At 69.5% G+C, this 55339-nt stretch carries 57 protein-coding genes, 1 tRNA gene and 5 pseudogenes (1 of these 63 cut by a window edge); 37 read left to right on the top strand and 26 right to left on the bottom strand.

The window, feature by feature from the left end; translation table 11 throughout:
• Both EP26_RS12150 and EP26_RS12145 read left to right on the top strand, forming a co-directional pair.
• Positions 1 to 355 carry the end of a phytoene/squalene synthase family protein gene (locus EP26_RS12150; RefSeq protein ID WP_157033507.1) on the top strand. Its footprint begins 683 nt before the window's first position, so the window shows 355 of its 1038 coding nt (coding positions 684-1038); its start codon lies off the left edge, out of view; the stop codon is at positions 353 to 355.
• Positions 356 to 364: 9 nt separating this feature from the next.
• A complete protein-coding gene (locus EP26_RS12145) occupies positions 365 to 691 on the top strand; it encodes a hypothetical protein (RefSeq protein WP_043338827.1) in 327 nt (108 codons plus the stop codon).
• Here EP26_RS12145 and EP26_RS37435 read toward each other — a convergent pair.
• The 4 genes from EP26_RS37435 to EP26_RS12125 all read right to left on the bottom strand — a co-directional run bounded on the left by EP26_RS37435 (position 680) and on the right by EP26_RS12125 (position 3891).
• Positions 680 to 949 (bottom strand): hypothetical protein, encoded by a 270-nt coding sequence (locus tag EP26_RS37435; RefSeq protein ID WP_043338825.1) that lies wholly within the window; start codon positions 947 to 949, stop codon positions 680 to 682. The genes EP26_RS12145 and EP26_RS37435 overlap by 12 nt on opposite strands.
• 263 nt (positions 950 to 1212) lie before the next feature.
• Positions 1213 to 1947, bottom strand: coding sequence for an IclR family transcriptional regulator (locus EP26_RS12135; protein ID WP_043338824.1), 735 nt, complete (start codon positions 1945 to 1947; stop codon positions 1213 to 1215).
• Between the two features lie 28 nt (positions 1948 to 1975).
• Entirely contained in the window at positions 1976 to 2884 is a 909-nt protein-coding gene (locus EP26_RS12130; RefSeq protein WP_043338823.1) for an SMP-30/gluconolactonase/LRE family protein, read from the bottom strand.
• A gap of 5 nt (positions 2885 to 2889) precedes the next feature.
• On the bottom strand, positions 2890 to 3891 hold the full coding sequence (locus EP26_RS12125; protein WP_245624380.1) for a Bug family tripartite tricarboxylate transporter substrate binding protein: 1002 nt from the start codon (positions 3889 to 3891) through the stop codon (positions 2890 to 2892).
• Between the two features lie 123 nt (positions 3892 to 4014).
• Here EP26_RS12125 and EP26_RS38120 point away from each other — a divergent pair, with 123 nt between their 5' ends.
• The 7 genes and pseudogenes from EP26_RS38120 to EP26_RS12100 all read left to right on the top strand — a co-directional run bounded on the left by EP26_RS38120 (position 4015) and on the right by EP26_RS12100 (position 10250).
• Positions 4015 to 4335, top strand: a complete 321-nt coding sequence (locus EP26_RS38120; RefSeq protein ID WP_052389098.1) for a tripartite tricarboxylate transporter substrate-binding protein — start codon at positions 4015 to 4017, stop codon at positions 4333 to 4335.
• Entirely contained in the window at positions 4332 to 5000 is a 669-nt protein-coding gene (locus tag EP26_RS12120; RefSeq protein WP_052389097.1) for a tripartite tricarboxylate transporter substrate binding protein, read from the top strand. The genes EP26_RS38120 and EP26_RS12120 overlap by 4 nt, the downstream gene beginning before the upstream one ends.
• 76 nt (positions 5001 to 5076) lie before the next feature.
• On the top strand, positions 5077 to 5754 hold the full coding sequence (locus EP26_RS12115; protein WP_043338822.1) for an RraA family protein: 678 nt from the start codon (positions 5077 to 5079) through the stop codon (positions 5752 to 5754).
• An 11-nt stretch (positions 5755 to 5765) separates the two neighbouring features.
• Positions 5766 to 6764: an NAD(P)-dependent oxidoreductase gene (locus EP26_RS12110; protein WP_052389096.1), complete on the top strand. Its 999-nt coding sequence runs from the start codon at positions 5766 to 5768 to the stop codon at positions 6762 to 6764.
• Between the two features lie 18 nt (positions 6765 to 6782).
• Positions 6783 to 7249: pseudogene (locus EP26_RS37425) on the top strand (FAD-binding oxidoreductase); the annotation flags it as partial.
• Positions 7250 to 7390: 141 nt separating this feature from the next.
• A complete protein-coding gene (locus tag EP26_RS12105; protein WP_245624383.1) occupies positions 7391 to 9223 on the top strand; it encodes an FAD-binding and (Fe-S)-binding domain-containing protein in 1833 nt (610 codons plus the stop codon).
• A 46-nt stretch (positions 9224 to 9269) separates the two neighbouring features.
• Entirely contained in the window at positions 9270 to 10250 is a 981-nt protein-coding gene (locus EP26_RS12100) for a tripartite tricarboxylate transporter substrate binding protein (protein ID WP_052389095.1), read from the top strand.
• Positions 10251 to 10323: 73 nt separating this feature from the next.
• On the opposite strand, the gene EP26_RS12095 is transcribed toward EP26_RS12100, so the two are convergent.
• Positions 10324 to 10725, bottom strand: a complete 402-nt coding sequence (locus tag EP26_RS12095) for a Rossmann-fold NAD(P)-binding domain-containing protein (RefSeq protein WP_052389094.1) — start codon at positions 10723 to 10725, stop codon at positions 10324 to 10326.
• Positions 10726 to 10806: 81 nt separating this feature from the next.
• Here EP26_RS12095 and EP26_RS12090 point away from each other — a divergent pair.
• From EP26_RS12090 to EP26_RS36780, 3 genes and pseudogenes are all read left to right on the top strand, one after another.
• A pseudogene (locus EP26_RS12090) lies at positions 10807 to 12386 on the top strand (ABC transporter substrate-binding protein).
• A gap of 293 nt (positions 12387 to 12679) precedes the next feature.
• A complete protein-coding gene (locus EP26_RS36785; protein ID WP_245624382.1) occupies positions 12680 to 12997 on the top strand; it encodes a transposase in 318 nt (105 codons plus the stop codon).
• Positions 12998 to 13335: 338 nt separating this feature from the next.
• Positions 13336 to 13479: a hypothetical protein gene (locus EP26_RS36780; RefSeq protein WP_211259427.1), complete on the top strand. Its 144-nt coding sequence runs from the start codon at positions 13336 to 13338 to the stop codon at positions 13477 to 13479.
• 188 nt (positions 13480 to 13667) lie between these two features.
• Here the strand turns inward: EP26_RS36780 and EP26_RS12080 are convergent, their stop codons facing one another.
• From EP26_RS12080 to crtD, 7 genes and pseudogenes are all read right to left on the bottom strand, one after another.
• A complete protein-coding gene (locus EP26_RS12080) occupies positions 13668 to 14246 on the bottom strand; it encodes a carbonic anhydrase (protein ID WP_245624379.1) in 579 nt (192 codons plus the stop codon).
• A 188-nt stretch (positions 14247 to 14434) separates the two neighbouring features.
• Positions 14435 to 14635, bottom strand: a complete 201-nt coding sequence (locus EP26_RS34790) for a hypothetical protein (RefSeq protein ID WP_157033506.1) — start codon at positions 14633 to 14635, stop codon at positions 14435 to 14437.
• 598 nt (positions 14636 to 15233) lie between these two features.
• Positions 15234 to 15452, bottom strand: a pseudogene (locus EP26_RS37415) (IS701 family transposase); the annotation flags it as partial.
• A gap of 13 nt (positions 15453 to 15465) precedes the next feature.
• A pseudogene (locus EP26_RS38590) lies at positions 15466 to 15567 on the bottom strand (hypothetical protein); the annotation flags it as partial.
• Positions 15568 to 15737: 170 nt separating this feature from the next.
• Positions 15738 to 16523, bottom strand: a complete 786-nt coding sequence (locus EP26_RS12075) for a DUF2189 domain-containing protein (protein ID WP_043338820.1) — start codon at positions 16521 to 16523, stop codon at positions 15738 to 15740.
• A gap of 224 nt (positions 16524 to 16747) precedes the next feature.
• On the bottom strand, positions 16748 to 17524 hold the full coding sequence (locus EP26_RS12070) for a carotenoid 1,2-hydratase (protein WP_245624378.1): 777 nt from the start codon (positions 17522 to 17524) through the stop codon (positions 16748 to 16750).
• Between the two features lie 86 nt (positions 17525 to 17610).
• A complete protein-coding gene (gene crtD / locus EP26_RS12065; protein WP_043338819.1) occupies positions 17611 to 19164 on the bottom strand; it encodes a 1-hydroxycarotenoid 3,4-desaturase CrtD in 1554 nt (517 codons plus the stop codon).
• 65 nt (positions 19165 to 19229) lie between these two features.
• Between crtD and EP26_RS12060 the strand changes: the two genes are divergently transcribed.
• The 12 genes from EP26_RS12060 to EP26_RS37410 all read left to right on the top strand — a co-directional run bounded on the left by EP26_RS12060 (position 19230) and on the right by EP26_RS37410 (position 30949).
• On the top strand, positions 19230 to 20099 hold the full coding sequence (locus EP26_RS12060) for a polyprenyl synthetase family protein (protein ID WP_043338818.1): 870 nt from the start codon (positions 19230 to 19232) through the stop codon (positions 20097 to 20099).
• Between the two features lie 5 nt (positions 20100 to 20104).
• Positions 20105 to 21250, top strand: coding sequence for a methyltransferase (locus EP26_RS12055; protein WP_043338817.1), 1146 nt, complete (start codon positions 20105 to 20107; stop codon positions 21248 to 21250).
• A 53-nt stretch (positions 21251 to 21303) separates the two neighbouring features.
• On the top strand, positions 21304 to 22239 hold the full coding sequence (bchC, locus tag EP26_RS12050; RefSeq protein WP_043338816.1) for a chlorophyll synthesis pathway protein BchC: 936 nt from the start codon (positions 21304 to 21306) through the stop codon (positions 22237 to 22239).
• The gene (locus EP26_RS12045) at positions 22236 to 23255 is read left to right on the top strand and encodes a chlorophyllide a reductase iron protein subunit X (protein ID WP_052389091.1); all 1020 of its coding nucleotides are present in this window, start codon (positions 22236 to 22238) and stop codon (positions 23253 to 23255) included. The genes bchC and EP26_RS12045 overlap by 4 nt, the downstream gene beginning before the upstream one ends.
• A gap of 2 nt (positions 23256 to 23257) precedes the next feature.
• Positions 23258 to 24739, top strand: coding sequence for a chlorophyllide a reductase subunit Y (gene bchY / locus EP26_RS12040; RefSeq protein ID WP_084112482.1), 1482 nt, complete (start codon positions 23258 to 23260; stop codon positions 24737 to 24739).
• Between the two features lie 4 nt (positions 24740 to 24743).
• Complete coding sequence (gene bchZ / locus EP26_RS12035) at positions 24744 to 26186, top strand: chlorophyllide a reductase subunit Z (RefSeq protein WP_043338812.1); 1443 nt, start codon at positions 24744 to 24746, stop codon at positions 26184 to 26186.
• Positions 26187 to 26322: 136 nt separating this feature from the next.
• Complete coding sequence (pufB, locus tag EP26_RS12030; RefSeq protein WP_043338892.1) at positions 26323 to 26544, top strand: light-harvesting antenna LH1, beta subunit; 222 nt, start codon at positions 26323 to 26325, stop codon at positions 26542 to 26544.
• A 16-nt stretch (positions 26545 to 26560) separates the two neighbouring features.
• Entirely contained in the window at positions 26561 to 26737 is a 177-nt protein-coding gene (gene pufA, locus EP26_RS33045; protein ID WP_082012450.1) for a light-harvesting antenna LH1, alpha subunit, read from the top strand.
• 102 nt (positions 26738 to 26839) lie between these two features.
• Positions 26840 to 27664: a photosynthetic reaction center subunit L gene (pufL, locus tag EP26_RS12025; protein WP_043338811.1), complete on the top strand. Its 825-nt coding sequence runs from the start codon at positions 26840 to 26842 to the stop codon at positions 27662 to 27664.
• Positions 27665 to 27692: 28 nt separating this feature from the next.
• A complete protein-coding gene (gene pufM, locus EP26_RS12020) occupies positions 27693 to 28661 on the top strand; it encodes a photosynthetic reaction center subunit M (RefSeq protein ID WP_043338810.1) in 969 nt (322 codons plus the stop codon).
• Positions 28661 to 29737, top strand: coding sequence for a photosynthetic reaction center cytochrome PufC (gene pufC / locus EP26_RS12015; protein WP_043338809.1), 1077 nt, complete (start codon positions 28661 to 28663; stop codon positions 29735 to 29737). The genes pufM and pufC overlap by 1 nt, the downstream gene beginning before the upstream one ends.
• A 195-nt stretch (positions 29738 to 29932) precedes the next feature.
• Entirely contained in the window at positions 29933 to 30949 is a 1017-nt protein-coding gene (locus EP26_RS37410; RefSeq protein ID WP_084112481.1) for a c-type cytochrome, read from the top strand.
• An 18-nt stretch (positions 30950 to 30967) separates the two neighbouring features.
• Here the strand turns inward: EP26_RS37410 and EP26_RS12005 are convergent, their stop codons facing one another.
• Together EP26_RS12005 and EP26_RS12000 are read right to left on the bottom strand one after the other, a co-directional pair.
• On the bottom strand, positions 30968 to 32158 hold the full coding sequence (locus EP26_RS12005) for a vWA domain-containing protein (protein WP_043338807.1): 1191 nt from the start codon (positions 32156 to 32158) through the stop codon (positions 30968 to 30970).
• A 6-nt stretch (positions 32159 to 32164) separates the two neighbouring features.
• Positions 32165 to 33013, bottom strand: a complete 849-nt coding sequence (locus EP26_RS12000) for an AAA family ATPase (RefSeq protein ID WP_043338806.1) — start codon at positions 33011 to 33013, stop codon at positions 32165 to 32167.
• Positions 33014 to 33181: 168 nt separating this feature from the next.
• On the opposite strand from EP26_RS12000, the gene EP26_RS11995 reads away from it, so the two are divergent.
• Entirely contained in the window at positions 33182 to 33646 is a 465-nt protein-coding gene (locus EP26_RS11995; RefSeq protein WP_245624377.1) for a DUF1003 domain-containing protein, read from the top strand.
• Positions 33647 to 33670: 24 nt separating this feature from the next.
• Here EP26_RS11995 and EP26_RS11990 read toward each other — a convergent pair whose 3' ends face one another.
• From EP26_RS11990 to EP26_RS11980, 3 genes are read right to left on the bottom strand one after another with little or no spacing between them, the layout of a single operon-like run.
• Complete coding sequence (locus EP26_RS11990) at positions 33671 to 34648, bottom strand: tripartite tricarboxylate transporter substrate binding protein (protein WP_043338804.1); 978 nt, start codon at positions 34646 to 34648, stop codon at positions 33671 to 33673.
• Between the two features lie 47 nt (positions 34649 to 34695).
• On the bottom strand, positions 34696 to 36192 hold the full coding sequence (locus EP26_RS11985; protein ID WP_211259426.1) for a tripartite tricarboxylate transporter permease: 1497 nt from the start codon (positions 36190 to 36192) through the stop codon (positions 34696 to 34698).
• A 7-nt stretch (positions 36193 to 36199) separates the two neighbouring features.
• Positions 36200 to 36664: a tripartite tricarboxylate transporter TctB family protein gene (locus EP26_RS11980; RefSeq protein WP_043338803.1), complete on the bottom strand. Its 465-nt coding sequence runs from the start codon at positions 36662 to 36664 to the stop codon at positions 36200 to 36202.
• A gap of 138 nt (positions 36665 to 36802) precedes the next feature.
• Between EP26_RS11980 and EP26_RS11975 the strand changes: the two genes are divergently transcribed.
• Together EP26_RS11975 and EP26_RS11970 are read left to right on the top strand one after the other, a co-directional pair.
• Positions 36803 to 37759, top strand: coding sequence for an AAA family ATPase (locus tag EP26_RS11975; RefSeq protein ID WP_043338802.1), 957 nt, complete (start codon positions 36803 to 36805; stop codon positions 37757 to 37759).
• The gene (locus tag EP26_RS11970; RefSeq protein WP_052389089.1) at positions 37759 to 39054 is read left to right on the top strand and encodes a VWA domain-containing protein; all 1296 of its coding nucleotides are present in this window, start codon (positions 37759 to 37761) and stop codon (positions 39052 to 39054) included. Before EP26_RS11975 ends, EP26_RS11970 begins: the two co-directional genes overlap by 1 nt.
• A 176-nt stretch (positions 39055 to 39230) precedes the next feature.
• On the opposite strand, the gene EP26_RS11965 is transcribed toward EP26_RS11970, so the two are convergent.
• Positions 39231 to 40157 carry a LysR family transcriptional regulator gene (locus EP26_RS11965; protein WP_043338800.1) on the bottom strand — a complete coding sequence of 309 codons (927 nt, stop codon included), beginning with the start codon at positions 40155 to 40157 and terminating at the stop codon, positions 39231 to 39233.
• Between the two features lie 92 nt (positions 40158 to 40249).
• Between EP26_RS11965 and EP26_RS11960 the strand changes: the two genes are divergently transcribed.
• Positions 40250 to 41122 (top strand): aldo/keto reductase family oxidoreductase, encoded by an 873-nt coding sequence (locus tag EP26_RS11960; RefSeq protein ID WP_043338799.1) that lies wholly within the window; start codon positions 40250 to 40252, stop codon positions 41120 to 41122.
• A gap of 79 nt (positions 41123 to 41201) precedes the next feature.
• Positions 41202 to 42341 (top strand): oxidoreductase, encoded by a 1140-nt coding sequence (locus EP26_RS11955; protein ID WP_043338797.1) that lies wholly within the window; start codon positions 41202 to 41204, stop codon positions 42339 to 42341.
• A 15-nt stretch (positions 42342 to 42356) separates the two neighbouring features.
• Here EP26_RS11955 and EP26_RS11950 read toward each other — a convergent pair whose 3' ends face one another.
• Both EP26_RS11950 and EP26_RS11945 read right to left on the bottom strand, forming a co-directional pair.
• Positions 42357 to 43190, bottom strand: a complete 834-nt coding sequence (locus EP26_RS11950; RefSeq protein ID WP_245624376.1) for a class I SAM-dependent methyltransferase — start codon at positions 43188 to 43190, stop codon at positions 42357 to 42359.
• A 28-nt stretch (positions 43191 to 43218) separates the two neighbouring features.
• Positions 43219 to 44466, bottom strand: a complete 1248-nt coding sequence (locus EP26_RS11945) for an alpha-hydroxy acid oxidase (protein ID WP_052389088.1) — start codon at positions 44464 to 44466, stop codon at positions 43219 to 43221.
• Positions 44467 to 44572: 106 nt separating this feature from the next.
• On the opposite strand from EP26_RS11945, the gene EP26_RS11940 reads away from it, so the two are divergent.
• The 3 genes from EP26_RS11940 to EP26_RS11930 all read left to right on the top strand — a co-directional run bounded on the left by EP26_RS11940 (position 44573) and on the right by EP26_RS11930 (position 47925).
• Positions 44573 to 45181: a hypothetical protein gene (locus EP26_RS11940; protein ID WP_043338796.1), complete on the top strand. Its 609-nt coding sequence runs from the start codon at positions 44573 to 44575 to the stop codon at positions 45179 to 45181.
• Positions 45182 to 45465: 284 nt separating this feature from the next.
• Positions 45466 to 46755 (top strand): AmpG family muropeptide MFS transporter, encoded by a 1290-nt coding sequence (locus tag EP26_RS11935; protein ID WP_043338795.1) that lies wholly within the window; start codon positions 45466 to 45468, stop codon positions 46753 to 46755.
• 84 nt (positions 46756 to 46839) lie between these two features.
• A complete protein-coding gene (locus EP26_RS11930) occupies positions 46840 to 47925 on the top strand; it encodes an alkene reductase (RefSeq protein WP_043338794.1) in 1086 nt (361 codons plus the stop codon).
• Positions 47926 to 48037: 112 nt separating this feature from the next.
• On the opposite strand, the gene EP26_RS11925 is transcribed toward EP26_RS11930, so the two are convergent.
• From EP26_RS11925 to EP26_RS11910, 4 genes are all read right to left on the bottom strand, one after another.
• A complete protein-coding gene (locus tag EP26_RS11925) occupies positions 48038 to 48937 on the bottom strand; it encodes a calcium-binding protein (RefSeq protein ID WP_052389087.1) in 900 nt (299 codons plus the stop codon).
• 159 nt (positions 48938 to 49096) lie between these two features.
• The gene (argC, locus tag EP26_RS11920) at positions 49097 to 50074 is read right to left on the bottom strand and encodes an N-acetyl-gamma-glutamyl-phosphate reductase (RefSeq protein WP_043338793.1); all 978 of its coding nucleotides are present in this window, start codon (positions 50072 to 50074) and stop codon (positions 49097 to 49099) included.
• 385 nt (positions 50075 to 50459) lie between these two features.
• Positions 50460 to 51110, bottom strand: a complete 651-nt coding sequence (locus EP26_RS11915) for a CoA transferase subunit B (RefSeq protein ID WP_043338792.1) — start codon at positions 51108 to 51110, stop codon at positions 50460 to 50462.
• 12 nt (positions 51111 to 51122) lie between these two features.
• Positions 51123 to 51833 (bottom strand): CoA transferase subunit A, encoded by a 711-nt coding sequence (locus tag EP26_RS11910; RefSeq protein WP_043338791.1) that lies wholly within the window; start codon positions 51831 to 51833, stop codon positions 51123 to 51125.
• Between the two features lie 127 nt (positions 51834 to 51960).
• Here EP26_RS11910 and EP26_RS11905 point away from each other — a divergent pair.
• The 3 genes from EP26_RS11905 to EP26_RS11895 all read left to right on the top strand — a co-directional run bounded on the left by EP26_RS11905 (position 51961) and on the right by EP26_RS11895 (position 52667).
• A tRNA-Ala gene (locus EP26_RS11905) sits at positions 51961 to 52036 on the top strand.
• A gap of 88 nt (positions 52037 to 52124) precedes the next feature.
• The gene (locus EP26_RS11900; RefSeq protein WP_043338790.1) at positions 52125 to 52325 is read left to right on the top strand and encodes a hypothetical protein; all 201 of its coding nucleotides are present in this window, start codon (positions 52125 to 52127) and stop codon (positions 52323 to 52325) included.
• Positions 52326 to 52343: 18 nt separating this feature from the next.
• Entirely contained in the window at positions 52344 to 52667 is a 324-nt protein-coding gene (locus tag EP26_RS11895) for a hypothetical protein (RefSeq protein WP_043338789.1), read from the top strand.
• Here the strand turns inward: EP26_RS11895 and EP26_RS11890 are convergent.
• Positions 52664 to 52990 (bottom strand): hypothetical protein, encoded by a 327-nt coding sequence (locus EP26_RS11890; RefSeq protein WP_043338787.1) that lies wholly within the window; start codon positions 52988 to 52990, stop codon positions 52664 to 52666. The genes EP26_RS11895 and EP26_RS11890 overlap by 4 nt on opposite strands.
• A gap of 228 nt (positions 52991 to 53218) precedes the next feature.
• Here EP26_RS11890 and EP26_RS11885 point away from each other — a divergent pair, with 228 nt between their 5' ends.
• Positions 53219 to 53443 carry a hypothetical protein gene (locus EP26_RS11885; RefSeq protein ID WP_043338786.1) on the top strand — a complete coding sequence of 75 codons (225 nt, stop codon included), beginning with the start codon at positions 53219 to 53221 and terminating at the stop codon, positions 53441 to 53443.
• Between the two features lie 228 nt (positions 53444 to 53671).
• A complete protein-coding gene (locus EP26_RS11880) occupies positions 53672 to 55033 on the top strand; it encodes a tyrosine-type recombinase/integrase (protein ID WP_043338785.1) in 1362 nt (453 codons plus the stop codon).
• A gap of 30 nt (positions 55034 to 55063) precedes the next feature.
• Here EP26_RS11880 and EP26_RS33035 read toward each other — a convergent pair.
• A pseudogene (locus tag EP26_RS33035) lies at positions 55064 to 55339 on the bottom strand (IS5/IS1182 family transposase); the annotation flags it as partial.

Genomic DNA, 55339 nt, shown 5'->3' with positions numbered 1-55339 from the left:
CGCCAGCCTGCCGCTCACCTGCCGCCCCGGCATCGGCGCCGCGCGCTTCATCTATGCCGAGATCGGCCGCGCGGTGGAGCGCGCCGGCCACGACAGCGTCAGCCACCGCGCCACCGTCCCCGGCCGCCGCAAGGCCGTGCTCCTCGCCCGCAGCCTCGGCGCCCTGCTGATGCCGCGCCCGGCCGTCGGCGCCCCGCCGCTCGAGGCCACGCGCCACCTCGTCGAGGCCGTCGCCGCCGCCCCGCCGCCGCGCCCGCGCATCCGCGCCCCCGCCCGCTCCTTCGACGAGCGCATCGCCTGGCTCGTCGGTCTCTTCACCCGGCTGCAGCAGCAGGAGCTGCGCCGCAACGGATAGGAGGCTCCCATGCGCAACCTGCCCGGCATCCTCATGCTCGCCGGCGCCGCCTGGCTGGTCTGGTCCGCCATCGGCCGCCGCCGCAGTGCGGAACAGGCCGCTGCCCGCGGCGAGGCGCCGCCCGCCCTGCACCCATCCCTGGAGATGATGGGCGGCATCATGCCGCCGCTGGTCAATCTCGGCCTCGTCATCGCCGGCGGCCAGGTCGCCTTCGCCTTCTGGCTGACGAGCGGCGCCGGGATCTTCGGCCCGCTCGACCTCATCGGCTTCCTCGTCCTGCTCGCGGCCTATTCCTACTGGCTCGGCATGAAGACCCGCCACCGCCTACCGGCCTGACCAGCGCCGCCGCAGGTCCACCAGATGCGCCACCAGCGCGGCGCTCAGCGCGAGCCCTATCCACCCCCACCAGGCCCGCGCCATCGCCGCCCAGAGCGCCAGCATCAGGCAGGCCCCCGGCGCCAGCAGCGCGATGATATCGCCCGGCGGCAAGCCCCGCCCGGTCCGCCGATGCAGCAGAAGCAGCAACACCGCCTCCGCCAGCACGAAGCCGAGCAGCAGCGGCGCCACCAACCCATCCTCGAACAGCCAGCCCATCGCCTTTCCCCCGCATACGGGGGAAGGCTACGCCCTGTTTGATCTCAAAAGACATGCGGCACCGGCTGATGCGCTCGGCCTGGTCGCGCACGTCGCGCATCGACATCCCGCCGATGGGAATGGAGAGCCGTCGCAGCCACGCATGGAGTGACCGGCTCAACTCGATCTCCCGCGAGCCGGTGCGAAGTGCTTCTGACTGCAGATAGAGGCACCGGCAACCATCAAAGATGGATAGGCGTATCTGAAACAGGGCGGCGAATGCGCTACTCCGCTGCAGTACGCGGCAGCTCCGGCACATCGCCCCCAAGCCGCCGCGTCAACACTGCGGCAGCCTCCGCCAAAACCGGGCGCGCGGCAGCGATAGCCTCGGGCATCCACCGGCTGACCGGCGCCGAGAGAGCCAATGCGCCCGCCAGGTCCTCGCCGGGCCCGAACACCGGCATGGCAATCGCCCCGGTATGCGGGTCGGTTGCGCCCATGGTGACGATCGGCAGGTCGAGCGCTGCGACATAGGCGGGTAAAGGCCGCGGCGAGAAGGCCCGCAACACCTGCGCAATGGCGGAATTGTCGAGTGGCAGAGCGTCCCCTACCCGCACATGCATCCGGAGCAGGTGCGGGCTATCCGCGCGGAAAAGGCACAGGCGCTGCTCGCCGCGCCGAACATAGAAGGCCGCCGTCTCGCCGGTGCGAGCGACGAGCTCTTCCAGCACCGGCACCACATGGGCCTCCACGCGGAAGGACTGGGTGTAGATGGTGCCGAGCCGGAGCACCTCGGCATCCAGCCGGTAACCGCCATCCTCCGTCCGCGAGAGATAGCCATGTGCCTCGAGCGAGACGGCGAGGCGCATGATGGTGCTCTTCACCAGGCCGGTGCGCGCGGCGAGTTCCGCCAGGGAGAGGGCACGGTCGCCCTTGCGGAAGGCCGACAGCACGGTCAGCGCGCGATCGGCCGAGGCAACTCCTTCCACCGCAGGGCGGGACTTCGATCCATCGGACATGCCGCGCCTCCAACTCCTCAGCCCGAACTTACCGCGCCGGCCTCGGCGTCTCCAGCCGGGCAAGTAGGATGCTCCCCGTCTCGCTCTCGGTGATGAAGAGCTCACGCCCATCACGGCCGCCGAGGCAGAGATTGGTGGTTGAGGCACCGGCGCAGGAGGTGATGCCGAGCATCGGCTCGGCCCGTGGAGAGAGCCGCCAGACGGTGCCGATGCCGGTATGTGCGACCAGCAGGTTGCCCTCCGGGTCCCAGGCCAGCCCGTCCGGCCCGCCAGGCCCACCATGCAGGTGGCAGAAGACACCGGCCTTGGTGACGGCCCCGTCGCCATGCAGCGGCAGCCGCCAAATCTGGTTCGCGCGGGTCACGGCGACGAGGAGGTGCGAGAGGTCCGGCGCCACGACAATGCCGTTCGGGCTCGGGACGGTGCCGATCAGCAGGTCGAGCCGGCCTTCCGGCCGCAAGCGATAGACGCGCCCGGTCGGGTCGTGCAGCCCGGTCTGCCCCTGATCGGTGAAGAAGATGCTGCCATCGGCGCCGAGGCAGAGGTCGTTCAACCCCTTGAAGCGCTCGCTGCGCGCCGTCTCCAGCACCGGGGTGAGGCTGCCAGTGGCCGGGTCGATGCGGATCAGGCCGCGCTTGTAGTCGGTGACGAGCAACTGGCCGTCCAGCAGCACTTTGAGCCCATTCGGCCAACCATCATACTCGGCCACCTGCTCCCACTCCCCGGCGGCCGAGATGCGGAAGATGCGGCCGAAGGGAATGTCGGTGACGTAGAGCCGCCCCTCGCCATCGAAGCAGGGGCCTTCCAGGAAGCTGTCGATCTCCCGCCCGCCGCGGTTCCAGCGCGCCCAATCGGTCGGGCGCGGGCGGCGGAAGCGGTCGGGCAGGCGGGTGAAGACCTCGGTGCCGAGGCGCGGGGGCGGGGCGAAGAAGGACATGACGGCTACTGCCTCTCGATGCCGGCGCGGCCCGCGACATCCCGCCAGCGCGCGGTCTCCTCACGCAGGAGGGTGGCGAAGGCCTCGGGCGGCATGCCGCCGGGCTCGGAGGCGATGGTGGCCAGGAATTCCCGCATGTCCAATGCCTGCAGTGCGGTCGCCACCTCGACCTGCAGCCGCGTCACTATTGCATCCGGCGTGCGGGCGGGCGCGGCGAGGCCAGACCAGTTCACCATGCCCTCGCCATGCGGGCCGAAATTGGCCAGGCCCGCCTCCTGGAAGGTCGGCACATCGGGGAGGGCGGCGGTGCGGCTCGTCCCGCTCATTGCCAGGGGCCGCAGCAGCCCACCGCGCACATGGCCGAGGGCGGAGCCGAGCGAGATCATCACCATGTCCACCTGCTGCCCGAGCACCGCCGTGACCGCCTCGCCGGCGCCCTTGAACGGCACGTGGAAGAGCTTCACCCCCGCGCTTTGCGAGAAAGCGGCGGTGGCGAAATGCGGGGCGCTGCCGATGCCGCCCGTGCCGTAGGTGATTTCCTCCGGCTTGCGCTTCGCCGCCGCGATCAGGGAGGCCAGGTCGCGCCAGGGCGCATCGCGGTGCACCGCCAGCATGACGGGCGAGAAGGCGCTCACCGTGATCGGGCGGAAGGCGATGGCATGGTCGAAGGGCAGTTTCTGGAACAGGTAGGGTAGCATGGCGTAGGTGTTGTCCATCGCCAGCAGGGTGTAGCCGTCCGGTGCGGAGCGCGCGACCTCGGCGGCCCCGATGGTGCCCGTGGCGCCGGACTTGTTCTCGACCACCACTGGTTTGCCGAGCCTCTCCGCAAGCTTCTGCCCGATGCGCCGGGCGATGGTGTCGACCGCACCGCCGGGCGCCCAGGCGACGACGATCCGCACGGGCCGGGAGGGCCAGGCCTCATCCTGCGCGAAGGCTTGCCGGCCGGCCCCGAGGCCGATGGCGACTGACGCAAGGGTGGCGCTGAAGAGCCGGCGACGCTGGAGCAAGGCGGTTTCCTTCCCTGTTGTGCGATGCAGCCATGGGTGGTAGATTTCGGAATGGTGTTTCGTTATAGGCCGTCCGCTGCGCGGCCTGTCAAGCGAAGCCGCGCCTGGAGGAGTCCAAGCGCCATGTCCCATGCCCATCCCGGCCGCCGCGCCGCCCTCGCCATCGCCGCCGCCTTGGCCCGCCCGGCTTTGCCGCGCCCGGCCCTGGCCCAGCCGGCATGGCCCGCCGGCCGACCGATCGAGATCGTCGTGCCCTTCGCGCCCGGGGGCGGGATGGACGCCATGGCGCGCGCCGTCGCGCCGTTCCTCGCGGCCCATCTTCCGGGGGCGCGCATCATCGTCTCCAACCGGCCCGGCGCCGGCGGCCAGGTTGGCACGGAGGCGGTGGCCAATGCGGCGCCGGATGGCTTCACCCTCGGCGCCTGCGCCACCCCACCGTCATGAGCCAGCCGATCGAGCGACCGGTCCGCTGCCGCCCGGCGGAGCTCACCTGGCTGGCCCAAGTCATCGAGGATCCCTGCGGCCCCTTCGTTCGCATGGACAGCCCGTTGCACGACCTCCCGGGCCTGCTGGCGGCCGCGCGCAAGGAGCCGGGCCATGTCTCCTACGGCACCGCCGGCATCGGCGGCGACGACCACATCGCCGCGTTGCTGCTGGAGGAAAAGGCAGGCATCCGCCTGAACCACATCCCCTTCAACGGCACCTCGCAGCTCCTCGTCCCCCTGCTGGGCGGCCAGCTTGATATCGGCGCCTTCAACCTCAGCGAGGCGCTGCCTCTGCTGCGGGACCGCGCCATCCGGGGCTTGGCCCTCGCCGCGCCGGAGCGGGACGCGGCGGCGCCCAACATCCCGACCTACCGCGAGAGCGGCACCGACCTGGTCTTCTCCGCCGGCCGCGGCCTGTTCGGGCCGCCCAACCTGCCAGAGCCGATCCGCGCTGCGCTCGAGGGCGCCCTGGCCGGCATTTTCGCCGACCCCGTCTGGGCCGAGGCCGCCGCCCGGGCCGGGCTGATCCTGCATCCGCTGGTCGGCACGGCCTACCGGGAAGCGGCGCTCGGGGGCGAGGCGGCACTGCGTGCCCTTTGGGACCGTCGGCCCTGGAAGGACTAAAAATAAATAGAATAGCGTTGCGTTTTTTAATGTTGGCGCCTATCAGGTTGCCAGCAACTCCGGGGAGAGGCCGTCCATGCCCGTTGGTTTCAGGATCCTGCCGCGCGGCCGCAAGGTCGGCACCGATGCGGTCGCCCGCTTCCGCGCCCTCCCCGTCGCCAATGTCAGCGACGTGATGGCCCGCATGACCGCCGGCGGCCCGAGGCTGCGGCCGATGCATGCCGGTGGCGGCCTCGCTGGTCCGGCCCTGACGGTGAGAACCCGACCCGGCGATAACCTGATGATCCACAAGGCCATCGCCCTGGCCGAGCCGGGCGACGTCATCGTGGTCGATGCCGGCGGCGACCTCACCAATGCCCTGATCGGCGAGCTGATGCTGGCCCAGATGGTCCGGCGGTCCTTGGGCGGCATCGTGCTGAACGGCGCCATCCGCGACAGCGCCGCCATCCGCGCCCAGGACTTCCCGGTCTTCGCCGCCGGCGTCACCCATCGCGGCCCCTACAAGGACGGCCCGGGCGAGATCAACGTCCCCATCGCCATCGATGGCATGGTGATCGAGCCGGGCGATCTGATCCTCGGCGACGATGACGGCCTGCTCTGTGTGCCCTTCGCCGCGACCGAGGCCGTGCTCGCCGCCGCCATGCAGAAGGCCGAGGCCGAGGCGAAGCAGATGGCGAATATCGAGGCAGGCACCCATGACGCCTCATGGGCGGACGCCACGCTGCGCCGCCTGAACTGCGAAGGCCTGGCGTGAAGGAGCCGTCCATGACCGCGAAGCCCGCCGTCCTCGTCACCGCCGCCTTCCTCGCGCCCGAGGCCGTCGCCATCCTCCAGGGGGCCGGCTTTGCCGTGCCCTGCGCCACCGCCTACCCCTCCGAGGCGGACCTGCTCGCCGCCATCGCCGAGCACAAGCCGGTCGCCATCCTGCACCGCCAGGGCATCATCAACGCCGCGGTGATCGATGCCGCGGCTCCCGGCCTGCGTGTCATCGCACGTCATGGCGCCGGGATGGACGGCATCGACCTCGCCGCGGCCGAGGCGCGCGGGCTGACGGTGACGCGCGCCGCCGGGGCCAATTCCCGCTCGGTCGCCGAGCACGCCATGGCGCTGATGCTGTCCATGCTGAAGGACTTGCCCGAGATCCAGGCGGGTATGCGCGCCGGCATGTGGGAGAAGACCTCCCGCATGACCCGCGACGTGGACGGCGTCTTGCTCGGCATCGTCGGCCATGGCGCCATCGGCTCCAAGGTCGCGCGGATGGCCGCCGCCTTCGGCATGACGGTAAGCGCGTATGACCCGCTGCTGCCCCCGGGGCCGCTGCCTGGCCCTGCCGAGCGGGTCGAGACCCTGGACGCGTTGCTGGCGCGCGCCGAGGTGCTGTCGCTGCACTGCCCGCTGGATGCCTCGACGCGTGGCATGATCGGCGCGGCGCAGCTGGCGCTGCTGCCGAAAGGCGCCATCCTGGTGCATACCGCGCGCGGCGGCATCGTGGAGGAGGCGGCGCTGCTCGCGGCGCTGGAGAGCGGGCAGCTGGCCTGGGCGGGCATCGACGTGTTCGCCAAGGAGCCGCTGGAGGAGGCGAGCCCGCTGCGGAACCACCCGCGCGTGTTGCCGACGCCGCACCTCGCGGCCAACACGCCGCGCGGCGCGGTCGGCATGTCGACCGGCGCGGCGGAGAGCATCGTCGCGGTGCTTGCCGGGCGCATGCCGGCGCTGGAGGGCGCCATCGTCGTGCCGGGCGGCTTCCGGCTGGCGGCTGCCTGATCCGGTGCCGGCGGCAGCATGATCCCGCACCTGCCGAGCGAGGACGCGCCTGGGAAGGCCTGTGCCGCTTTCCTGGACGCGTTGCGCGCCGCCGGCTTCGAGGGTGACCTCTCGGCCGCGGATGGGGACCGGACGGTGCTCGCCACCGACAACTCGATCTACCGCCTGGTGCCGCAGGCCGTCGCCTTCCTGCGCGGCACGGAGGATCTCGCCCGCATCGGGCGCCTGCTGGCGGAGCCGCGCTTCGCCGAAGTGAGGATCGCGCCCCGCGGCGGCGGCGCCGGCACCAACGGCCAGTCCCTGACGGATGGGCTGGTGGTCGATGTCTCCCGCCATATGAACCGCATCCTCGAGATCAACCCCGCGGAGCGCTGGGTCCGGGTCGAGGCGGGTGTGGTGAAGGACCAGCTCAACGCGGCTCTCGCGCAACCACCGGCGGGATGATCAGCACGGATGCCAGCGGCCAGGGCTCCTGCCTCTACGGCAAGACGCGGGACCATGTGCTGGAGCTGACCACGGTGCTGGTCGACGGCACCGTCTGGCACTCGCACCCACTGCGCGACGACGCGCTGCGCGAGGCGAAGCGGCGGACCGACCGTGTCGGCGCCGTCTACCGCGCGGTGGACATGATCCATCGTGAGCACCATGAAGAGATCGCAGCCCGCTTCCCCCGGCTGAACCGCTGCCTGACCGGCTACGACCTGGCGCATATCCGTACACCGGACAGGCGCTTCGACCTCAATGCCATCCTCTGCGGCTCGGAGGGCACGCTCGGCATCCTGGCCGAGGCGAAGCTCAATCTCCTGCCCATCCCGAAGCACAGCGCCCTCATCAACCTGCGCTATGCCAGCTTCGATGCGGCGCTGCGCGATGCCCGCGCGCTGACGGCGTTCGGTCCGGCCTCCATCGAGACCGTGGATTCCAAGGTGCTGGCCCTGGCGCAGCGGGACATCGTCTGGGACGGCGTGCGCGAATTCTTCCCTGATGACGCATCGGGCCCGGCGCGCGGCATCAACCTCATCGAGTTCGTCGGCGGCACCGAGGAGGAGGTCGAGAAACCGCTTCTCCGCATGACCGCGGCGCTGGCGGCAGCTGGGCAGGGCGGTGGCCGCACCGGCTACACCGTGGCCCGCGGCGAGGGGCCGGTGGGCCGCATCTGGGGAGATGCGCAAGCGCTCGGTCGGGCTGCGACGCACGACCGGCGGCATTCCCCGAAGGGCCGGGCCATGCTGGTGAAGGAGTGGCTGCGCCGCCTCTCCGCCGCCGGTGTTGATCCGGTGGCGGAAACGCGTCGCCTGCGCCGCACCGCGATGTGGCGAGGATTTCCTGCCCGCATGCGCAACACCCTGGCGCGGCGCCGCGGCGAGGAGGACTTCTCGCATGCGGTGAAGGAGGCGATGGACGGCTGCCTTGCCTGCAAGTCCTGCGTGGGCGGCTGTCCGATCAAGGTGAACGTCCCGGGCTTCCGGGCGAAGTTCCTCGAACTCTACTACGGCCGCTACCTGCGGCCGCCGCGCGACCATGTCGCCGGGGCACTGGAGCACCTGCTGCCGGTCATGGCGAGAGCCTCCCGGCTGGCGGATGCGGTCGTGTCGGGCCCTGTCGGCCGCACGGGCCTCCGCTGGCTCGGCCTCGTGGATACTCCCCGCCTGTCCGGCATCGACCTCCGGGCCGAACTCGCCATGCGCGGACTGGCCCTGGCCACACCCGAGGCGCTGAGGGCGTTGAGCGAGGCCGAGCGGCGTCGCGCCGTCATCCTCGTGCAGGACGCCTCCACCACCCATTACGAGACGCAGCTTGTCCTCGACGTGCTGGACCTGCTGCGGCTGCTGGGCGTCACGCCCTGGCTGGCGCCCTACCGGCCGAACGGCAAGGCGCTGCACGTGCATGGCTTCCTCGGCGCCTTCGGACGGGTGGCGGCCAGCAACGCGGCGGGGCTGCGCGCCTTGGCCGGGACGGGCGTCGCGCTCGTCGGCATCGATCCGTCGATGACGCTGACCTACCGCGCCGAATATGCCGAGGCGCTGGATGGGCGGGACCTGCCCAATGTGCTGCTGCTGCAGCAGTGGCTGTCACGGCAAGCGATGGATGGGCCGCGTGCCGGGCCGGCGCGGTACCGCCTGCTGGCGCACTGCACGGAGCGCATCACCGCCACCGCGTCGCTGCGTGACTGGCAGTCGGTCTTCGCCCGCCACGGCCTCGAGCTGGAGGTCCTGGCGGCTGGCTGCTGCGGCATGGCGGGCACCTATGGCCATGAGGCGGAGCACCGCGGCACCTCGGAGCGGATCTACGACCAGAGCTGGCGCCGTCACGTTGCCGTGCCGGTGTCCGCAGGCGGGTTGCTGGCCACCGGATATTCCTGCCGGTCCCAGGCAAAGCGCCTGGACGGTGTGGCGCTGCCGCACCCGGCGCAGGCGTTGCTCCAGGCGCTGCGACGGGCAGACCCGGCCCCGGCCTGAACCCCGCAGGGCCGGGTCGCAACCAATCAACGGAGGAGAGCCAAGGATGCAGGACAAGACGATGATGGGACGCCGCGGCCTGCTCGCAGCCACAGCCCTGGCCCTGCCATGCCCCACCCTGGCGCAGGGCGGCTGGCCTGCCGGACGGCCCATCGAGGTGATCGTCGGCTTCGCCCCGGGCGGCGGCACCGATGTCATGGTGCGGGCGCTGGGCCTCTTCCTCGGGGCCGAGATCCCCGGCGCGAACTTCGTGGTGCTGAACCGGCCGGGCGCTGGCGGCGAGACCGCCTATGTCGCCCTCCAGTCGGCCAAGCCGGACGGCCATACGATCGGCGCCATCAACACGCCCGGCTACCTCTCCGTGCCACTGGAGCGGAAGGTGCGCTACGACCGCGCGAAGATCCGCCCCATCGCTCGGCTGGTCGATGACCCCACCGCCTTCGTGGTCCGTCAGGATTCGCCCTATCGCACCCTCAAGGACCTTGTCGAAGCGGCGCGCCGAAAGCCGGCGACAATCAGCGTCGGCTCCTCGGGCGTCGGCACCGACGACCATCTTGGGTTGACCCTGCTGCAAGCGGCTTCGGGTACCGAGTTCATCCACGTGCCATTCGCCGGCGCCGGCTTGGTGAAGAATGCCGTGCTGGCCGGCCATATCGACGTGGCAGGGCTGAACCTCGGTGAAATCGGCATCCTCAGCCAGGACAGACCGCCGCTGCTGCGGCCGCTCGCCGCCATGGGTGAGCATCGTTGGGAACTGATGCCGAACGTCCCGACCTTCCGCGAGGCGGGCTTCGATGTGGTGATGACCAGCGAGCGCGGCCTCGCCGCCCCGCGCGGCATCCCCGATGAGATCGCAGCCCGCCTGCAGGACGCCATCGCGCGGGTGATGGCCAAGCCCGAGTGGCTGGAGCGGGCGAAGCAGCTGGAACTGCCGCTCGCCTACCTGCCTGGCGCGGAGTGGGAGGCGCAGATGCCGGCGCAGGAGGCCCGCTACCGCCGGATCTGGGAGGCGACGCCCTGGAACTGATCGCTCCCGATCGCTGAGGAACCCCGCCATGCCGACGCCGGCATCATGCACTCGTCGACAACCCGGCGGAGGTCTATGGATTCCTGCCCGCGGGGTAACGGCTGTGGCACCGCGGGCGCGCGACATTGCAAGACGGCGAGCCCGCTTCGGCGGCAGCCAAGCCGCCGTAGGCAAGGTGCATAATGACCGAGAAATCAGGCCCCGGAGCCTCGATCCGTACCCAACCCGGGGCCACCAGGAGCAGCGCGCGTGGGCCGCCCGGGCGTGTCGTGGCGAACGCCTCCATCAGCATGTTCAATGCTGCCTTGCTGGCCGAGTACCTTTGCCACCCGCCCGTGCTGTTGGCGATGCTGCCGAGCTCCCATGTCATCGGCGCGATAACGCCGCCGCCGGGCACGAAGCCGCCCAGCAATTCCGCCGCACGCGCGGGCGATAGTGTGTTGGGAAGCATCATGTCGAGGAAGCCACCAGCCATATTGTCCGCGCCGTGAGTAGGGCACACTTCTTGCTTCCAATGGGATTGGACGGTGAAACCGTGAGGACGGAGGTGATCACCATGCGCAAGCGGAATTTACTCAAGGGGACAGCGGGTCTGATCGCGGCGTTGGCCGCGCCACGCGTTGCGCGATCCCAGGTCTCCCGCCTGCTGAATTTCGTGCCCTAGCGGATGTGGCAGTGGTCGATCCGACTTTCTCGACCGCCTACACTACCCGGACCCACGCATTAGCGGTCTTCGACACTCTCTACGGACTGGACGAGCAGTTGCAGCCCCACCCACAGATGGTGGCGGGCCACGTGGTGGAGGATGGCGGCCTGACCTGGAGGCTAACGCTGCGGGACGGACTGGTCTTCCACGACGGCGCGAAGGTGTTGGCGCGGGACTGCGCAGCCTCCCTCCGGCGCTGGGGCGTGCGCGACGCCTTCGGGCAGGCTTTAATGGACGCGACGAACGAGATCGCTGCGCCGGAGGACCGCACGCTGGTTTTTCGGCTGAAGCGTCCCTTCCCGCTGCTGCCCGTGGCGCTAGGCCGCTCGAGCAGCCTGGTACCAGCGATCATGCCGCAGCGACTGGCCGAGACCGACCCCTTCCGGCAGGTGACCGAGGTGGTCGGCTCCGGTCCTTTCCGCTTTCTGCAAGACGAGCGCATAGCAGGTGCCCGAGTGGCCTATGCCCGGCATGAGGGTTACGTACCGCGCGCAGACGGCACGCCGAGCTTCACCGCCGGCCCTCGCGTGGCCCATGTGGAGCGCGTGGTCTTCAACGTCACGGATCCGGCGACCGCCGTGGCGGCTTTGCAGACGGGTGATGCGGACTGGGTGGAGCAACCGCTGATCGACTTGCTGCCGGCGCTGCGGCGGTCGCGTAACGTCGTGGTGGAGGTGAAGGAGCGGACCGGCATGATTGGCTGCTTCCGCTTCAATCACCTGCACCCACCTTTCAAAGATCCAGCAATCCGCCGCATCGTGCTGCGGGCAATAAACCAGACCGACATCATGGCGGCAGTCGGCGGCATGGACCCAGACTATTGGCAGGCTAATGTGGGATTCTTCCCGCCAGGCTCGCCAATGGCGACGGTGCCTGACTTCGGACGGGCGGAGGCAGCGTCCCTCGACGGGCTGAGACGGGAGTTGGCGGCGACCAGCTACAAGGGCGAGAAGGTCGTCTTCCTCGTCGGCGCAGACGTGCCGCGCATCAGCACAGCTTGCGAGGTGGTGAGGGCGACGCTCGTAGGATTGGGTTTCAACGTGGACTACGTCACGACGGATTGGGGCACGGTCCTGTCGCGCATTAACAGCCGCAATCCAATCTCCGAGGGGGGGTGGAGTTGCTACTGCGCCTACTGGGCGGGAATGGATCAGTGGATCCCGCCCACGCACAACTTCCTTCGCGCGAACGGCCTGCGGGCCTCGACTGGCTGGCCCGAGAGCGCGCGGCTGGAGGCGCTGCGGGCGGAGTGGCTGGCGGCCTCTGACGAGGCGGAGCAGCGACGCATCGCGCGGGAGTTGCAAACTACCGCGGAGGAGGTAGTGCCCTATGTTCCGCTGGGACTGTTCCGACAGCCGAGCGCCTATCGCCGCAACGTCACTGGTATTCTCAACGGAGCGGCGGTCTTTACCAACCTCCGCAAGGGCTGAGCCTCCGGTCACAGCAAAACATCCGGCGCCGCTTCAACGTCCAAGGAAACGACCATGACCGACTTCTCTTCTGCCACGCCGCCGAACTCTCCGCGAGTTGCTTGGCACTTCGCCCAATGATAGTTCCGTTAGGCGCTCATAGTCTGATTCCATGGCGTCATCGGTGAGAGGTGACGATGGTGCGTCGGCGGATCGGCCGGGACGATTTCATCATGAGTCTGGAGCCGCGGGCGTCATCGTCGTTGGTAGAGTAAGCTGGGATTGGCCGCCATCTGATTGGCATCTTGGCCGCGGTGAAGAGCGAGCCTGGCTGGCTGCCGCTGGCTCTGTTCCGCGCCATGCTGCTGCCGGCTTGGCACGACCTCTCCGATGTACGGCTGGCCGAGTCACTGGACGATCGCGCCAGCTTCCGTCGGTTCTGCGGTTTCGCTGCCCATGAGCCAACGCCTGAGCGGACGGCCTATGTTCGGTTCCGTTGGAAGCTGGTCCATCGTGGCCTGGACCGCATGCTGTTCGAGACCGTCACTCGCCAGCTTGAGGCCAAGGGCGTCATGGTGCGCACCAGGCACCCTGGTGGACGCTACACTGACTTCGTCGGCCAGCATCCGTAGTGATGGCGAAGCACGCTAGGCCGGGCATCGGCGCGTAAGCCCATGCATGGCTACAAGGCGCATGTGGCAACCGATGAAGGCGCTGGCTTGGTACGCAGCTTGGAGGTCACCACGGCGAACATTCGCGGCGCGGCCGAGTTTGCGGCGGTGCTGCCGGGCGACTTGGGAAAGGTTTACAGCGACAGTGCTTTCGGCGGCTCGCGTTCTGCCTCTGCAATCCGCGCAAAGGTGGACAGCCTGCCGTGGCCGGAACCGGTACCTGGGGCGGAGCAGTATCGTTGCGGCAACTGGAGACCCATAATGCCAGGGTCCAACCTATCCAATGCCGGATCGAGAAGGTGTTCGGGGCCTGGGAACACAGCTATGGCCTGCGCCGAATGCGCTGGCTCGGCCTTGCCAAGGCGGGACTGCAGGTCCGCCTCGCCGGCATGGCCTACAATCTGCGGCGCACTGTCACCCTTCTACATGCCGCAGCGCCTTGATGCGGGACGAGTCTGCCCGCATCACGCCCAAGGTTCCGGTCGAGGCGATTTCCGTGCGCATCGTGGCGCTCAGGGTGCTCAAAGCTCGCAGCACCGAGCTATGCGCCCCTTCTGGCGCATCCGCGCACACATCTCATTGTGCCTCAGCTCGATCAATTTGCTCGCCAAGACCACACCACCGCTTTCGATTACACGTCCTCGAACCACGTTACGTCGCCATCGTCGAGATCGTAGCGCGCCGCGACTATTTTCAGCCTTTGCTGATTGATTGCTGCTTGCAGCACCGGGCTCTGCGTGTGCAAACGGCGTGCAACCCTGCGGGCATTGGCGACCACCGCATCATCCAAAGATATCTTCCCATCCTCATGGCGGGCTGCCAACACGGCAGGCACAATGGGCTGAACCATCTCACCTATCACACCAGGAAAGGTGCCGTTGCGCTCGACAACTTGCATTGCGGCAGCGACGGCGCCGCACCCCTCATGACCCAGCACGACCACCAACGGGCAGCCCAACACGCCGACGCCATACTCGATGCTGCCCAGTGCTGTAGTGTCAACCGTGTTTCCGGCATTGCGCACGATAAATAGCTCTCCGAGACCGCGACCGAACAGTAGCTCGGGCGGAACACGGCTGTCGGAGCAACCAACCAGCACGGCAAACGGCGCTTGACCTTTGGCCAGCTCGGCTCGACGTTGGCGGCCGTGTGCGGGAATGGTGTGCGTGCCGTGCTGGTACTCGGCATTGCCGGCCTTCAGCAGACCCAAGGCCTGATCGGGTGTCAGTGAGGTTTGCGTGGTAGGCTGGGCTGCTTGCGAGCTTGAGCAATTCAAGCTGATTGCAGCAAGCGTAGCGGCTATCCCGCCTGCCAGGATGCCGCGCCGACTTTGAGATTTGGCAGGATGAGATGCTTCACCACAGCAGAGGCAGAGGCGCCCAAACATCGTTCGGTTCCTTAGTAGTGACGTGGTGCGTATATGCCTTTGATGTGTCTCTGGACGATGCCGCGTTGGTTGCTCGATGATCGCAACGCCTGAGATAATTGAGACGGAATCGGGCCCTCGGTGTTGTCGCCCGTCTGTTGCTCCTTGGTGCCAGCCAGCACACTGTAAGAGGCGGTTTGCATCGGCTTGTCGAGCACGGTGACCACCGGCACCTGCTTCGCCTGACGCGAGGCGGTTGTGGGGGGTGGTCCCCATCTGTCGGACAGCTTGGCGGCCTGGATAAGCTCGGTCTCAATCTCCGTCAGACTGCCAATTTGTTGAAGCGATAGTCATGTTGGACCGAGTGGCACAGCGCCTGGCAGGATCATGCTGCCATCTGGACATACGTTTCCTCGCGTCAGATCCGAGAGGCTTTTGCGCCAACGCGGCGATAGGCAAGCGTCCCGCCTCGTCCGTCCTCGCTGGCCATTGAAGACCGTTGAGGCTGACGGGCATTGTCACGTCGTTGCGCACTGGCCGGAACGAAGAGGTCGGACAAGCTGGCTGGATGTCGAGCTGGCCTCCCATCTACCCCGGGCTACCGCTTCTCGGCTGCGGTCACCCATCATGTCGTCTGGCTCTACCATCCGTTCAGCCTGAGCCTGCGCGATGCCGAGTTGATCCTGGCTGAGCGGGGCATAGTGGTCAGCCACGAGGACATCCGGCGCTGGTGCCTCAGCTTCAGCGCGGACTTCGCGGCCAGGCTGCGCAAGCGCCTCGATCTGCCGAAACCCTAACACCAGAGCCGGACCACTTTCGCCGTGTCACCCCAAGTTGCTGGTGCGCCTGCTCGCAGACCCAGCACGCCTTGATGGCCGCGGCCAGGACACGGAGCGAGGCCCGGGGCGGCAGGTTGGACAGGTCGTACTTGCGCTCGCCGTTCAAGCATCATCATCCACCCACCAGCCACACCTCCTCTCCCGGCAGGTGCCGGTTGTTGGCCCAGACCGCGCCATCGCCGACCCGGATGCGCATCGTCCCAGGTCGGGCTGGCGTTGAAGTGCTGCAACTGGTCATGCCCGCTCAGCCCCAGGCACGCCGCCGCCATCGGCTGCAGGCTCTTACGCTCGCTCGGACCCAGCAGCCCGCGCCAATAGAGCGGCACCCATAGCCGCCGCTTCCATGATGTGCCCAAGCGCGGCCAGGAACTGCTCCAGCCAGCTGTCCAAATCCGGCACCGTGCGGCCCATCGTACGCCTCCCCAAACCAAGCCGTCCCAGCCCAGTTCAGACAACGCACATCAGCCGCAACAATGCCCAGGTAGTGCTGCGCAGCTCAGGCGACGACGCGCCGGTAGAGATGCCAGGTGGCATGCCCGAGCAGCGGCATCACCACCGCCAGCCCGATGAAGGCCGGTAGGCTCCCCAGCAGCAGCAGCGCGACGACGAGCAAGCCCCAGACCGCCATCGTCACCGGATTGGCGAGGCAGGCGCGCACCGAGGTCTGGATCGCCGTTCCCACGCTGACATTCCGGTCGAGCAGCATCGGCACCGACACCACCGTCAGCATCAGCACCGCGACCGCCAACACGAAGCCGACCAGGTTGCCGATGAGGATCAGCCGATGCCCCTCCGGCGTGTTGAAGGCGATCCACGCCAGCTCGCCGATGGAGCCCGGCACCGGCCCCACCGTCGCCTCGAAGATCGCCCGCGCCGCGAAGAGCCAAGCGACGAAAATCGCCATCACCAGCACGCCCATCGCCGCAATCGAGAAGAAGGACGGGCTGCGCAGCACGTCGAAGGCATTGAGCCAGCTCGCCGGCTGCCCTGCCTCCCGCCGCCGGCTGATCTCGTAAAGTCCGACGGCCGCCACCGGCCCCACCAGCGAGAGCCCCGCGATCAGCGGGAAGAGCAACGGCAGCAGCTCACCGCCCGCCATCGCCCGCGCCGCCACCAGCCCGACCACGGGATAGAGCACGCAGAGGAAGGCGAGCTGCGTCGGCGATGCCAGAAAATCGTCGAGCCCTTCCCGCAGCGCCTCGCGCAGGTCGGCGGTGCCGATCGTGCGGATGGCGGGCCCGGCACGGGTCGCAGAGGCGTCGGTCGTCCAGGCTTTGGCCATGGAATATCCTCCCTATCTCAAGGGCCCGACCCCGAACCGGGGCCGAACGTCAAGCGACAGGTGATATATGACTGCCATGCCGCTGATCGACGCTTCACACCGTTGTGAGGCGGCCAGCCGATGATGGAAGCCCTGGCCCAGTTCGAATGGGCACTGATCCTCCTTCTCGTCCTCGGCCTCGCGGTCTGGGAGCTGATCCGGCTGAAGCGCGACAAGCGGAAGGACTAGACCCAGCGCCGCGGGATCTTGAAGGGCAGCATCATCTGGATCGGCAGCGCCGCGAAGCGGTCGAGCATCAGGCTCTCATGCACCGCCGTCGCCCGCTCGTCACAGAGATGCGTCTCGACGACGGAGCGCGCGTAGAAGGGCGCATCCTCCAGCACCTGCACGACGCGCGGCTGATGCCCCGCATCCACCCCCGTCGGCCTGCGGATGCCCCAGCGCGTGCGCGGCAGCAGGGCAGGGGAGGGCACCGCCATCTCGCGCACCTGCGCCCCCGCATCGACGCGCAAGGCGAGCGACTGCCGCGTCCCGTCCCGCCGCTCGGCATTGTAGAGGATCGCCGCCCCCTCGCGGAGCGGCGCCCGGCACCAGTCCCATTCGACGAAGTCACGCTCCAGCGGCGCATCCCCGTCATTCGTGTCGAAATAGGCCGCCCCCGACCAGGCGAGCCCCGGCTTCTCGAACTCGACCTCCGCCCGCCCCACCGCCGCGATCGGCTGCCAGCGATGCCGCCCCGCCGCATCCAGCAGGAAGCGCCGCAGATTGATCCCCGCCGGCCTGACGCGCACCACGCCCCGCAGCCGCGAGGGGATCGGCGCCGTCACCTCCTCGATGCGGATGGTCAGCACCTCGCCATCCCACTCCAACGCGCTCGGCCCGAGCTGCAACGTGGCGGCGCTCCGCCGCACCGATTGGCGCCCGCGCTCCGTCATCGCCCAGCGCCGCGGCGCGCCGTAGAGCGCGACATTCAGCCCCGAATGATGCAGCGGGTCCGCCACCCCCCGCCGCCGCGCCATCGCGTAGTAGGGCGAGAAGACGCTGCCGAGAAAGGCGATGATCGTCAGCCCGTGCCGGCCATCGTCGCTCAGCGCGTCGACATACCACCAGGCATAGCCGTCCGGCGCGACCGCGCGGTCGAATCCAGGTGCCCAAGCAGCTGCGCCGCCGCCAGCCGCCCCGACATCGCCGCCATCGGCACGCCCGGCCCCGGATGCACGCTCCCCCCCGCCAGGTAGAGCCCCGGCAGCCGCGTCGCCGCCCCCGGCCGGCCGAAGCTGCTCGCCCAGCCATGCAGTGCCCGGCCGTAGAGCGCCCCGCCCGTCGCCGGGAAGAGCCGCTCGAAGCCCAGCGGCGTGGTCAGCACCGTCGCCTCCGGCCGCCGTTCCACCTGCAACCCGCAGCGCCGCAGCAGGTCGAAGCTGTTCCTCTCGCATGATGCGGTCTCCTCGGCGGTGAAGGCGCGCCGGTCGCCGAGCGCCGGCGCATTGGTCAGCACGAGCAGCCGCTCCGGCCCATCGGGCCCGGCCCCCGCATCGTTGCGGTCCTGCGCGCAGACATAGACGGTGGGCGCCGAGGGCAGCCGCCCGCGCCCGAAGATGTCGCGGAACTCCGCCTCGTAGTCGCGCGAGAAGAACACCGTATGCCGCGCCAGCGGAAAGCCCGAAGCCCTGGCCTCCAGGCACCAGGTCATCGCCGACAGGCTCCGCTCCGCCGCCGGCCTCTCGACCGCGCCCTGCGCCGCCGCCCCGAGCAACCCGCCCGCCAGCGCCTCCAGATCGGCATTGGCGATGACCGCCTCCGCCCCGATCCGCTCGCCGCTCCGCAGCACGACGCCCGATACCCGCCCGTCCTGCGCCTCGATCTCCCGCACCCCGGCGCCGTAGCGGAACCGCGCCCCCTTGGCCTCCGCCAGCCCCGCGAGCGCCAGCGCCAGCCGATGCATCCCGCCATCGACCAGCCACACCCCCGCCTGCTCCACATGCGCGACGAGCATCAGGGTGGCCGGCGCCTGGAAGGGCGAGGATCCGCAATAGGTCGCATAGCGCCCGAAGAGCTGGCGCAGCCGCGCATCGCGGAAATGCTTCCCCAGCTCCTTCCAGAGCGTGGCGAAGGGCGAGACGCCCCACATGTCGGAGAGCCCGCGCAGCCCTGCCCCCGCCGCCAGCGACAGGGGCGTCGGCCGCGCCGCGCGGATGAACGGCTCCTCCAGCGTCCGGTAGATCTTCCGCGCCCGCTCGCAGAACTCGCGATACCCGCGCGCCTCCGCCGCCCCCGCGAACCGCCCAATCGCATCGGCCGATGCCCCGATATCGGCGAACAGGTCGAGCCTTTCCCGCTCGCCCCAGGCATGCCGCGCCAGCACCGAGACCGGGCGCAGCCCGACATGCTCATCGAGCGAGGCCCCCGCCTCGGCGAAGAGCTCCTCGAAGACCCAGCGCATGGTGAAGACCGTCGGCCCGCCATCGATGCGCGCATCGCCCACAGGGACCTCCCGCATCTTCCCGCCCGGCGCCGGCGCACGCTCGAGCACCGTCACGTCGAGCCCCCGCGCCGCCAGCAGCACGGCCGCCGCCAGCCCGGCGATCCCGGCCCCGATCACCACCACTCGCGCATCGGCAGGATTAGTCGTTGACGCCATTGTCCATTAAAGATGACACTTTTGACTGACAATCAAGCCTTACAATCAAGGCAGGGGAGGTCGCCATGGACGCCGTGACGCGGATCGAACGAGCCCTCAACGCCGCCATCGCCCTCGCCGAAGGCCCCGGCAGCCCGCCCCGCCTCGCCGAGGCCATGCGCTACGCCGTCTTCCCCCGCGGCGCCCGCCTCCGCCCGCGCCTCGTCCTTGCCGTCGCCGGCGCGGTCGGCGACGACCAGCCCGGCCTCGCGGAGTCCGCCGGCGCCGCCATCGAACTCCTGCACTGCGCCTCCCTCGTGCATGACGACCTGCCCTGCTTCGACGACGCCGCCACCCGCCGCGGCAAGCCAAGTCTGCACCGCGCCTTCGACGAACCTCTGGCCGTGCTCGCCGGCGACGCCCTCATCGTCCTCGCCTTCCAGATGATGGCCCGCGCCGCCGCCGCCGCGCCGCAGCGCCTCGGCCCGCTGATGCTGACCATCGGCGATTCCGTCGGCATGCCGACGGGCATCGTCGCCGGCCAGGGCTGGGAAAGCGAGCCCCGCTGCGACCTCACCGAATACCAGCGGCAGAAGACCGGCTCCCTCTTCGCCGCCGCCACCGCCGCCGGCGCCGCCGCCGCGGGCGCCGACCCGGACGCATGGCGCCTTCTCGGCGACCGTCTCGGCGAGGCCTACCAGGTCGCCGACGACATCCGCGACGCCGTCTCCGACGAGGAGGAGCTCGGCAAGCCCACCGGCCAGGACGCCGCCCACCACCGCCCGAGCGCCGTCCTCCAACTGGGCCTCCCCGGCGCCATCGCCCGCCTCGAATCCCTCGCCGCCGATGCTGCCGCCGCCATTCCGCCCTGCCCGGGCGCCGAGGGCCTCCGCGCCGTCATCCTTCTGGAGACGCAGCGCCTGCTGCCGCGCAGCCTCGCGGTGCGGGCCGCATAGCCCGCATGTCCGGCGCCATGGCCCGCCCCGCCGGCCTGCTGGACCGCGCGCGCGACACCTATGACCGCATCCTCGCCAGCCCCCGCTTCCGCAGCCTGGCGACGCGCTTCCCGCTGACGCGCCCCGTCGCCCGCCGCCGCGTCCGCGCGCTCTTCGACCTCTGCGCCGGCTTCGTCTATTCACAAGTGCTGCTCGCCTGCGTCCGCCTCCGCCTGTTCGAGATTCTACGCAACGGGCCGGAGGACGAGTCCCGCCTCGCCGCCCGCCTGGCCCTCCCGCCCGAATCCGCCGCCCGGCTCTTCGCCGCCGCCGCCTCGCTCGGCCTGCTGGCGCGGCGCAGCGGCGGGCGATGGGGCCTCGGCCCGCTCGGCGCCGCCATGGTGGACAATCCCGGCGTCACCGCGATGGTTGAGCACCACGCCCTCGTCTACGGCGACCTCGCCGATCCAGTCGCCCTGCTGCGCCGCCCGCGCGGCGGCAACCACCTCTCCGGCTACTGGCCCTATGCCGAGGCGGCGACGCCCGCCGCCCTCCGCCCCGACCAGGTCGCCGCCTATACCGACCTGATGGCCGCCTCTCAGCCCATCATCGCGGAGGAGGTCCTGGCCGCCGTTCCGCTCCGCCGCCACCGCTGCCTGCTCGATGTGGGGGGAGGCGACGGCTCCTTCCTCCGCGCCGCCGGCACGCGCCACCCGCATCTCCGCCTGATGCTCTTCGACCTCCCCGCCGTCGCCGAGCGCGCCCGCCCCCGCTTCGCCGCCGCCGGCATGACCGGCCGCACCGCGCTGCACGGCGGCGATATCACCACCGACCCGCTGCCCGGGGGCGCCGACATCCTCAGCCTCGTCCGCGTCATCCACGACCATAACGACGACCGCGCCCTCGCCATCCTCCGCGCCGCCCGCGCCGCGCTGCCGCCCGGCGGCACGCTGCTGCTCGCCGAGCCGATGGCCGCGACCCCCGGCGCCGAGCCGATCGGCGAGGCCTATTTCGGCTTCTACCTCCTCGCCATGGGCACCGGCCGCGCCCGCACGCCCGCCGAGCTGTCCGCTCTGCTCCGCCAGGCCGGCTTCACCGCGCCCCGCCTGCGCCCGACCCGCACGCCGCTGCTCGTCCGGGTGATGACGGCCGAAGCTGTCGTTAATCCTTGACAGCAAGTAGTGTCAGTCTAAGCTGACACCAATCAGAAGAGGGAGGGCTGACGATGGACACCATGGCAGTCCTGCTGCAGGAGCCGGAGCAGCTGATGCTCCGCCGCCTCGACCTCACCCCGCCCGGCGCGGAGGATGTCGTCGTCGACATCGAATGGAGCGGCATCAGCACCGGCACGGAGCGCCTGCTCTGGAGCGGCCGGATGCCAAGCTTCCCCGGCATGGGCTACCCGCTGGTCCCCGGCTATGAGTCGGTCGGCCGCATCGCCCAGGCCGGTCCCTTGTCGGGCCGCATCCCCGGCCAACGCGTCTTCGTCCCCGGCGCCCGCTGCTTCGGCCCGGTGCGCGGCCTGTTCGGCGGCGCCGCCCGCCGCCTCGTCGTCGCCGGCGAGAAGACCGTTCCCGTCGCCTGCTCCCTGCGCGAGAACGCTGTCCTGCTGGCCCTCGCCGCCACCGCCCATCACGCGACGGCGGGCGGCACGCAGCCCGAGCTGATCATCGGCCACGGCGTCCTCGGCCGCCTCCTGGCCCGCCTCTGCCTCGCCGCCGGCGCGCCCCCGCCCATCGTCTGGGAGAGCAACCCCGCCCGCCACGCCGGCGCCGAGGGCTACCCTGTCCTCAACCCCGCCGAGGACCCTCGCCGCGACTACCGCAGCATCGTCGATGTCAGCGGCGACAGCGCCCTGCTCGACACGTTGATCGCCCGCCTCGCCCCGGGCGGCGAGATCGTCCTGGCCGGCTTCTACGCCGCCCCGCTCTCCTTCGCCTTCCCGCCCGCCTTCATGCGCGAGGCCCGCCTCCGCATCGCCGCCGAATGGCGCGCCCCCGACCTCGCCGCCGTCACCGCGCTAATCGCCGAGGGCCGCCTCTCCCTCGACGGCCTCATCACCCACCGGGAGGCCGCGCCGCAGGCCGCCTCCGCCTACCGCACCGCCTTCACCGATGCGTCCTGCCTCAAGATGGTCCTGGATTGGAGCGAGTGTTCATGAACGCATCCGTCGGCAAGCCCAACTCGGCCCAACCGCAGGCAAGTATGCAGGATGCGCTCCGTGCCGAGGCCGCGCAGGAGCCTGACGCCCCGCACACGGGCCCGGTGAAGCGCGAGACGCAGATCATCGCCATCTACGGCAAGGGCGGCATCGGCAAGTCCTTCACCCTGGCGAACCTCTCCTACATGATGGCGCAGCAAGGCAAGCGCGTCCTGCTCATCGGCTGCGATCCCAAATCCGACACGACGAGCCTGCTCTTCGGCGGCCGCGCCTGCCCCACCATCATCGAGACCTCGTCGAAGAAGAAGCTCGCCGGCGAGGCCGTCGCCATCGGCGATGTTTGCTTCAAGCGCGACGGCGTCTACGCCATGGAGCTCGGCGGCCCCGAGGTCGGCCGCGGCTGCGGCGGGCGCGGCATCATCCATGGCTTCGAGCTTTTGGAGAAGCTCGGCTTCCACCAGTGGAATTTCGACTACGTCCTGCTCGACTTCCTCGGCGACGTGGTCTGCGGCGGCTTCGGCCTGCCGATCGCACGTGACATGTGCCAGAAGGTGATCGTCGTCGGCTCCAACGACCTGCAGAGCCTCTACGTCGCCAACAATGTCTGCTCGGCGGTGGACTACTTCCGCCGCCTCGGCGGCAATGTCGGCGTCGCAGGCCTGGTCATCAACAAGGATGACGGCACCGGCGAGGCCCAGGCCTTCGCCGAGGCCGTCGGTATTCCCGTCCTCTCGGCCATCCCCGCCGATGACGACATCCGCCGCAAATCGGCGAATTACGAGATCGTCGGCATGCCCGGCAGCCCCTGGGCCTCCGTCTTCGAGACCCTCGCCGAGCAGGTGGCGACGGCCCCGCCCGTGCGCCCGAACCCGCTCACGCACGAGACCCTGCTCGGCCTCTTCAAGGGCGATGCGGTCGGCCGCGGCGTGGTGCTGAACCCAGCGACGATGGAGGACATGTGCGGCTCGGCTCTGGTCGAGAAGCCCTCCCTCGAAGTCGTCTACGAGGGCAGCTGAGCATGGCCGAGGGCGCATCCTGCCATGGCGGCCGCGAGACGATGCAGGCCGCCGCCCGCGCCGCCGGCAAGTCGGATGCGCTCGACCGCCTGATGGCCGACTATCCCCGCGGCCCGCATGACCAGCCGCAGAGCATGTGCCCCGCCTTCGGCTCTCTCCGCGTCGGGCTCCGCATGCGCCGCGTGGCGACCATCCTCTCGGGCAGCGCCTGCTGCGTCTACGGCCTCACCTTCACCAGCCATTTCTACGGCGCCCGCCGCAGCGTCGGCTACGTGCCCTTCAACTCCGAGACGCTGGTCACCGGCAAGCTCTTCGAGGACATCCGCGAGGCCGTCCACGCCTCGGCGAAGCCCGACGAGCTGGATGCCATCATCGTCATCAATCTCTGCGTCCCCACCGCCTCCGGCGTGCCATTGGACCTGCTGCCGAAGCAGATCGACGGCGTCCGCGTCATCGGCATCGACGTGCCCGGCTTCGGCGTCCCGACCCATGCCGAGGCGAAGGACGTCCTCGCCGGTGCCATGCTCCGCTACGCCCGCCACGAGGCGGAGGCCGGCCCCGTCGCCCGCCCCGCCTCCCTGGTCGAGGGCGAGCCGACCGTCGCCCTGATCGGCGAGCTCTTCCCCGCCGACCCCATGGGCATCGCCGCGCTGCTCGCGCCGATGGGCCTCGCCGTCGCGCCGCAGACGCCCGCCCGCGAATGGCGCGATCTCTACGCGGCCCTGGACTGCGAAGTCGCCGCCGCCACCCACCCCTTCTACACCGCGAGCATCCGCGAATTCGCCGCCGCCGGCCGCCCCGTGGTCGGTTCCGGCCCCGTCGGCCTCGACGGCACCGAAGCCTGGTTGCAGGGCATCGGCCGCGCCGCCGGCCTGCCGCAATCCCGCATCGACCTGGCGAAGTCCCGTGCTCTTCCGGCAATGCAGGCCGCCCTCGCCGCCGCACCGATCCGCGCCCGCATCACCGTCTCCGGCTACGAAGGCTCCGAACTCCTCGTGGCACGCCTGCTGATCGAAGCCGGCGCCGAGGTGCCCTATGTCGGCACCGCCTGCCCCCGCACCGAATGGTCCGAGGCCGACCGCGCCTGGCTCGCCACCCGCGGCACCCATGTCCAGTACCGCGCCAGCCTCGAGCAGGACATGGCCGCGATGACGGAGGTGAGGCCCGACCTCGCCCTCGGCACCACGCCGCTCGTGCAGAAGGCGAAGGAGATGGCCATCCCCGCCCTCTACTTCACCAACATGGTCTCCGCCCGGCCCTTGTTCGGCCCCGCCGGCGCCGCCTCCATGGCCGCGATCGTCGCCGCGCAGACGCGGGGCCGCGAGCGCTTCTCCCGCATGGTCTCCTTCTTCGAGGGCGTCGGCACGCCCGACCGCGCCGGCTACGGCTTCCGCGGCAAGCCGGAGGAGCCCGCTGGCTTCCGCGACCGCCAGCGCAAGCTGCGCGCCGCCAAGCTCAAGTCCGACGATGCGGTGGGGAGCTAGCGCGATGCTCGTCCTCGACCACGACCGCGCCGGCGGCTACTGGGGCGCCGTCTACGCCTTCAGCGCCGTGCGCGGCCTGCGCACCGTGATCGACGGCCCGGTCGGCTGCGAGAACCTGCCCGTCACCGCCGTCCTCCACTACACCGACGCCCTGCCGCCCCACGAACTCCCCGTGGTCGTCACCGGCCTCGACGAGGAAGCCCTCTCGCAGACCGGCACCGAAGGCCCGATGAAGCGCGCCGCCGAGGTGGGCGATGTCGAGCTTCCCGCCGTCGTCGTCACCGGCAGCATCGCCGAGATGATTGGTGGCGGCGTGACGCCCGAGGGCAGCAACCTCCGCCGCTTCATTCCGCGCACCATCGACGAGGACCAGTGGCAGGCCGCCGACCGCGCCATCAACTGGCTCTGGACGGAGTTCGGCGCCAAAAAGGTCCGCCCGCGCAAGCGCGCCGAGGGCAGCCCGCCCCGCGTCAACCTCATCGGCCCGATCTACGGCACCTTCAACATGCCCTCCGACCTGGCCGAGATCCGGCGCCTGGTCGAAGGCATCGGCTGCGAGATCAACCTCACCTTCCCGCTGGGCAGCCATGTCGACGACATCGCCCGCCTGCCCGATGCGGACGTCAACATCTGCCTCTACCGCGAATTCGGCCGCAAGCTCTGCGAGACGCTGGAGCGGCCCTACCTGATGGCCCCCATCGGCCTCTTCGCCACGACGAACTTCCTGCGCAAGCTCGGCGAGCTGACCGGCCTCGACCCGGAGCCCTTCATCGAGCGCGAGAAGCACACCACGATCAAGCCGATCTGGGACCTCTGGCGCAGCGTCACCCAGGACTTCTTCGCGACGGCCAGCGTCGCCGTCGTCGCCACCGAGACCTATGTCCGCGGCCTCCGCCGCCTCTTCGAGGAGGAGCTGGGCATCCCCTGCGCCTTCTCCTTCGCCCGCCAGCCGGGGCTGAAGACCGACAACGCCGCCGTCCGCGCGGCGGTCCACAAGACGCCGCACCTCGTCCTCTTCGGCTCCTACAACGAGCGCATGTACGCCGCCGAGGCCAAGGCCCGCAGCACCTACATCCCGGCGAGCTTCCCCGGCGCCATCATCCGCCGCGCCACCGGCACGCCCTTCATGGGCTATGCCGGCGCGACCTACCTCGTCCAGGAATACTGCAACGCGCTGTTCGACGCGCTCTTCCACATCCTTCCCCTCGGCACCGACCTCGACCGCGTCGCGCCGACGCCCGCCCGCCCCGCCGAGCGCTGGGAGCCCGAGGCGCAGTCGCTCCTCGAGGCGCATCTCGAGACCGAGCCCTTCCTGCTCCGCATCTCGGCGGCCAAGCGCCTGCGCGACCGCGCCGAGCGCGACGCCCGCGAGGCCGCCGAGCCCACCGTCACCGCATCCCGCATCGCCGCGCTGCTGCGCGACCTTGCCGAGGGCCGCGTCGCATGACCGGCCCCCGCCCCACCGCCGCGCGCCGAGGCTGCGCGGCCTCCAGTCGTGCGTGGCTCAACCGGCCGCGTCGATCCCAGCCGCGCGGGAGTTGCGCGGTAACGGCCGCAAGGCCGCCATCACGGAGGCAATCGAGATGGCCGGTACCGACATGCGAGATGGCTCGCTGACGGGGCTGACGGAGAGCGAGGCGAAGGAATTCCACGGAATCTTCGTCACGTCCTTCATCATCTTCACAGTCATCGCCATCGTCGCCCATTTCCTGGTCTGGCAATGGCGCCCGTGGCTCCCCGGGCCGCGCGGATACACGCAGTCGATGATCGACGGCGCGACCTCGCTCGCAACCTATCTAACCTGAGGGGAGGGCAGAACACATGTGGCGCATCTGGCTGCTGTTCGATCCGCGTCGCGCGCTGGTCGGACTTTTCACCTTCCTCCTCGTGCTCGCGCTGGTGATCCACTTCATCCTGCTCAGCACGAACCGCTTCAACTGGATCGAGGGTCCCCGCCCGCAGGCGATGATCACCGACACCATCAGTTCGGTCGTCTAGCGCGACCGCCCCGGCGACGGACGAGGCCAGCCCTCGCCCGCCGCCGACCTTGCCGCAACGAGGCCGCCCGCACAGAGCGCCTCCCCGTACGGGGTAACCATCATGGCGATGCTCAGCTTCGAGAGGAAGTACCGCGTCCGCGGAGGCACCCTGATCGGGGGCGACCTGTTCGACTTCTGGGTCGGGCCCTTCTATGTCGGCTTCTTCGGCGTCACGACGATCTTCTGCACCCTCGTCGGCACGCTGATGATCTTCTACGGCGCCGCCATCGGCGGCACCTGGAACCCGTGGACGATCAACATCGCCCCGCCCGACCTGAAATACGGCCTCGGCCTCGCGCCGCTGAAGGATGGCGGGATCTGGCAGATCGTCACCGTCTGCGCCCTCGGCGCCTTCGTCTCCTGGGCGCTGCGCCAGGCGGAGATCGCACGCAAGCTCGGCATGGGCTACCACATCCCCGTCGCCTACAGCATGGCGATCTTCGCCTACTTCACCCTGGTGGTGATCCGCCCGGTGCTGATGGGCGCCTGGGGCCACGGCTTCCCCTACGGCATCCTCAGCCACCTCGATTGGGTGTCGAACACCGGCTACCAGTACCTGCACTTCCACTACAACCCGGCGCACATGCTCGCGGTGACCTTCTTCTTCACCACGACGCTCGCCCTGTCGCTGCACGGCGCGCTGGTGCTCTCGGCCATCAACCCCGCCCCGGGAACGGATGTGAAGACCGCCGAGCACGAGAACACCTTCTTCCGCGACACCATCGGCTATTCCATCGGCACGCTCGGGATTCATCGCCTCGGCCTCTTCCTGGCGCTTTCCGCCGGGTTTTGGAGCGCCGTCTGCATCGTCATCTCCGGGCCCTTCTGGACCCATGGCTGGCCGCAGTGGTGGAGCTGGTGGCTCAACCTGCCGATCTGGAGCTGAGCCCGAAGCAAGGAGGAGGAAGATCCCCATGGCCGAATACCAGAACATCTTCACCCGCGTGCAGGTGCGAGGCCCGGCCTATGCCGGCGTCCCCCTCGCCCGCGGCAGCAGCCCGCGCGACGGCAAGCCGAATTTCGCCTACATCCTCGGCTGGCTCGGCGACGCGCAGGTCGGGCCGATCTATCTCGGCTGGCTTGGCATCATCTCGCTCATCTTCGGCTTCGCCGCCTTCGAGATCATCGGCCTCAACATGCTGGCCTCGGTGAACTGGGACCCGGTGCAGTTCATCCGCCAGCTGCCCTGGCTGGCGCTGGAGCCGCCCTCGCCGGCCTATGGATTACAGATCCCGCCGCTGGCGGAAGGCGGCTGGTGGCTGCTCGCCGGCCTGTTCCTCACCGTCTCCATCCTGCTCTGGTGGGCCCGCACCTATCGCCGCGCCCGCCAGCTCGGCCTCGGCAGCCACGTGCCCTGGGCCTTCGCCGCCGCCATCTGGCTCTACCTGGTGCTCGGCTTCATCCGTCCGCTGCTGATGGGCTCCTGGTCCGAGGCGGTTCCCTTCGGCATCTTCCCGCATCTCGATTGGACGGCGGCCTTCTCGCTCCGCTACGGCAACCTCTTCTACAACCCCTTCCACATGCTCTCGATCGTCTTCCTCTACGGGTCGACGCTGCTCTTCGCCATGCACGGCGCGACCATCCTCGCCGCCGGCCGCTTCGGCGCGGAGCGCGAGGTGGAACAGGTGATCGACCGCGGCACGGCGCATGAGCGCTGCGCCATCTTCTGGCGCTGGACCATGGGCTTCAACGCTACCTTCGAGAGCGTCCACCGCTGGGCCTGGTGGTTCGCCGTGCTCTGCCCGCTGACGGGCGGCATCGGCATCCTGCTGACCGGCACGGTGGTCGACAACTGGTACCTCTGGGGCGTCAAGCACGGCATCGCCCCCGCTTATCCGGAGGTGTTCCGCGCCATGCCCGACCCCCTGCTGGGAGCACGGTGATGAGCTTCTCCCTCAAACTCGGCGCGGTGCTGGCCGGGCTGCTCGGCCTCGCGGTCATCCTCTTCACCTTCGAGCGCCCGCCGGTGGAGACGGTGCAGACCGGCTTCCGCGGCGTCGCCCTCGGCAACATCGCCAATCCCCGCCTGCAACCGGCGCTGGCCGCGGCCAACCAGCTCCCGCCGATGATCCCGCGCGTGCCTTCGGTCGGCCCGCGCGCCGGCCAGGCCTATCGGAACGTGCAGGTGCTGGGCGAGCTGGGTGTCGCCGAATTCGCCCGCACCATGGCGGCGATGACGGCCTGGGTCTCTCCGGAACAGGGCTGCAACTACTGCCACAACCCGGCGAACATGGCCTCCGACGAGATCTACACCAAGGTCGTCGCCCGCCGCATGTTGCAGATGGTCGCCCGCATCAACGCGGAGTGGAAGCCGCATGTGCTGGAAACCGGCGTCACCTGCTACACCTGCCACCGCGGCAACCCGGTCCCGCTGAACGTCTGGTCCGAGAATACCGGCCCGATGCGCGGCGAGGGCTTCTCCGCCTCCTCCAACGGCCAGAACCTGGCCTCGCCGGTGGTGGGCGACAGCTCGCTCCCCTACGACCCCTTCAGCCGCTACCTGGACCAGGCGGTCAACATCCGCGTCCAGACGCCGGACCCGCTGCCCGCCGGCAACAGCCAGGGCATCAAGGATGCCGAGTTCACCTACGGGCTGATGATGCACTTCTCCCAGGCCCTCGGGGTGAACTGCACCACCTGCCACAACAGCCGCGCCTTCTCCGCCTGGGACCAGAGCGCCCCCCAGCGGACCAATGCCTGGCACGGCATCCGCATGGTGCGGGACATCAACCACAACTTCATCGATCCCTTGCAGCCCCTCTGGGCGGCCAACCCCAACGGCCCGCCGGGCGGTCCGCAGCGCGCCCGCCTCGGCCCGCATGAGGATCCGCTGAAGGTCAACTGCACCACCTGCCACCAGGGCGTGAACAAGCCCCTGAACGGCGTCTCGATGCTGCGGGACTACCCGGAGCTGGGCCGCATCACCAATATCGACGCACCCCCGCCCATCCGGCAGTAGCGCGCCCGCCAGCCCTGGGCCGGCCTTCCCCTCGCAAGGGGGGAGGGCCGGCCCTCGGCATGTCTGGCGCCCATGTTTGGCGGCCGGGACGGGTTGCGGGTCTCGCCGCTTCGGCTATATGCATCCTGGCCCTTGCGCCCCGCGCCTGTTTCGCGCGGCCCACTGGCCGCCGCCGCTCCGAGGACGTCACCGCCTATGAATTCGCTCGAGCTGAACAAGGCCTTTGCCGCCGTGCTGACGGCCGGGATCACCTTCATGGTGGCCGGCCAGGTGGGCAAGCTGCTGGTGCATGGCGAGAAGCCGCATGAAAGCGCCATCCGCATCGGCGATCCGACCGGCGGAGCCCCGAGCGCAGCCCCGGCCGCCGCCCCGCAGGCCGAGCCGATCTCCGGCCTCCTCGCCAGCGCCGACGTCGCCGCCGGCCAGCAGATCGCCCAGCGCAATTGCGGCGCCTGCCATAGCTTCGACCAGGGCGGCCGCAGCGGCATCGGCCCGAACCTCTACAACATCGTCGGCGCGCCGCATGGGCATGTCGAAGGCTTCAACTACTCGGCGGCGCTCAAGGGCAAGCAGGGGCCCTGGGACTATGAGGAGCTGAACCACTGGCTCTACAAGCCCGCCTCCTATGCGCCGGGCACCCGCATGGCCTTCGCCGGCCTGAGCAACACCCAGCAGCGCGCCAATGTGGTTGCCTATCTGCGCAGCCTCTCGCCTAGCCCGAAGCCGCTGCCGCCCGCCGGCGAGGCTGCGGCCCCGGCAGCAGCACCCGCCGCTGCGGCTGCTGCGCCGCCCGCCGCGGCCCCGGCTCCGGGCGGTGCCCCCGCCGCAGCCCCGGCGGCCGCCTCAGCCGAGCTGCCGCCGATCGCCCCGCTGCTGGCCAATGCCAATGCGGACAACGGCGCGGCCATCAGCCGCCGTCTCTGCGCCGTCTGCCACACCTTCAACGAGGGTGGCCGCAACGGCGTCGGCCCCAATCTCTATGACGTGGTCGGCAAGCCGCACGGCCATGTCGCGAGCTTCAACTACTCGGCTGCGCTGAAGGGCCATCAGGGCCCGTGGAACTACGAGGAGCTGAACCGCTGGCTCTTCAAGCCGATGACCTATGCCCCCGGCACCCGCATGGCCTTCGCCGGCGTCTCGAAGCCGGAAGACCGCGCGGACATCATCGCCTATCTGCGCAGCCTGTCGGCCAACCCGCAGCCGCTGCCGTAATTGGGCCGGGGGCTCAGCCTAGCGGCTGAGCTCCCGCGTCATTGCCTCGATCCCGCCGAGGGTTAGCGGGAACATCCGGTCCTCCATCAGCTGCCGCACCAGCCCGATGGAATGCGTGCGCCCCCAGCCCGCCTGCGGCATCGGGTTCAGCCAAGCACTCCGCCGGAAATGCCCGGTCAGCCGCGCCATCCAAGCGCTTCCCGGCTCCTCGTTCCAGTGCTCAACGCTGCCCCCGGGCTGGACGATCTCGTAGGGGCTCATGCTCGCATCCCCGACGAAGACGGCCTTGTAGTCCGGCCCATATTTCCGCAGCACCTCGAGGGTCGAGACCTCGCTCTCCCGCCGCCGCCGGTTGTTGGTCCATAGCCGCTCATAAGGGCAGTTATGGAAGTAGAAATGCTCGAGGTGCTTGAACTCCGCCCGCGCGGCCGAGAACAACTCCTCCGACAGCTTCACCCAATCGTCCATCGACCCGCCGATATCGAGGAAGAGCAGCACCTTCACCGTATTGTGCCGCTCGGGCACCATCTTCAGGTCGAGTGACCCGGCATTGTTCGCTGTCGAACGGATGGTGTCCGGCAGGTCGAGCTCCGTCGCCGCCCCCTGCCGGGCGAAGCGCCGCAGCCGCCGGAGCGCCAGCTTGATGTTCCGCGTCCCGATCTCCACCGAGTCGTCGAGGTCGCGGAACTCGCGCTTGTCCCACACCTTCACCGCCCGCCGGTGCCGGCTCTCCTCCTGCCCGATGCGCACGCCCTCCGGGTTGTACCCATGCGCGCCGAAAGGCGAGGTCCCGCCCGTGCCGATCCACTTGCTGCCGCCCTGGTGCCGCCCTTTCTGCTCGGCCAGACGCTGCTTCAGCATCTCCATCAGCTTGTCGAAGCCGCCCGCGGCCTGGATCGCCGCCTTCTCCTCCTCGGTCAGCAGCTTCTCCGCCATCTTGCGGAGCCATTCCTCCGGCAGCTGCCGTACCAGCGTCTCGAACCCCTCGCCCTCTGGCGCCTCCAGCCCCTTGAACACCTCGCCGAAGACCCGGTCGAAGCGGTCCAGGTGCCGCTCGTCCTTCACCAGCGCCGCCCGGCTGAGGTGGTAGAAGTCGTCGACATTGTAGTCGGCGACCCCCTCCTTCATCCCGCGCAGCAGGGCGAGATACTCGGTGATGCTCGCCGGAATGCCGGCATTGCGCAGCGCGAGGATGAAATGCGCCAGCACGGCCGCCTACCGCTGCCGCTGCCGCGAGAGGAAGGCCAGCCGCTCGAACAGATGCACGTCCTGCTCGTTCTTCAGCAGCGCCCCGTGCAGCGGCGGAATGGCCACCTTCGGGTCGGAAGAGCGCAGCACCTCCGGCGGCAGATCCTCGATCATCAGCAGCTTCAGCCAGTCCAGCAGCTCGGAGGTCGCCGGCTTCTTCTTCAGCTCGCCAACGCCGCGGATCTGGAAGAAGACGTTCAGCGCCTCCCGCGCCAGCTCCTGCTTGATGTCAGGGAAATGCGCCTGGACGATCTGCTCCATCGTCTCCCGGTCCGGGAAGCGGATGTAGTGGAAGAAGCAGCGCCGCAGGAAGGCATCCGGCAGCTCCTTCTCGTTGTTCGAGGTGATGATGACCACCGGCCGGTGACGTGCCACCACCGTCTCCTTCGTCTCGTAGACGAAGAACTGCATCCGATCGAGCTCGAGCAGCAGGTCGTTCGGGAATTCGATGTCGGCCTTGTCGATCTCGTCGATCAGCAGGACATGCTGCCGCTCGGCCGCGAAGGCCTCCCACAGCTTGCCGCGTACGATGTAGTTCGAGATGTCGTGCACCCGCTCGTCGCCCAACTGCCCGTCCCGCAGCCGGGAGACGGCGTCGTATTCGTAAAGCCCCTGCTGCGCCTTGGTGGTGGACTTGATGTGCCACTCGATCAGCGGCAGGCCGAGCGCCTTCGCCACCTCATGCGCCAGCACCGTCTTACCGGTGCCGGGCTCGCCCTTCACCAGCAGCGGCCGCTGCAGCGTGACGGCGGCGTTGACCGCGACCTCAAGGTCGCGCGAGGCGATGTAATTCTCGGTGCTCCTGAACCCGGCCACGCCTGCCCCCTCGCTGTCGCCCTTTCGGGGAAAGGTGGCCTCTCCCCCGGCATCGGGCAAGCTGTCTTCGGCCTGCCCACCGGAGTCCCAGCATGACCGAACCCACCGGCACCGCCGCGCATCGCTGGTTCGGCCGCAAGCCCCCACGACCTCTCGCCCGCTGAGCGCTTGGTCCTCGCCTCGACATCGGCGCACCGGGTCATCAGCCGCGACATCGAGCGCGATTTCGACGGCGATCTGACCTTCGGCCAGCGCCTGGCCGACAAGGTCGCCGAATTCGGCGGCTCCTGGGCCTTCATCCTCAGCTTCGGCCTGTTCCTGCTGGCCTGGACGCTGCTGAATGCCGCCCTGCCACGGCCCTTCGACGCCTATCCCTATATCTTCCTCAACCTGCTGCTCTCGATGATCGCCGCCCTCCAGGCACCCATCATCATGATGAGCCAGAACCGCCAGGCCGCCCGCGACCGGCTCGATGCCGCCCACGACTACGAGGTGAACCTCAAGGCCGAGATCGAGATCATGGCCCTCCACGAGAAGCTGGACCAGCTCCGCACCCGCGAGATCGAGGTGCTGCTCGCCCGCCAGCAGGAACAGATCGACTTGCTGACCCGGCTGTTGCAGAAGCGGGGCTGAGCCCCGCTCCCGCCCGGGAAGGGCTCAGGCCTTCGCCAGCCCCGCCGCCTTCATCGCATCGCCGAGCGCCTTGTCCGCCGCGGCAAGCGCCTGCCCCGCCCCCGCGCCATCGGCATAGACCAGGCCGAAGCCGCGCGCGTTCATGAATTCCTGGTATTCCTTGCTGTCGAACACCTTCTTCAGCGCCGGCTCGATCGCCGCCTTCACCTCGGCGGGCAGGTTCGCCGGCCCGGCGATGATGCGCATCGCGCCGGCGGTGATGTCGATGTTCATCGTCTCCTTCAGCGTCGGGATATTGGCGAAGGCCGAAAGCCGCGCCGGCGCCATCACCGCGAGGCTCCGCGCCCGCCCGGCATCCAGCATCGCCCGCGCCTCGGGGACGGAGCAGGTGGTGAAGTCGAGCCCGCCCGCCGCCAGGTCCTGCATCGCCGGCGCCGCGCCGTTGGAGGGCACCCAGCGCACATGGTCCGCCTTCAGCCCCATCGCGCCCAGCCAGCTCGCCAGCGCCAGGTGCCAGATGCCGCCCTGGCCCGTGCCGCTCGCCTTGAACTTGCCCGCCGGGCTCGCCTTGATCGCATCCGCCAGCTGCTGGACGTTCTGATAGGCCGAGCTGGCATTCACCTGGATGCCCGGCGGGTCGTTGTTCAGCTGCCCGAGCGGGGTGAAGTTCTTGTAGGTGACCTCCGTCAGCCCCTGCCAGTGCAGCATGCAAATCTCGGAGGTGATGATGCCGAGCGTGTAGCCGTCCGGCGAGGCCTGGGCGATGGCGGTGTGGCCCACCACGCCGGAGCCGCCGGTGCGGTTCACCACGTTGAAGGGCTGGCCCAGCTCCCGCTCCAGCAGCGTGGCCGCGATGCGCAGCACCGCGTCCGTCCCGCCGCCCGCGGCCCAGGGGCAGAGCATCTGCACCGGCCGCGCCGGCCAGCGCGGCTGGGCGAGGGCAGGGGAGGCGAGGAGGGCAGCGCCCGCCCCCAGCAACCCACGGCGATCGATCGAAACCATGACATGTCCTCCGGCTGATATTGTGATTATCGTTACTCTACCGCACCCTATGCCGGCAAGCGCCGCCCGCCCGTGCGGTTCCAAATCCACACCCCGAGCGGCCAGAGCAGCGCCCCGATGGTCATCGCCGCCAGCACGGCGGAGACCGGCCGCTCGAAGAAGGGCATCACGTCGCCATCCGACTTGATGAGCGAGGTGATGAAATTCTGCTCCACCATCGTCCCCATGACGATGCCGAGCACCAGCGCCGCCACCGGATAGCCGTTCCGCTCCATGACGAAGCCGAGGATGCCGAAGACGCCAACCAGCAGCACCGAGAACAGGTTGTTCCCCGTCGCAAAGGCGCCGACGGCGCAGAGCAGCAGGATCACCGGCATGATCGAGGCCCGCGGCGCCCGCAGCACCTTGGACGCGATGCGGATCATGACGATGCCCAAGGGGATCATGATGATGTTGGCGATGATGAAGATGAGATAGAGCGCATACATGCTGCGCGCATTCTCGGTGAAGAGCGTCGGCCCCGGGTTCAGCCCCTTCATGTAGAGCACGCCGATGGCGATCGCCGTGATCGTGTCGCCCGGGATGCCGAAGAGCAGCGACGGCACCCAGCCCGAGGCGAGCGAGGCGTTGTTCGACGCCCCCGCCTCGACCAGCCCCTCCGGATGCCCCGTCCCGAACTTCTCCGGCTCCTTCGAGAATTTCTTCGACATCGCGTAAGAAACCCAGGCCGCCATGTCGGCCCCGGCACCCGGCAGCACGCCGATGATGACGCCGATGATGTTCCCCCGCCACATCGGCCACTGGTACTTCTTGGTCAGCTTCCACTGCCCGGCGAGGATGGAGCCGAATTTCCGGTGCGGCATCTTCGGCGGCTCAGGCGTCGCCATTGCCCGCATCACCTCGCTGACGGCGAAGACGCCCACCAGCGCCGGGATCGGCTCGATCCCCCCCAGCAGATCCGTCAGCCCGAAGGTGAAGCGCGGCGTGCCGGCCGGATTCTCCATCCCGATGCAGGCGATCAGCAGCCCGAGCAGCATGGAGGCGATCGCCTTGATCGGCGAGGAGCGCGCCACCAGCGTCGCGCACATCAGCCCGAGGAAGGCGAGCCAGAAATACTCGAAGGTCGAGAAGGACAGCGCCATCTCGGCCAGCAGCGGCGCCATCAACACCAGCGATAGCGTCCCCACGATGCCGCCGATGGCCGAGAACCAGAGCCCGGCGCCGAGCGCCACCTCCGGCTGGCCCTTGCGCGTCATCGCATAGGCCTCGTCCGTATAGGCAGCCGAGGCCGGCGTCCCCGGGATGCGCAGCAGGCAGCCCGGAATGTCGCCCGAGAAGATCGCCATGGCAGAGGCGGTGATGATGGTGGCGATGGCCGCGATCGGGCTCAGCCAGAAGGTGACGGGCACCAGCAGCGCCGTCGCCATGGTGGCGGACAGCCCCGGCAGCGACCCGACCACCAGCCCATAGATCGCCGAGGCGACGATGGCGATGATGACATCCGGCGCCGCGACGAGGCGGACGCCTTCCATGAGTTCGTTCATGATGCGCCTACCACGGTGCCGGCAACACGCCATCGGGCAGCGGCACCCGCAGCAGCTTGTAGAAGGCGAGATGCACGAGGACCGGCGCCACCAGCGCCAGCGGCACGGCGAGCCGCATCGACGCGCCGAGCGCCCAGGCCACGACGAAGACCATGATGCCCGCCGTCAGCAGGAAGCCCAGCGGCTCCGAGGCCAGCATGTAGAACAGCAGCAGGGCAGGGGGGATCAGCACGCGCAGCCCGCCGAAGCGCGAGCCCGTCGCCGGCACATCCTCTTCCGGGACCTCAAAGCTACGGCCGATGCCAAGGGCGATCAGCGCCCCGCAGATCACGAGGCCGGAGCCGATCAGCATCGGAAAGGCCGCCGGCCCGACATCCTGCCCTGGCACCGCCGGCAGGCGAGAGCCGCTCCAGGCCGCAAGGCCCCCGAGGACCACCAGGACCCCCCCGGTCACCCGGTCGGATAATTGCACGGGTTCTTTCCCCCTTGGACGCTCAGACTCCGCAACCACTCTACCCGGCCCATCCCCGAGGTCCAGACTGCCCCGGCCGATTTGGCGCTCACGTCGCGGCAAGGCATCATCGAGCCGAACGGAGAAACGCCCCACCCCATGACACCCGATTGGCACGACCGGCTCCACTCCATCGAGGCAACCGAGGCCGGCCTCGCCTCGGCCGGCTACATCGCCAGCCGCCCCATCGCAACCGCCGCCTACCTGGCGCACCACCTGCAGAAGCCCATCCTCGTCGAGGGCCCCGCCGGCGTCGGCAAGACCGAGCTGGCGAAGGCGCTGTCGCGCTGGCTCGGCATCGGCCTGATCCGCATGCAGTGCTACGAGGGCCTCGACGAATCGAAGGCCCTCTATGAGTGGAAGTACGGCAAGCAGCTGCTCTACACCCAGATCCTGAAGGACCGCCTCGGCGCCGCCCTCGGTGAGGAGCCCGGCCTCGATGCCGCCCTCGCCCGCCTGCACGGCTTCGGCGACCTCTTCTTCTCCGAGCAATTCCTCGAGCCCCGTCCGCTCCTGCGCGCCCTCCGCGAGCCCGGCGGCGCCGTCTTGCTGATCGACGAGGTCGACAAGGCCGACCAGGAATTCGAGGCCTTCCTCCTCGAACTTCTCTCCGACTACCAGGTCTCCATCCCCGAAATCGGCACCATCCGCGCCGACGTCCCGCCGCTGGTGCTGCTCACCTCCAACAGCCAGCGCGACCTCGGCGACGCGCTGAAGCGCCGCTGCCTCCACCTCCATATCGGCCTGCCTGATGCAAGGCTGGAGGCGCGCATCCTCGCCGCCCGCCTGCCCGGCATCGAGGACGAGCTGCGCCGCCAGCTCGTCGCCTTCGTCCAGCAGCTCCGCACGCTCGACCTGCGCAAGCTCCCCTCGGTCAGCGAGACCATCGACTGGGCGCGCACGCTTCTCCTGCTGCATGTCCGCGAGCTCGACGCCGCCGTGGTCCGCGACACGCTCAACGTGCTGCTGAAATTCGAGGCCGATATCGAGACCGCCGAGCCCCGCCTCGCAGATCTGCTGGCCGCCAGCCGGCGCGAGTCCGTCCCCATCCGCTGATGCAGCCGCTGCTCGACTTCCTCCGCGCCGCCCGCAGCGCCGGCCTCCGCATCTCGCCGGCCGAGAGCATCGACGCCGCCCGCGCCGTCGAGCAGGTGGGTTTCACCGACCGCACCACGCTGCGCGACACGCTCTCCCTCGTGCTCGCCAAGACGGCGGAGGAGAAGCGCCTCTTCGCAGAATGCTTCGACCTCTTCTTCTCCCGCCCGGCCTTCACGCCCGACCAGGCGGAGGACGCCACCCCCGCCTCGGCCGACAGCCCGCTCGCGCGGATGCTCCTCGCCGGCGACCAGTCCGGCCTCGCCGCCGCCGCCGAGGGCGCGGCCTCGGAGATCGAGGTCGCCAACATCACCATCTTCACCCAGGTGAACCTCTACACCCGCCGCATCCTGGAGCGCATGGGCCTCGCCGCGCTCGACCGCGAGATCGCCGCCGCCCCGCCCGCGACGGCCGACCGCCTCCGCGAGGGCCGCGACCGCCTCCGCGAGCAGGTCCGCGAGCTGGTGCAGCAGAACCTCGCCCTCTACGCCCGCGGCCAGGCGGAGGAGTACCGCAACCGCACGCTCACCCGCACCCGCCTCGCCGCCATCGACCGCCGCGACCATGACCGCATGCGCAAGCTCGTCCGCGCCATGGCCCGCCGCCTCGCCGCGCAATACGGCCGCCGCCGCAAGCGCCAGCGCCGTGGCCTGCTCGACGCCCGCCGCACCATCCGCCGCAACATGGGCTGGGACGGCCTGCCCTTCCTCCCCGTCTGGAAGCAGGAGGTGATCGACAAGCCGAAGCTCGTCGTCCTCTGCGATGTCAGCGGCTCCGTCGCCGCCATGGCGCAATTCCTGCTGCTCTTCCTCTACTCGCTGAACGAAGCCCTCTCCGGCCTGCACGCCTTCGCCTTCTCCGGCACGCTCGTCCCCGTCTCGGATCTGCTGGAGCGCCAACCCATCGAGCGCGCCATTCCCGCCGTGCTCGACCGCGCCGGCTTCGGCTCATCGAATTACGGCCAGGCCCTCGCCGACTTCGCCGAAGGCCAGATGCAACTCCTCGACAGCCGCACGACGGTCATCATCCTCGGCGACGGCCGCGGCAACCGCACCGACCCGCGCGCCGACCTCCTCGCCGCCATGGCCAACCGCGCCAAGCAGATCGTCTGGCTGAACCCGGAGCCCCGCCCGCTCTGGGGCACCGGCGATTCCGACATGCCCCGCTACGCCCCGCACTGCCGCGTCGCCGCCGTCTGCAACACGCTCGACGCGCTCGACCGCATCATCGCCGGCCTGCTGCGGGACGGGGCTTGATACTCCCCACAAAACCGCTGCGCAGTTTTGCGGAGGCCCCGGATTGTCGCTCAAGACCCAAGGTCTCGCACAGCCTTCCACGGCAAAGCCGCGGAAGGACACCGGGCAGGGGCCGGTGCCGGTAGGCGTTCCTGGGCAAAACCCGGATCGGGTATTCCGCGCGAGTAGGCAACAGGTCAGAGCGGGTTACGAGCGCCAGTGCGAAGGGCAGCCGCCTTGATGTAATCGATGAAGGCCCTGAGCGGCGCCGGCACCAGCCGCCGCCCCGAATAGTACAGGAAGGGCCCCGAGAAGGACGGCCACCACGGCTCCAGCACCGCCTCTAGCGCCCCGCTGTCGAGATACGGCCGCAGCCAGTCTTCGAACAACGCGACGATCCCCGCGCCGCCGACCGCCGCCTCCACCGACAGATCCACCGCTCCGCCGATATTGACGATCAGCGGCCCCGTGGGATCGACCCGCACCGTCTCGCCCTCCCGCTCGAATTCCCAGGCCGGCATGTTCCCGCTCGGGAAGCGCCCCCGCAGGCAGGCATGTCCCAGCAACTCGCGCGGATGCTCCGGCCGTCCACGCCGGTCGAGATAGTCCGGTGCCGCCGCCGTGGCGAAGCGCTGCACCCGCGGGCCGATCGGCACCGCGATCATGTCCGCCTCCAGCCGCTCGTCGTAGCGGATGCCTGCATCGCAGCCCGCCGCCAGCACATCGACGAACCCATCCTCCGCCGTGACCTCCAGCCGGATGTCGGGATAGGCCGCGAGGAAGCCCGGCACGATCCCCGGCAGCACCAGCCGCGCCGCGCTGACCGGCACGTTGAGCCGCAGCGTCCCCACCGGCCGGTCGCGGAAGCCGTTGACGAGATCCATCGCCGCCTCCACCTCGCCGAGCGCCGGCCCCAGCCGCTCCAGCAGCCGCTCCCCCGCCTCGGTCGGCCGCACGCTCCGCGTCGTCCGGTGCAGCAGCCGCACGCCGAGCCGCGTCTCCAGCCGCCGCACCGCCTCGCTGAGGCCGGAGGCGCTGGCCCCCGCCGCCCGCCCTGCCTCACGGAATCCCCCCGCCCGGGCTACCGCCAGGAAGGCCTGCAACTCACCTAGATCGGCCGCCATTGTCCGTTATTCCGCACAGGTCGTGCGGATCATTCCCGGTTCTCGCGCAATCCGGCAGGTCCTAACTCTGCCGGGCGCCAAGGAGAACCCCCATGACCAGCATCGACCAGGCCGGCACCTTCCAGCTCGGCAGCCGCCCCGTGAAGCGCCTCGGCTACGGCGCCATGCAGCTCGCCGGCCCCGGCGTCTTCGGCCCGCCGCGCGACCGGGACGCGGCGCTGGCCGTGCTCCGCGCCGCCGTCGCCGCCGGCGTGGACCATATCGACACCAGCGATTTCTACGGCCCCCACATCACCAACCAGCTCATCCGCGAGGCCCTGGCGCCCTATCCCGCCAACCTCACCCTCGTCACCAAGATCGGCGCCCGGCGCGACGACAAGGGCGCCTGGCTCCCCGCCTTCTCGGCTGCAGAGCTGACCCAGGCCGTCCACGACAACCTCCGCAACCTCGGCCTGGATGCGCTGGAGGTCGTCAACCTCCGCATCATGTTCGACGTCCACGGCCCCGCCGAAGGCTCCATCGAAGCCCCGCTCACCGCGCTCGCCGAGCTGCAACGCCACGGCCTCGTCCGCCACATCGGCCTCAGCAACGTCACGCCGACGCAGGTGGCGGAAGGCCGCCGCCTCTGCGCCATCGCCTGCGTGCAGAACCAGTACAACCTAGCCCATCGCGGCGACGATGCCCTGATCGACGCCCTCGCCGGCGACGGCATCCCCTACGTGCCCTCCTTCCCGCTCGGCGGCTTCAGCCCGCTGCAATCCTCCACCCTCTCCGGCGTCGCGGAGCGGCTCGGTGCCACGCCGATGCAGGTGGCGCTCGCTTGGCTGCTGCGCCGCTCGCCCAACATCCTGCTGATCCCCGGCACCTCCTCCGCCGCGCATCTGCGGGAGAACCTCGCCGCCGCCGACCTCGTCCTGCCGGCCGATGCGATGGCCGCGCTGGACGGTATCGGCACCGCCGCCTGACGCGCACCGCCGCGACGGGCCGCTCGCCAGCGGCCGCCCGATCCGCCAGTATCCCGCGGCATATCCTCAGCAAGGTCCCATGCCCGACCTGTTCAGCCCCTACACGCTCAAGGGCATCACCCTGCGCAACCGCATCGCCATGTCGCCCATGACGATGTACCGCTCGGTGGACGGCCGGATGGGCGACTACCATGTGATGCTGATGGGCTCGCGCGCCGCCGGCGGCTTCGGCCTGGTCTTCCCCGAGCAGATCGCCATCACCCCCGACGGCCGCACCGGCACCTGCTGTGCCGGGATCTGGGACGATGCCCAGGTCGAGGGCCTGGCCCGCGTCTGCGCCATGGTGAAGGAGATGGGCGCCGTCCCCGCCATCCAGCTCGGCCATACCGGGCGCAAGGGCAGCGAGCAGAAGCCTTGGGAGGGCAAGCGGCAGATCGCCCCGGACCACCCGGATGGCTGGCAGGTCCGTGGGCCCTCCGCCATCCCCTTCGGCGGCCGCTACCCCTTCCCGGTGCATGAGCTGAGCATCCCCGAGATCCACGACCTGCACCGCGCCTATGCCGATGCCGCGCGCCGCGCCCTGGATGCCGGCTTCGAGTGGCTGGAGATGCATTTCGCCCATGGCTATCTCGGCGCCAGCTTCTTCTCCCCGCTCGCCAACCAGCGGACCGACGCCTATGGCGGCAGCCTGGAAAACCGCCTGCGCTTCCACCGCGAGGCGCTGGACGCTGTGCGCGCCGTCTGGCCGGAGCGCCTGCCGCTGACCATGCGCCTCGGCTCCGACGACTTCCACCCGGACGGCGTGCAGTTCGACGACGCGGTCTGGGCGGTCGGCGAGCTGAAGCGGCACGGCCTGGACCTCGCCGACCTCAGCCTCGGGATGAACACCGACGACCTGCGCGAGCCGCCCTTTGCGCAGGCCGCCTTCATGGTGGAGCGGGGCAACCGCGTCCGGCGCGAATGCGGCATCCCGGTCGCGGTCAGTTGGAACCTCGGCACGCCCGCCATCGCCGACCGGGTGATCCGCGAGGAGCTGATCGACCTCGTCTTCCTCGGCCGCCCGGCGCTCGCTAACCCCCACTGGCCGGTCTGGGCCGCGCGCGAGCTGGCGCATGGCGATCCCTTCTCGCTCCTGCCGCAGGACTGGTCATGGTGGCTGAAGAACCGCCCGGGCTCCGAGAACTCGCATGGCTGGCCGGCGCCCGCGCCCAGGCCCTGAGGCAGGGAAGCCGCCCTACCGCACCGCCGTCACCACCTGCGCCCTGATCCGCCCTGCGACCGGCCCGGCGCCGAACCGTGCCGCAACGGCATCCGCCGCCGCCTCCGTCGCCGCCGCCAGCGCCCCGTCGCCCCGCGCCTCGATCTCGCCCCGCATCGGCGTCCCCTGGCAGAAGCCGATGGCAACAGCCCGCGCCTCCGCCGCCCGGCTCTCCCGCTCGACGGCCTCCGCCCCTACCGTCCCGAACCCGGCCTCCCGCAGCAGCGCGCGGAGCGGCGCCGTGTCGTGATGTCCATGCGGCGTCCGCGCCAGGAACATCGGCGGATTATCCGGGAACAGCCGCGCCACCGCCTTCACTACCGCATCGGCGAAGTCATTCGCCTCGATCCGGTCCCAGAAGCTGAACAGCAGACGCCCGCCCGGCTTCAGCACCCGATGCGCCTCGGCGAAGGCCCGCGCCTTGTCCGGGAAGAACATCACCCCGAACTGGCAGACCACGGCATCGAACATCCCATCGGGGAAGGGCAGCGCCTGCGCATCCGCCTGCCGCCAGCTCACCCGCGTGGAAGACAGCCGCCCCGCCGCATGATCCAGCATCGGCTGATTGAGGTCCGTCGCCACGATGCCGACACCCGGCGGCAGCACCGCATCCAGCGCCCGCGTGACGATGCCCGTCCCCGCCGCCGTCTCCAGCAGATGCCCCTGCGTCAGTCCCGCCAGCCGCGCCGCCATGTCCGCCGCATAGGGCGCGAAGATCATCGGCCCGAGATAGCGGTCGTACAGCGCCGGGACCGAGCCCCGGAAATTCCGATCGGCATCCATGGCGGCGGCCTCCCCGCCGTCGATCATGCCGCACGCCGCGCCCTCCGGCGCATTTTCAGCCAGGATTGATCGCAGCCTGCCCCGGCGCATTCCGCGGCGGCTCGAACCGCACCGCGCCGGGATGCAGCACCGTCGCCCGCGGCGCATCGGCCACGCTCAGCACCCCCGCCTGCGCGAAGGTCCCCCGGATCTCCTCGGCGAAGTCCGCCGCCGCATGATCGCCCCCCGCCTCCCCGAGCGCCGCCACGGCATAGAGGAAGGCCCGCCCCGCGAAGCACATATCCGCCCCCACCGCCACCGCCCGCAGCACATCCAGCCCCGAGCGGATCGACCCGTCGAACAGCACCTTCGCCCGCCCCGCGACCTGCGCCGCGATCGCCGGCACCGTGTCGATCGAGGCCGGCGCCGCGTCGAATTGCCGCCCCCCATGGTTCGACACCCAGATCCCATCGACGCCGAGCTGCACCGCCCGCTCCGCATCCTCCGGATGCTGCAGCCCCTTCAGCACCAGCGCCCGCGGCCAGGCATCGCGGAAGCGCGCGATATCCTCCCAGGTCACGCCCGTCACCATGCTCCGCTGCACGAAGCCCGCCATCTCGGCGAGCCCCGCCCCCTCGCCGACATAGGCCCGCATGTTGGGGAAGCTCGGCAGCCCCGCCCTGAGCGAGGCCACCGCCCAGGCCGGCGCCCGCGCGATATCGAACACCGTGCGCGGCCTGTACCGGAACGGCATCACCAGCCCGTTGCGCACGTCATGCACCCGCTTCTGCCGCGCCGGCACGTCGAGGGTGACGACCAGCGCATGCGCCCCCACCGCCTCCGCCCGCCGGATCAGGTCGAAGGACAGCGCATGCCTCTCCCCCGGCAAGCCGTAGAGCTGGAACCAGAAGACATCCGGCGCGATCCGCGCCAGCTCCTCCATCGCCACATTGGCGACGGTGGACGACACGTAGGGGATGCCCGCCTTCTGCGCCGCCGCGGCGAGGATCGCATCCGCCCCCGGCCAGACCATGCCGACATTGCCCATCGGCGCCACGCCCACCGGCGCGTTGTAGATGCGCCCGAACAGCTCCGTCCGCACCGATACCGCCGAGACATCCAGCGCATAGCGCGGCACGATCCGCACCGCATCCATCGCTGCCCGGTTATGCGCGACATTTGGCGCCCCATCGCCCACGCCGCCCGCGACGAAATCATAGGCGAAGCGCGCCACCCGCCAGCGCGCCCGCCTTTCCAGGTCGCCGAAGCTTGGGAAGCGCCGTCGCAGCCGCGCGGCCGGCGTCTCCGCCACGGTGCTGCTCATGCAGTCCCCTCCCTATCCTGTTCCTTGCCCCCTATCTTCATGGCAATGCCGCCGAAGGCAACCCGCCGCCCTGCCCGGCGCTGAAGGACCAAAAGAGGAACCACCAATGCCCCGCCCGACCCTCCCTCTCCTGGCGACGCTCGCCCTCCTCGCCGGCTGCGTGACCCCCGACCTGCCGCCCCAGGGCTACGCCACCCTGCCCCCCGATGCCGTACAGGGCGCCGGCGACCCGGCCCGCGCGGCGATCATCGGCAGCGCCTATGCCTTCGGCAGTCCGGCGAGCCTCGCCGGCAACCCCGCCGCCGCCGCCCGCGCCGTCGCCAATTACGAATACCTGGCGACCGAGCTGCCCTACGGCCCGCGCTGGCGCGGCTTCAACGGCCCCATCGGCCCGCTCTTCACGGATGGGCTGAATGAGCTTCGCCCCGCCATCGGCATCGCCCCGAATGCCCAAGCCCAGCCGGTGGTGCAGTCGCTCTACGCCGCCTCCCGCGCCATCAATGCCGGCGACCAGGCAGGCGCCGAGCGCATCCTCTCCAACCCCGCCTTCCCAGCCGGCGGCGCCGCTACCCTCCAGCGCCTGTCGAACCTCCCCGCCCTGCCGCGCGTCGCCGCCGCCACCGCCTTCGCCGCGCAGGAGCTCGATCGCCAGGACCGCCTCGGCTCGCCGCGCGGCCAGGACGGCGGCGGAGGGAGCGGCGGCGGACGCTCCTGAGGCCATCCCGCACAACCGCTTCGCGGTTCTGCGGGGGCACCTGGATGATCGCCTGACGCCCCGGGCCTCGCCCTGCCTTCCGCGGCAAGGCGGCGGAAGGACACCAGGCGGGAGCCGGCTTCGCCAGATGCTCTGAAACCCGCTGGTCGCTAAACTACTTAGAGACCGGCCCGCTGCCATCGGGTACGCCGCGCGGCGGTGTCGCAGACGAAGTCCTTGCCCATCCCTTTCCGCCACCGGCCAGCGCCATGGCGAGCCGCCCGCGCTTCTGCTAGCCGGGCAGGATGCCGCATCCCGCTCCTTCCGCCTGGTGGCGCGACCGCCGATACCTCGTGCTGCTCGCCCTCGGCTTCGCCTCCGGCATCCCCCTGCCGCTGACCGCCGCCACGCTGCGCCGCTGGCTGTCGGAGCAGGGCCTCTCGGTCGAGCTGATCGGCCTCACCGCCTCGCTTGGCCTGGCCTACACGCTGAAATTCCTCTGGGCCCCGGCGCTGGACCAGCTCGCCCCGCCCGTCTTCCGCGCCCTCGGCCGCCGCCGCGGCTGGCTCGCCTGCATCCAGCCGGCGCTGATCCTCGCCATCGCCGCCCTCGGCCTCACCACGCCGACGCCCACCGGCTACGCCGCCACCTTCGCCCTGGCCGCCTTCGTCGCCTTCCTCTCCGCCAGCCAGGATGTCGTGGTCGACGCCTACCGCATCGACCTGCTGGAGGAGAACGAGCAGGGCTACGGCCTCGCCCTCTATGTCTGGGGCTATCGCGGCGCCCTGCTGGCCAGCGGCGCCGGAGCGCTGGCCGTCACCGAACTCGGCGGCTGGGCCCTCGGCTATGGCCTCTGCGCCGCGCTCATCGGCATCGGCCTCCTGGCCGTCCTCCTCGCCCCGGAGCCCGCCGCCCCGCCCCGCCCGGCGGCGGCGCCCGGCGGCCGCCTCCGCGCCGCCATCATCGACCCCTTCATCGACTTCATGCAGCGCCGCCACTGGCTGGCGATCCTGCTCTTCGTCGTGCTCTTCAAGCTCGGCGAGGCGCTGGCCGGCGTGATGACCCAGCCCTTCTACGCCCAGCTCGGCTTCACCCGGCTGGAGCTGGCGGCGATCAACAACGTCTTCGGCCTACTCGCCATCCTTGCCGGCGCGCTCGCCGGCGGCTGGCTGGTCCGCCGCCTCGGCATCGCCCGCGCCCTGGTGCTGACCGGCTTCGGCCAGATGCTCTCCAACCTGATGTATGTCGCGCTGGCGCTTGCGGGCCACGACCTGCCGCTGCTCTGGGCTCAGGTCGGCATCGAGAACTTCACCGACGGCATGGCCGACGCCGCCTTCCTCGCCTATCTCTCGAGCCTCACCAACCGCGCCTTCAGCGCCACGCAATACGCGCTGCTTTCCTCGCTTGCCGCCTTTGCCACCCGCACCCTCGGCGGCGCCTCCGGCTTCCTCGCCGCCTGGCTCGCCTGGCCCGGCTTCTTCCTGATGACGACGCTCGCCGCCTTGCCGGCGATGAGCATCATGCTCTGGCTGCTCCGCCGCCTGCCGCCGCGCGAGGCCCCGCCGCCGGCGGACGCCGCCCTATCCAACCCGTGAATGGACGCTATCGACACGACGCATTGGATCATCCGCCGGGCCGGCCCAACTCTCGCTGCAACGCAACATGAGAGTGCCTGCCCGATGACCGACCTCTTCCAGCCCGTGCGCCTCGGCGCCATCGACCTGCCGAACCGCGTGGTGATGGCGCCGCTCACCCGCAGCCGCACCGGCAGCGCCGGCATCCCCGGCCCGATGAACGCCACCTACTACGCCCAGCGCGCGACCGCCGGCCTCATCATCGCCGAAGCGACGCAGATCTCGCAGCAGGGCCAGGGCTACGCCTACACCCCCGGCATCGTCACGGAGCAGCAGATCGCCGGCTGGCGCCAGGTGACGGACGCCGTCCACCGCGAAGGCGGCCGCATCCTCCTCCAGCTCTGGCATGTCGGCCGCATCTCCCACCCGAGCCTGCAGCCGGATGGCGCCCTCCCCGTCGCCCCCTCGGCGATCAAGCCGGAGGGCCAGGCCTTCACCGAGAGCGGCTTCGCCCCCTTCGTCACCCCCCGCGCGCTCGAGACCGACGAGATCCCCGGCATCGTCGAGGATTACCGCCGCGCCGCCCGCAATGCGAAGGAAGCTGGCTTCGACGGCGTCGAGATCCATGGCGCCAATGGCTACCTGATCGACCAGTTCCTCCGCGACGGCACCAACCAGCGCACGGACCGCTACGGCGGCAGCATCGAGAACCGCACCCGCCTCCTGCTCGAAGTGACGAAAGCCGTCACCTCCGTCTGGGGCGGCGAGCGCACCGGCCTCCGCATCTCTCCGGCCTCGCCCGCCAACGACATGCGCGACAGCAACCCGCAGGCGCTCTTCGACCACGCCGTCGCGGCGCTCGCCCCCTTCAACCTCGCCTACCTGCATGTGGTGGAGGGCGCGACCGGCGGCTCCCGCGACGCGGGCGGCTTCGACTTCCAGGCCCTCCGCCGCGCCTTCTCCGGCGCCTACATGGCGAATAACGGCTACGACCTGCCGCTGGCCCAGGCCGCGCTCGCCGAGGGCCGTGCGGACGCCATCGCCTTCGGCCGTCCTTTCATCTCCAACCCGGACCTCGTCGAGCGCCTCCGCACCGGCGCCCCGCTCGCCCAGTCGCAGAAGGAGACCTTCTACGGCGGCGACGAGCATGGCTACACGGACTACCCGGCGCTCACCCGGAAAGCGGCGTAAGGCTGGGGGCTAGGCCCCCAGACCCACCGGGGGGCAGGCGTCCCCCCGGCTTCCGGCACAGATTTGCACTTGCAAAACATCCATGCTCAGATTATAGGAATATATCCTCACTTCAGAACGGCCCGAGGCTGTCGGGCAGGATGAAGTCGCTGGCCGTCAGGTGGTGGATGCCGGTCAACTCGATCTCCTGCCAATAGATCGTCGGCTTCTCCGGCGGGTCGTCCTCGTTGCGGAAGCCATTGAGCGCCGAGATCTTGATGATCGTGTTCCCGTCCTCGATGTCGTAGCGCGCCTGCATGGCATAGCTCACCACGAAGTCGCCCGTGCCGAGGAAGATTCCCGCCGGCTGCCCCCTGGGCGGCGCGTGGTGGTTGAAGTAGCCCGAGATGTCGATCACGTCCTGCCCGTGATGGAAGTCGCGGATGATGTCCCGCTCCCCCGGCCCGACCGCGGTGTCCCGCGCGCCTCCGTAACTCGCCAGGTAGCCGAACATGAACACGTCCCGCCCCGCGCCACCGACCAGCGCATCCACCCCGGTGCTGCCCTGCAGCGTGTCCCGCCCGGCTCCGCCGCACAGCAGGTCGTCGTTCGAGCTGCCGCGGATGAAGTCGTTGCCCGCGCCGCCATACAGATGCTGCGGCAAGGCCTCGTACAGCTCCATGTCGTGGCTCGGGATGGTGCCATAGCCCATGATCGAGTCATCGCCGGCCCCGCCGAACACCGTGTTCGCGCCATACCCGGCCAGCACGGTGTCGTTTCCCGCCCCGCCGAAGATGAAGTTGTCGCCCGCACCCGGCGTCGAGCCCAGGGTCGGGCCGTACTCCGGCTGCTCGTCAGGCCTCGGAAGGAAGTAGTTGTCGCCGGCGATGAAGTCGTTGCCGGCCCCGCCGAGCAGGATATCGCTCCCCGCCCGCCCGAAGATGACGTCGTTGCCCTGGTGACCAAGGATGAGGTCGCCGCCGATCGTGCCGCGCAAGGTGTCATCGGCCCGCGTGCCGGGAAAATACGACATTCTGGTGTTTCCTCTTGCCGGAGGGTTTCACCCTCCGGTCGAGGATTGGACACCTTCATCCATGAACAGTCACGAATTCCCTGAACAAGGAGTCGTTATTGCGGGTTGCCAACAGGAGGCGTGTTTCGACCGGGCGGCGAGGGGCTACCCGCCCTGCCGTCACGGCCAGACAGGCGCGCTGTCCAGCCCTGCGGTCTCCGGCAGGCCGCAGATCAGGTTCGCATTCTGCACCGCCTGGCCGGCGGCTCCCTTGCCGAGATTGTCCACCACGCCCATCGCAATCACCAGGTCGCGCTCCGGGTCGGCGGCATAGCTGACGAAGGCGAGGTTCGAGCCGGTCGCCCATTTGGTCTGCGGCGGCGCGTCGGTGACGCGGAGGTGGGCCCGCCCTGCATAGAAGCGCCGGGCCGCCTCCAGGCACTCGCCCGTTGTGGCGCGGCCGCGGCAGTAGATCGTGGCGAGCACGCCGCGGGTCATCGGCACGAGATGCGGCGTGAACACCAACCCGGCCGCGCTGCCGCCGCCGAGACGCTCGATCGTCCTGGTCATCTCGGGCATGTGGACGTGCTTGAGCAACCCATAGGGCACGAGGTTCTCGTTGCTCTCGGCATAGCCGAACCGGCTGTCGGCCCCGCCCCGTCCGGCCCCGGAGATGCCGGTCTTGGCGTCGATGATGATGTTGCCCGGCTCGACCAGCCTGTTGGCCAGCAGCGGCGCCAGCGCGGTCAGCACCGCCGCCGGGAAGCAGCCGGGGTTGGCGATGCGGGTCCGCCCCATGATCTGGTCCGGCCAGACATCCGCCAGGCCATAGGCCCAACCCTCGGCATAGCGATGGTCGCCGCCGACATCGACGATCTTCACATCGCTGGGCACGCGCGCCAGCGCCTCGGCCGAGGCGCCCGTGGGCAGCGAGGCAAAGAGCAGGTCGAGCTTCGGCAGGGTCGCCGGATTCCATTTCTCGATCACCAGCCCGGCCAGCCTGGCCGGAACCCCGGGGAAGCGATCCGCCAGCCGGCTGCCGGCGCTGCCCTCGCCCGCGGCATAAACCAACTCGAAGGACGGATGGCCTGCGACCAGGCGCAGCGCCTCGCCGCCGCCGAAACCGCTGATGCCGACGATACCGACTCGAATGCTCATGGCGATGTCCTGTCGCTGGGGTGCAGGCAAAGAAAAACCCCCGAAGCCAGGGGCTGCGGGGGTTCGGAAAGGCGGGCCGGGGCTGGTCCGGCGGTGGGGCCTACGGTGAGGCCGTCACCACTTTAAAGGACGCCGATCGACGCGCAGCCCGACGAGCCGCCGCATGAGTGCTGCGGCGTCGGCGTCGGTCACAAAGGGTCAGGTCCTCGAACATGTCCTGCGACACTGTAGCCATCCCGATTCGGGGTCAAGCGGAACGTTCGCCAGCGCCGCCGCCTAAACCCTTCAATTCCTCAAGCGGCGTCCGGAAACCTTGCCCGGGCAACGGCTTGGCCTCACTCCGAAGCGCAGGAACTGAAGCCGCTTGAGGCGTTTTTATCCCGCTTCAACCATTCCGCAGCGCGACGGTGAACGGTGCCTCGGTCTTCGCCGTGATCTCCTCCAGCGTCACCTCCGGCGCCAGCTCGACCAGCTTCACCTCGGTCTCGCCCTTCCGGGCGATCTCGAACACCCCAAGCTCGGTGATGACCATGTCCACCACCCGTGCCCCGGTCAGCGGCAGCGAGCATTCGCGCAGCAGCTTCGGCTTGCCGCCCGCGGTGTGCTCCATCAGCACCACCACCTTCTTCACCCCGGCGACGAGGTCCATCGCCCCGCCCATGCCCTTCACCATCTTGCCGGGGATCATCCAGTTGGCGAGGTCGCCATTCGCCGCCACCTGCAAGGCGCCGAGGATCGACAGGTCGATATGCCCGCCGCGGATCATGGCGAAGCTGTCGGCGCTCGAGAAATAGCTGCTCGTCCGCAGCTCGGTGATGGTCTGCTTGCCGGCATTGATGAGGTCGGCATCCTCATCCCCCTCATAGGGGAAGGGCCCGAGCCCCAGCATCCCGTTCTCGCTCTGCAGCTGCACGCTCATGCCCGAGGGCACATGGTTCGCCACCAGCGTCGGGATGCCGATGCCGAGATTGACGTAGAACCCGTCCTCGAGCTCCGCCGCCGCGCGGGCGGCCATCTGGTCACGCGTCCAGGGCATCGTCGCTCTCCCTCAGGCCAAAACGCGCTTGCGCGTGGTGCGCTGCTCGATCCGCTTCTCGAAACCGGGCGGGCACTCGATCATCCGCTTCACGAAGATGCCCGGCGTCACGATGTGGTCCGGGTCGATGTCGCCCGCCTCCACGATGTGCTCCACCTGCGCCACCGTCATGCGCGCCGCCGTCGCCATCATCGGATTGAAGTTCCGCGCCGTCTTCCGATAGACGAGGTTGCCCTCGGTATCGCCTTTCCAGGCATGGATGATCGAGAGGTCGGCGACGAGCCCGCGCTCCATCACATAGGTCTCGCCGTCGAACTCCGCCGTCGGCTTGCCCTCGGCGACCTTCGTGCCGACGCCCGTCTTGGTGTAGAAGGCCGGGATGCCCGCACCCCCCGCCCGGATGCGCTCCGCCAGCGTCCCCTGCGGGTTGAACTCGATCTCGAGCTGCCCGGCCAGGTACTGCTCGGCGAAGGTCTTGTTCTCGCCGACATAGCTGCTGATCATCTTCCGCACCTGCCGCGTCTGCAGCAGCAGGCCGAGCCCGGCATCGTCGATGCCGGCATTGTTCGAGACGATGGTCAGCTCCTTCACGCCGCTGTCGCGGATTGCCTCGATCAGCAGCGAGGGAATGCCGCACAGGCCGAAGCCGCCCGACATGATCATCATGCCGTCGCGCAGCGTCCCGGCCAGGGCCTCCTTCGCGTCGCTATAGACCTTCCCCATGGGCGCCAGCTCCCTGCCTGCGGCGGATATCGTGGCCGCAACCTAGTCGTGTCGATGATCGCAGGAAAGAGGCGCGGAGGGGCTTGCGCACCCCGCCGGGCACGGCTATACGGCGCCTCCTTCCTGGGGGGCCATAGCTCAGTTGGGAGAGCGCTTGAATGGCATTCAAGAGGTCGGCGGTTCGATTCCGCCTGGCTCCACCAGGGACTTCGCCGCAGGGCCGTTAGGCTGCCGGCAGGAACCTTCCCCCGCCCATCCCGGTTCATCCCGCACCACCAGGGGGATGAAGCCATGAGCACCGCCAAGCAGGACAACCGCCGCGCCGCCGAGAAGCATTCCGGCGAGGGCGGCACGAGCAATGCCGGCGGCACCGCCACCGGTCCCGGCAGCTCCTCCGCCAGCGCCGGCAAGGGCGACGAGCAACGCAACATCGCCGGTAGCGGCAGCGACAAGTCGGCGCATAACCGCCCCGGCCACAAGACGCATGGCTGAGCCCATGCCGGGCGGGACGTGACGCGCAGCGAGGAATTGCTGCATCTCGCGGACCGTCTCGGCCAGGTCGAGCGCGCCGGCGCCGGCGCCGATCTCAGCCTGCACCTCGCCCTCGCGCTCGAGGGCGAGGTGATGCCCTACACGCGCCGCGCCGAGCTTGCCTGGGATCTGCTGCCGGAGCGCTACGCCTGGCTCCCGCCTATCCGCTCCGGCGACCGGGTCTACATGGCCTGCCGCCGGGCCGATGACGGCCTGCTGCACCGCCAGTGGGCCCGCACCCTGCCGCTGGCGATGTGCGGCGCCCTGTTGCGCGCCCACGCCGCCCTGGCAGCCGAAGCCTAGCCCCGCCGCGCCCGCCACTCCGCCAGCGACACCACCTTCTCCCCGCTCTCCTTCGGCACGACGACGGTGCCCTCCGGCGCCGCACGATCGACATGCCGGAAGGTGAGCTGCAACGCGACCATCCGTGGCCGCACCCAGGGCGACTCCATCCGCAGCCCGGACTCCAGCCGCGCCGCATCCGGCCGGGCGAAATAGCTGGCAGCATAGAGCCGCGCGCGGCGCTCATCCGCCGCCATGACGTAGCACGGGCCCCGATAGGTGCTGGCCGACCAATCCGCAGCCTCGGCCGCGGTCGAGATGGGCATCAAGCCGAACAACGGCATGGGATTCTCGTTCCGGTGAAGATAATCACAGGTTGAATTGTATCGGTGAAGCCCGTCACCGGGTTCTTAACGGATCACGCCGTTATGCATGCTAAGCGTGTACCGATCTGACACTGAATTGAGCTTTACGCGCATGGCGTGATTTAACCGCTGCTGCGTATTCATCCTGCGGGTTTGAAACCGAACCGGTGTCCTTGCGGACATGCCGCTGCCCCAAAGGAGATCGCAATGCAGGCCGAGCGCCACAAACGCTTCCATGGCTACGTGAAGGTCGAGATCGAAGCCCGTTTTCCCCGTCGCTGGATCTGGACCATCTACCGGTCGGATTCCGAAACCGTCGTTCTCCGTGCCCCCTCCGGCTTCACTTCCGCCGAGGATGCCTGGAAAGCCAGCCAATCCGCCCTGCGCGCGCTGGAGATCGGCAATCCTGCCGCTATACCCATCGCTGCCTGAATGAAGGAAAGTCTGGTGCCGACACCCAGGATTGAACTGGGGACCTACTGATTAGGAATAAGCGAAACTGGACCACCTGTGATTGCTAATAGGTCTTGTAAGCCGCCTTCGGCCTAACGTTTTTTCAGACCCGAGTGGTAAGGTGCCGCCAAAAGACGCCATGCGGACCCATTGCGGACCTATCCGCCGGGTCCGCATGGGGTCCGCAAAGGTGAGGTAAGCGGGTCCATGCCGAAGCTGACAGACCGGTTCATCGCAACCTTCAAGCCGGAGGGCGCGGCGAAGGACCGGCTGACCTTCGACACCGAGTGCAAGGGCCTAGGGGTCCGTGCCACGGTGGCCGGCAGTAAAGGCTTCATCGTCCAATGGAACGACGCCGCCACCGGTCGGAAGGTGCGGGAGCCGCTGGGCGCCTGGGGCAGCATCACAGTGGAGCAAGCCCGCGCGGCAGCACGCGCTCGGCTGGGCCGAGTAGCCCAAGGCATCAACCCCGCGGCCGAGCGTGCAGCGGCAAGGGCGGCCGATGAGGCCCGGCGGGCTGCGCAGGCGGTGGCAAAGGAAGAAGCCCGCTTCACTCTGGATGCGCTGATCGCTGACTGGGCGCGGCTACATCTAGCCGGCAAGCGTGCGCGCTACAGCGCTGAGGCCGAGCGGGCGCTCCGGGTAGCGTTCAAGGCGCACCTGGACCGGCCGGCGGCGGCCCTCACCCATGCAGCAGTGATTGCCGTGCTGGATGCGTTGGCAGGTGCTGGCAAGGCATCGATGGCGAGCCGGACTATGGCCTATGGCCGAGCTTGTTACGGTTGGGCCGTGAAGCGACGCCGGCTGTCACTCAACCCCTTTGCCGGGCTGCCAGTCATCCAAGGCGGCAACCCGACACGCGACCGGGTGCTAACCGATACCGAGATTGGCGCTGTATGGCGTGCTGCCGGAACGCTGGGCCTGCCGTTCGGGCCGTTGGTAAAGCTGCTGATGCTGACTGCCCAGCGCCGCGAGGAAGTGGCAGCGATGCGGTGGTCCGAACTTTCCGCCGATCTTGGGACCTGGACCCTACCACCAGCGCGGGCGAAGAACGGTAAGGCGCATATTGTTCATCTGGCCGAGCCGGCGCGGGCGATCCTGACTAGTGTGCCGCGATTTGCCGGGCGAGATCTAGTCTTCAGCACCACCGGCAGTACGGCCCCAACCGGGTTCAGCAAAGCCAAGCTGGCCCTGGACGCCGCTATGGCAAAGGACACTGCGGAAGAGGCTGTTTCTCTCGCCCAAAACACGAAAACCCCGAGAAAGGCGAAAACTCAATCGCCTACAAAAGCCGATCCCTCGCTTGGCTGGCGCTTCCACGACTTTCGGCGCACTGCCGTGACTTGGCTGGCAGGAGCAGGATTCCCGCCGCACGTCGCTGACCGGCTGCTGAATCATGTCACCGGCACCATCCACGGCGTAGCTGCGATCTACCAACGTGGGGAGTTCCTAGGCGAGAGAAAAGCCGCGCTGAACGCATGGGCCGAGCACGTCCTTCGCTGCGGCGACGGCCTGACACAAGCTGTGAACGTGGTGTCTCTGGATGGCTCTGTTGCACAAATGAGCTGACGGTTAGGGTTCCCCTTTCCCCGGACAGCCTCATCCTACGGCTTCGGTGACGGGTATTCCGAGCGCGGTGAAGCCGTTCAAGACGGCCACACGAACCTGGAACTCGGCGACCTGGCGGTCGAAGTCTCTTGCCGTCAGGCGTTGGCCCAAGAGTTTGATGCAGTGCATTTTGGTCTCTGCGCGGCTTCGGCGGTGATAGCCGCTCCATCGTCGCCAGATAGTCCGACCAAAGCGCCGCGATGCACGGAGGGCTTCATTTCGTGCGATCGCCCCGGCGCCATCGGCCTTCCAGGGTTTGGCGTTCTT

It is taken from the genome of Belnapia moabensis DSM 16746, from assembly GCF_000745835.1.
Taxonomy (GTDB): Bacteria; Pseudomonadota; Alphaproteobacteria; order Acetobacterales; family Acetobacteraceae; genus Belnapia; species Belnapia moabensis.
The sequence above is the reverse complement of the archived record's forward strand: the minus strand, read 5'-3'. Positions and strand labels throughout refer to the sequence as shown.

Coding starts and splice junctions, on each gene's coding strand:
- EP26_RS12145 (WP_043338827.1), top strand. CDS start 365: ATGCGCAACCTGCCCGGCATCCTCATGCTCGCCGGCGCCGCCTGGCTG.
- EP26_RS37435 (WP_043338825.1), bottom strand. CDS start 949: ATGGGCTGGCTGTTCGAGGATGGGTTGGTGGCGCCGCTGCTGCTCGGC.
- EP26_RS12135 (WP_043338824.1), bottom strand. CDS start 1,947: ATGTCCGATGGATCGAAGTCCCGCCCTGCGGTGGAAGGAGTTGCCTCG.
- EP26_RS12130 (WP_043338823.1), bottom strand. CDS start 2,884: ATGTCCTTCTTCGCCCCGCCCCCGCGCCTCGGCACCGAGGTCTTCACC.
- EP26_RS38120 (WP_052389098.1), top strand. CDS start 4,015: ATGTCCCATGCCCATCCCGGCCGCCGCGCCGCCCTCGCCATCGCCGCC.
- EP26_RS12120 (WP_052389097.1), top strand. CDS start 4,332: ATGAGCCAGCCGATCGAGCGACCGGTCCGCTGCCGCCCGGCGGAGCTC.
- EP26_RS12115 (WP_043338822.1), top strand. CDS start 5,077: ATGCCCGTTGGTTTCAGGATCCTGCCGCGCGGCCGCAAGGTCGGCACC.
- EP26_RS12110 (WP_052389096.1), top strand. CDS start 5,766: ATGACCGCGAAGCCCGCCGTCCTCGTCACCGCCGCCTTCCTCGCGCCC.
- EP26_RS12105 (WP_245624383.1), top strand. CDS start 7,391: ATGATCCATCGTGAGCACCATGAAGAGATCGCAGCCCGCTTCCCCCGG.
- EP26_RS12100 (WP_052389095.1), top strand. CDS start 9,270: ATGCAGGACAAGACGATGATGGGACGCCGCGGCCTGCTCGCAGCCACA.
- EP26_RS12095 (WP_052389094.1), bottom strand. CDS start 10,725: ATGGCTGGTGGCTTCCTCGACATGATGCTTCCCAACACACTATCGCCC.
- EP26_RS12075 (WP_043338820.1), bottom strand. CDS start 16,523: ATGGCCAAAGCCTGGACGACCGACGCCTCTGCGACCCGTGCCGGGCCC.
- crtD (WP_043338819.1), bottom strand. CDS start 19,164: ATGGCGTCAACGACTAATCCTGCCGATGCGCGAGTGGTGGTGATCGGG.
- EP26_RS12060 (WP_043338818.1), top strand. CDS start 19,230: ATGGACGCCGTGACGCGGATCGAACGAGCCCTCAACGCCGCCATCGCC.
- EP26_RS12055 (WP_043338817.1), top strand. CDS start 20,105: ATGTCCGGCGCCATGGCCCGCCCCGCCGGCCTGCTGGACCGCGCGCGC.
- bchC (WP_043338816.1), top strand. CDS start 21,304: ATGGACACCATGGCAGTCCTGCTGCAGGAGCCGGAGCAGCTGATGCTC.
- EP26_RS12045 (WP_052389091.1), top strand. CDS start 22,236: ATGAACGCATCCGTCGGCAAGCCCAACTCGGCCCAACCGCAGGCAAGT.
- bchY (WP_084112482.1), top strand. CDS start 23,258: ATGGCCGAGGGCGCATCCTGCCATGGCGGCCGCGAGACGATGCAGGCC.
- bchZ (WP_043338812.1), top strand. CDS start 24,744: ATGCTCGTCCTCGACCACGACCGCGCCGGCGGCTACTGGGGCGCCGTC.
- pufB (WP_043338892.1), top strand. CDS start 26,323: ATGGCCGGTACCGACATGCGAGATGGCTCGCTGACGGGGCTGACGGAG.
- pufA (WP_082012450.1), top strand. CDS start 26,561: ATGTGGCGCATCTGGCTGCTGTTCGATCCGCGTCGCGCGCTGGTCGGA.
- pufL (WP_043338811.1), top strand. CDS start 26,840: ATGGCGATGCTCAGCTTCGAGAGGAAGTACCGCGTCCGCGGAGGCACC.
- pufM (WP_043338810.1), top strand. CDS start 27,693: ATGGCCGAATACCAGAACATCTTCACCCGCGTGCAGGTGCGAGGCCCG.
- pufC (WP_043338809.1), top strand. CDS start 28,661: ATGAGCTTCTCCCTCAAACTCGGCGCGGTGCTGGCCGGGCTGCTCGGC.
- EP26_RS37410 (WP_084112481.1), top strand. CDS start 29,933: ATGAATTCGCTCGAGCTGAACAAGGCCTTTGCCGCCGTGCTGACGGCC.
- EP26_RS11990 (WP_043338804.1), bottom strand. CDS start 34,648: ATGGTTTCGATCGATCGCCGTGGGTTGCTGGGGGCGGGCGCTGCCCTC.
- EP26_RS11985 (WP_211259426.1), bottom strand. CDS start 36,192: ATGAACGAACTCATGGAAGGCGTCCGCCTCGTCGCGGCGCCGGATGTC.
- EP26_RS11975 (WP_043338802.1), top strand. CDS start 36,803: ATGACACCCGATTGGCACGACCGGCTCCACTCCATCGAGGCAACCGAG.
- EP26_RS11970 (WP_052389089.1), top strand. CDS start 37,759: ATGCAGCCGCTGCTCGACTTCCTCCGCGCCGCCCGCAGCGCCGGCCTC.
- EP26_RS11965 (WP_043338800.1), bottom strand. CDS start 40,157: ATGGCGGCCGATCTAGGTGAGTTGCAGGCCTTCCTGGCGGTAGCCCGG.
- EP26_RS11960 (WP_043338799.1), top strand. CDS start 40,250: ATGACCAGCATCGACCAGGCCGGCACCTTCCAGCTCGGCAGCCGCCCC.
- EP26_RS11955 (WP_043338797.1), top strand. CDS start 41,202: ATGCCCGACCTGTTCAGCCCCTACACGCTCAAGGGCATCACCCTGCGC.
- EP26_RS11950 (WP_245624376.1), bottom strand. CDS start 43,190: ATGATCGACGGCGGGGAGGCCGCCGCCATGGATGCCGATCGGAATTTC.
- EP26_RS11945 (WP_052389088.1), bottom strand. CDS start 44,466: ATGAGCAGCACCGTGGCGGAGACGCCGGCCGCGCGGCTGCGACGGCGC.
- EP26_RS11940 (WP_043338796.1), top strand. CDS start 44,573: ATGCCCCGCCCGACCCTCCCTCTCCTGGCGACGCTCGCCCTCCTCGCC.
- EP26_RS11935 (WP_043338795.1), top strand. CDS start 45,466: ATGCCGCATCCCGCTCCTTCCGCCTGGTGGCGCGACCGCCGATACCTC.
- EP26_RS11930 (WP_043338794.1), top strand. CDS start 46,840: ATGACCGACCTCTTCCAGCCCGTGCGCCTCGGCGCCATCGACCTGCCG.
- EP26_RS11925 (WP_052389087.1), bottom strand. CDS start 48,937: ATGTCGTATTTTCCCGGCACGCGGGCCGATGACACCTTGCGCGGCACG.
- argC (WP_043338793.1), bottom strand. CDS start 50,074: ATGAGCATTCGAGTCGGTATCGTCGGCATCAGCGGTTTCGGCGGCGGC.
- EP26_RS11915 (WP_043338792.1), bottom strand. CDS start 51,110: ATGCCCTGGACGCGTGACCAGATGGCCGCCCGCGCGGCGGCGGAGCTC.
- EP26_RS11910 (WP_043338791.1), bottom strand. CDS start 51,833: ATGGGGAAGGTCTATAGCGACGCGAAGGAGGCCCTGGCCGGGACGCTG.
- EP26_RS11900 (WP_043338790.1), top strand. CDS start 52,125: ATGAGCACCGCCAAGCAGGACAACCGCCGCGCCGCCGAGAAGCATTCC.
- EP26_RS11890 (WP_043338787.1), bottom strand. CDS start 52,990: ATGCCGTTGTTCGGCTTGATGCCCATCTCGACCGCGGCCGAGGCTGCG.
- EP26_RS11885 (WP_043338786.1), top strand. CDS start 53,219: ATGCAGGCCGAGCGCCACAAACGCTTCCATGGCTACGTGAAGGTCGAG.
- EP26_RS11880 (WP_043338785.1), top strand. CDS start 53,672: ATGCCGAAGCTGACAGACCGGTTCATCGCAACCTTCAAGCCGGAGGGC.